The organism is Bradyrhizobium sp. AUGA SZCCT0176 (assembly GCF_018130145.1).
Lineage (GTDB): Bacteria > Pseudomonadota > Alphaproteobacteria > Rhizobiales > Xanthobacteraceae > Bradyrhizobium.
Genome location: NZ_JAFCMB010000028.1, coordinates 1 through 53,972 on the forward strand (window position 1 = coordinate 1; position 53,972 = coordinate 53,972).

Consider the following 53,972-nt stretch of genomic DNA (forward strand, 5'->3'; position numbering starts at 1 on the left):
GCGCAAACAAGCGTCCACCGCAACCCGCCCAACGTCCGTGACGACGGCCGACGCCCTTCTGAGTAGGACGGGATGGCCAAAGATATGCACCTGATTTTACTTCTGGTAAACAGAAATATTTTTAATTCTGGGGCTTGACACGATTTCCGTAAATCAGAACTGATTTGCCCGTCGGGTTGTTTTGTCGCACGCTGGCCGCAAGATTACGCTTGCGCACGAGGCGACGCAGCCCGCTCGTAGGATGGGTAGAGCGCAGCGAAACCCGTCCTGTCGTCATTGCGAGCGCAGCGACGCAATCCATATCGCGGCATAACGGATAGATGGATTGCTTCGTCGCAAGTGCTCCTCGCAATGACGGTGGTTGACCGCACCCTTACGCCGCCACCACGCGCGGGCTGCGTTCGACAGCGTCCGAGGGCTGGCACGGCTTGCGCAGCATGGTGACGTCGGAGAAGCCGACGGCCCGGAGCTGATCGCACATGATGCTGCGGGCGTCCGAATCCATCGAGGCGTCGGGGACCACGACCGCGCGGGCATGCGCGGTCAGTAGTTCCGCCGGCAGGTCGGAGGCCGAGCCGGCATCGAGCAACACATGGTCGTAGACCCGCAGCAGCGCGTCGATCGCCAGCGTCAGCCGCGGCGACTGCAGCTGCGAGCGATCGAAGCCCGGACGTCCGGCGCTGACGAGATGGACGCGTGACAGCCGGTCCCTGGTGATGATCTGCGCAAAGGTTGCTTCGCCCTGCATCAGTTCGGCGAGCCCGGGCGCCGCCGGATCGACCGAGACCGCCGTCATCGTCGGCGAAGCCGCGGTCAGATCGACCACCACGATCTTGGCCTGCCGCGCCATCAGGCGCGCCAGGGTCAAGGCGGTCAGCGTGATGCCTTCGCTCGACGCGGTGCCGAGGACCGTTACCTTGCGCGCCGCCCCGCCCGCCTGGGCGAGCCGATCGGCCAGTTGCTCGATTTCTTCGATCCCTGCCGCGAGTTCGGCGCGGGGTTCACTGAAGGCAGGCTTTGAGTCGTCCGTCACGGGATGTTCAGGTTCCGGCCCGAAATCATCATGAGGCTCGAAATACGGTGCAGTCGGAGGCGCGGAGACGCGAACCGATTCCGCGGTCGGAGCCACGGCGCTGGGAGAAGCTGCGGCGGCCGCGCGCGGCGCGGTCATGCGCAGCAGTTCGCCGGTCGCGATCGCGCCTGACGTCAGCAGCAAGGTCGCCAGCGTCGCGATCAGCACGATCGGGAGCTTCTTCGGATAGGCCGGCGTATTCGAAACGGTGGCGCGCGAGATGATGCGGCCATCGGCCGGCGCGGCCTCGATGTTTTCGCGGGCGGCGGCCTCGCGGTATTTCGCCAGATAGGATTCCAGGAGATCGCGCTGCGCCTTGGCTTCGCGCTCCAGCGCGCGCAGCTGCACGTCCTGGCCGTTGGATGCGGACGCCTGCTTCTTGACCTGGTCAAGTTCGTTTCTCAGGCTATCGACCCGGCCGCTGGCGAGGCGCGCGTCATTCTCGAGCGAACGCGAGATCTTGCTCGCCTCCTCGCGCAACTGGCGATCGAGATCGCCGAGCTGCGCCTTCAGTTCCTTGATGCGGGGGTGACCGTCGAGCAGCGTCGACGACTGTTCGGCGAGCTGCGCGCGCAGCGTCACCCGCTGTTCGGACAGCCGGCGGATCAATTCGGAATTGAGCACTTCGGAAGCCTCGATCGGCTTGCCGCTCTGAAGCATGTCCTTGATCATGCGCGCCTTGGACTCGGCATCCGACTTCAGCGCGCGGGCGTTGTTGAGCTGGGTGTTGATCTCGCCCATCTGCTGGTTGGACAGCGAGGTGTTGTTGGTGCCGATGAACAGGCTCGACTTCGAGCGGAAATCTTCCGCGCGCGACTCCGCCTCCGAGACCTTCTTGCGCAGATCCTCTATACCGCCCGACAGCCAGCCGCTGGCGGATTTCGCCTGGTCCTGGCGCGCGCCCTGCTGCAACGCCAGATACCCTTCCGCGATCGAATTGGCGACGCGCGCGGCCAGCTCCGGATCGCGCGACTGGAATTCGATGACGATGACGCGCGACTTGTCCACCGCATACGCCGTGAAGCGCTCGAAATAGGCGTCCAGCACGCGCTCTTCCGGCGTCAGCGACAACGGATCGCGTCCGATTCCGAACAGCGCCAGCAGCGACTTCAGCGGCGAAAAGCCCTGCAGCACCGGATCGAATTCCGGGCGCTCGGCCAATTTGTTCTTCTTGATGATTTCGCGCGCCAGATCGCGCGACAACAGCAGCTGCACCTGGCTGGTCACCGCCTCGGCGTCGACCGTGTTGCGCTCTTCATTGCGCTCGCCGTTCGGCCGCAGGAACACGTTCTCGCGGCCATCGACCAGGATGCGCGCTTCGGATTTGTAGCGCGGGGTGACCATGTTGACGGCGGCGATCGACAGCACGAGCGCCAGCACCGTCGGGACGACGATCCAGCCGCGCTTGCGGATCAGGGCCTGCCCCAGCGCGTGCAGGTCGAGATCGCCGGACTCCGGCGCGGCGACCTGCCTGGTGACGGCAGATTTGGCGACGGCGGGCTCGGTGGCGACGGGCTTGGCGACAGCTGGTGCGGGCTTTGGAAGCGCCCGCTCCAACACGGCCTTGACCCTGCCCGTACGCCAAAACGCAAAACGCATCGCACACTCCCGCGGACGCTACTTAAAATCGTGACGCGTTTTCGCTCGAAAACGCCACGACTCTACCTGAAGCCCGGCGATTACACTCCATTAAGGTTGCTGCTGGGTTAATCCGCGCGAATTGCGAGCTGCAATGACCGCCCCGCAGGGCTGCGGTCATGTTTTGTTAACCATGAACGCCCTTAATCGGGCGGATACTTTTTCAGGATTCTCCCCCATGCGAGGCGCACTCGCCACGATCCCATGTCTGGTTGCTGCGCTGGCGCTTGCGGGCTGCATGGGCCGGACCACGCCGGTTGCCGTGGCGCCCTATGCTGGCCCTGCCCCTGTTGCGGTGGCCTATGCCGAACCGGCGGCGCCGCGCTTTGACGCGGCCTATCATCTGGATACTGGCGACAAGCTCCGCGTCGTGGTCTACGGCCAGGAAGGCCTCACCAACACCTATGCGATCGATGCCAGCGGCTCGATCACGATGCCGCTGATCGGTTCGGTCCCGGCGCGCGGCAGCACGCCCGCGGGGCTGGCCGCCGACATCGGCGCCAGGCTGCGCCGCGGTTTCATCCGCGAGCCCTCGGTCGCCGTCGAAGTCGAGGCCTATCGGCCGTTCTTCATCCTCGGCGAAGTGGCGGCGCCCGGACAATACCCTTATGTACCGAACATGACCGTTGAAAGCGCCGTTGCCATCGCTGGCGGCTTCTCGCCGCGCGCGCTGCGCGACCGGGTGACGGTCACGCACACCGACGGATCCGGAACGGCGCGCTACGTGGTGCCGCCGGGAACGTCCATCAGCCCGGGCGATACGGTGCTCGTTGGCGAACGCTGGTTCTGATTATGCCTATCATCGACGGTCAGCCCCTTCGTATCCTGCACGCGACGCGCGCCCCGGTGGGCGGCATTTTTCGCCATATCCTGGATCTCGCCAACGGCCAGGCCGATAAAGGCCATCACGTCGGCATCATCGCCGACAGCCTCACCGGCGGCGAGCGCGCCGAGCAGGCGCTGGCGGAAATCGCCCCTCGTCTCAAGCTCGGCGTTCATCGCGTCGCCATCCACCGCGAACCGCGCCCCAGCGACACCTTGGCATGGGTGCGCTTCCTGCGCCTGGTCCGGAACCTGAAACCGGACGTGCTGCACGGCCATGGCGCCAAGGCCGGTGTGTTCATACGTTCCAAGATCGCCGCCAGGGATACGATCCGGGTCTATACGCCGCATGGCGGGTCGCTGCATTACCCGCTGTCGACGCTCAAGGGCAACTTCTATGCCCGCCTCGAGCGCGCGCTGATGGACTCGACGGACCTGTTCCTGTTCGAAAGCGCGTTTGCGCGCAACACCTATCAGCGCACCATCGGCACCCCGAAGGGGCTGGTGCGCTGCGTGTTCAACGGCGTCACCGCCAATGAATTCGACCCGGTCGTCAAGGCCGAGGACGCCACGGACGTGATCTATGTCGGCGAGTTCCGGCACATCAAGGGCGCCGACCTGCTGATCGACGCGGTGGCCCGTCTGCGCGCCGACGGCCGGCCGGTGACGCTGACGCTCGCCGGCGACGGCGAGGAAAGCGCGAGTTTGAAGGCCCAAGTGCAGCGGCTCGGCCTCGGCGAGGCCATCCGCTTCATCGGCCACGTCAAGGCGCGCTACGGCTTTTCCAAGGGCTCGCTGCTGGTGGTTCCCTCGCGCGGCGATTCCATGCCCTATGTCGTGATCGAGGCCGCGGCGGCGGGAATTCCGATGGTGGCCGCCAATGTCGGCGGCATTCCGGAGATTTTCGGCTCTCATACCGAGGCGTTGTTCGCCCCCAACATCGCCGCGGCGATGGCGGACGCGATCGAGGTTGCACTGGAGAATCCGGCGGCGACGCTGGAGCGGGCCAAATCCCTGCGCGAGCGAATTTTCCAGCACTTCTCGCAGAAGGCGATGGTCGAGGGTGTATTGACCGGCTACCGCGACGCGTTTGCCAATCGTTAACCGTTCTTTACCAACGTAACTGTTTCTTCCGATTTGTCCCTTAAGCCGGATGGCAGGGAATTCCGCATCGGCAGGCGCGTCCCTATGTGCCGGCCTAAGAACGGAATCAACGATCGGACTTGGACAGTGGAACCGCTTAACGCTCGCTCGATGTTAGACGCCGCGGCAGCAACGGCCGCGGCGACCGCTACCGGTGAACGCCCGCCGATCGAACGGCGCCGCCGGCTGTCGCCGGCAGCCCTTGCCGTCACCAACCAGAAAGTCAGCCGCGCCTATTCGCCGATCGTGATCGCGGGCGCGGTGCGCCTGGTCGATTTCGTCATGCTCAGCCTGATCGGCCTTGCGCTCTATTTCGCCTATGTCGTGCGCCTCAAGGGTTTCCATTGGGAATATGTCGCGGCGATCGTCGGCATGACGGCGACCGCCGTGATCTGCTTCCAGGCCGCCGACATCTACGAAGTCCAGGTGTTCCGCGGCCAGCTGCGGCAGATGACAAGGATGATTTCGTCCTGGGCCTTCGTGTTCCTGCTGTTCATCGGCGCCTCCTTCCTCGTCAAGCTCGGCAGCGAGATTTCGCGGATCTGGCTCGCATCGTTCTTCGTCGTCGGCCTTGCGGCCCTGCTGATCGAACGCGCCTTCCTGCGCGCGCTGGTGCGCAGCTGGGCGCGGCAGGGCCGGCTCGACCGCCGCACCATCGTGGTGGGCTCGGACCAGAACGGCGAGCAGCTGGTCGAGGCGCTCAAGACCCAGCATGATTCCGATATTGACGTGCTCGGCGTGTTCGACGACCGCAACGATGCCCGCGCGCTGGAAACCTGCGCCGGCAGCCCGAAGCTCGGCAAGGTCGACGACATCGTCGAATTCGCCCGCCGCACCCGCGTCGACCTCGTGCTGTTCGCGCTGCCGATCTCGGCCGAGACGCGCATCCTGGAAATGCTGAAGAAGCTGTGGGTGCTGCCGGTCGACATCCGCCTGTCGGCGCACACCAACAAGCTGCGCTTCCGTCCCCGCTCCTATTCCTATCTCGGCGAGGTGCCGACGCTCGACGTGTTCGAGGCGCCGATCACCGACTGGGATCTGGTGATGAAGTGGCTGTTCGACCACGTCGTCGGCTTCCTGATCCTGATGCTGGCGCTGCCCGTCATGGGGCTGGTCGCTCTCGCCATCAAGCTCGACAGTCCCGGGCCGGTGATCTTCCGCCAGAAGCGGTTCGGCTTCAACAATGAGCGCATCGACGTCTTCAAGTTCCGCTCGATGTACCACCATCTCGCCGATCCCACCGCCTCCAAGGTCGTGACCAAGAACGATGCCCGCGTCACCCGCGTCGGGCGCTTCATCCGCAAGACCAGCCTCGATGAACTGCCGCAGCTGTTCAACGTCGTGTTCAAGAGCAACCTGTCGCTGGTCGGCCCGCGCCCGCACGCCGTGCAGGGCAAATTGCAGAGCCGGCTGTTCGACGAGGCCGTCGACGGCTATTTCGCGCGCCACCGCGTCAAGCCCGGGATCACCGGCTGGGCGCAGATCAACGGCTGGCGCGGCGAAGTCGACACCGACGAGAAGATCCAGAAGCGCGTCGAGTTCGACCTCTATTACATCGAGAACTGGTCGGTGCTGTTCGACCTCTTCATTCTGCTCAGGACGCCATTGGCGCTGATGACGAAAAACGAGAACGCTTATTGAGTTTCTGAGGACTACCTGCCGTCATTGCGAACGCAGCGAAGCAATCCATGGCGCGGCATAGCGGATAGATGGATTGCTTCGCTTCGCTCTCATGCACAAACGCTCCGCGTTTGTTGCAGACAATGACGGAAGTAGCGGTTGTAGCGTCTAGTGCGTGAGTATCGAATGGCGTATGCGGCGACAGCCGAGGGATCCCTTCCATCGTTGACGGCCGCGCCGGGCGTGCTCGCGGTGCAGCGCGCGATGGTATGGCTGGTCGGCGCGTCCGGGGCCATCGTCTTCATCGAGCCCAGCCCCTATGAGATCGCAACGCTGCTGGCGTCGCTGATCTTCTTTGCCACCGGCGGCTTGCGGATGCGGCTGGTGTTCATTCCGCTGCTGCTGGCGCTGTTCCTGCTCAACACCGGCTACACGATCAGCGCCATTGCCGTGATCGACCGGCCCAATGTCAGCATGTGGATCGCGACCTCCTGGTACATGGCCATCACCGTGATGCTGTTCGCGATGGTGGTGGCCGAAGATACCGCAGCCAGGCTCGACATGCTCAGGCGCGGGCTCGTCGTCGGCGCAATGATCGCGGCGAGCCTGGGTGTCGCCGGGTATTTCAACCTCGTCCCGGGCGGACGCGACCTCCTGACGCTGTACGATCGCGCCCGCGGCACCTTCAAGGACCCCAACGTGCTCGGCGCGTTCCTGATCCTGCCGGCGCTGTTTTGCCTGCAAAGCGTGGTCTCGGACAAACTCGGAAAGTCGCTGCGCAACACCGTCGCCTTCGGCATCATGTCGCTGGCGATCCTGCTGGCGTTTTCGCGCGCGGCCTGGGGCGGGCTGATCCTGACCTCGATGTTCATGCTGGCGCTGATGGTGCTGACCAGCCGGTCGCAGGCGCAGCGTTCACGCATCATCATGATCGCGCTTGTCGCTGCGATCCTCGCAGCGGCGCTGGTGGCGGTGCTGCTGTCGTTCGACTCGATCGCGCAGATGTTCAAGCAGCGCGCCAGTTTCGATCAAAGCTATGACTCCGGCCGCTTCGGCCGGTTCGGGCGCTACATCCTCGGCGCCAACATGGCGCTCGATCTGCCGTTCGGAATAGGTCCGCTGCAGTTCACCCGCTACTTTCCCGAGGACACCCACAATTCCTATTTGAACGCATTCATGTCGGGCGGCTGGCTCTCCGGCGTCTGCTACCCGGCGCTGGTGTTCGTCACGGCGCTGAACGGCTTTCGCTACATATTCGTCCGCGCGCCCTGGCAGCGCGCCTATCTCGCGATCTTCGCCGCCTATCTCGGCACCGTCGGCGAGAGTTTTATCATCGACACCGACCATTGGCGGCATTTCTGGATGATGCTGGGGCTGATGTGGGGCATGTTCGTCGCCGCCGAGCATTACAAGGCCCGCGCCGGCCAGACCTTCAACGGCGCGGCCGTCCCAGCTTCTTAGGCGCTTTCTCCTTCGGCGCGTCGATCAATCCCTTCAGCGCCTCGGTCGCTCCCAGCACCGACTTGTAGCTCTCGCTCGCGAAGCGCAGCAGCAATTGCAGTTCCGCTTCCGAATAGGTGCTCCATAGTTTGTGCATCGCCTGCTGCATTGGCACGTAGAACCGCCCGATCTGCGCGACGTTGTCAGGCACGGTCGCGATAAAGACCTTGCGCCGGTCGGTCGCGTCGCGCTCGCGACGCACGAAGCCGGCCTTCTCGAGCCGGTCCACCACGCCGGTGATGGCGCCGGTGGTCAGCCCCGTGACCTCGGCAAGACGGCCGGCGGTGACGCGGCCCTCGAGATTGAGAAAATCCAGGCATTCGAGGTCGGAACCGGAAATTCCGGCCACATTGGCAACGGTTTGCCCAAAGATCACGCCCTGCGCCGACGACCGCCGCATCGCCTCTTCCAGTTCCTGCAACAGCGCGGCCCGCGCCTTCGGCCTTGACACGGTCGATTTCATATCTTAGTCCATCATTATCTTAGCTACTAAGATAATTAGCAGCTGATATTTCCTACCACCCCACGGATGCATGGAGCAAGGCATGACCAAACGTCCCAAAGCCCTGATCATCGGCGGTGGCATCGCAGGTCCCGTGACCGGAATCTTCCTGAAGCAGGCCGGCATCGATGCCGAGGTGTTCGAGGCCTGGCCCTACTCGGCCGGGATCGGCGGCGGCCTGCAGATCGCGCCGAACGGCATGCATGTGCTGGCCGAGATCGGCCTCGCCTCCGACATGATCGCGCGCGGGTCGGTCGCCGAATCCTTCGACTTCTATTCGCAAGGAGGCGACCGCCTCGGCTCGCTCAACCGCAACATGAAAGAACGCTTCGGCCAGCCCGCGGTCAACATGTGCCGCGCCACGCTCAATGAATTGCTGGTCAACAAGGCCTGGTGCGCCAATGTCGAGCTCAGGTTCGAGAAGCGGCTGGTGGGAATCGAGGATCGCGCCGACCAGCCGGTCGTGGCGCATTTTTCCGACGGCAGCTTTGCCGAGGGCGATTTTGTCATCGGCGCCGACGGCGTGCATTCGGCCGTCCGCGGCCACGTCATCCCGGACGGACCAAAGCCGTTCGATACAGGATTGATCGGCTTTGGCGGTTTTGTGCCACGCGCGGTGATCGAGAATTCGCCGATCGGCCAGCGCGTGGTGACGACGTTCGGGCAAAGCGGGTTCTTCGGCTATGGCTTCTGCAGCTCCGATCCCAACGACGGCCTGATGTGGTGGAGCACGCAGCCCGCGCATGGCGCCAGTGCCGCGACGTTCCGCGCCATGAGCCAGGACCAGTTGCGGCAGCATTTGCGGAAATTCCACGCCGGCTGGCACGATCCGATTCTGCAAATCATCGATGCCGCCGAGAACATCGTGGTCACGGACACGCTCGACGTCGCAACCCTGCCGACCTGGTCGCGCCAGCGGACGCTGCTCATTGGCGACGCCGCGCACGCCACCAGCCCGCATGCCGGCCAGGGCGCCTCGCTGGCGCTGGAAGACGCGCTGCGGCTTGGCCGGTTGATGCAGACCCGCCAGGAGCTCGCGTTGACATTCCAGAATTTCGAGGCCGAGCGCCGCCCTCGCGCCGAAAAGATCGTGGCGCTGGCGCGCCGCAACGGCAACAGCAAGCGCGAGTTCAGTCCGACCGGCGCCTGGATCCGTGACCGGATGATGAAACTGATGCTTCCGCTCGGCGCACGGGCGATGGAATTTATGTACGCGTACGATCCCCGTTCGGCGTAGCGGTCGCAAAGCCTACTTCTCCACGCCGAACGTCAAGCCGGCATGGCCGACCAGCCGCTTGATCAGTCTGTGCTGCATCGCCGCCCCCGGCGTCCAGATGCCGGCGGGCACATCAGGCGCATCGCGCAGCAGGCAGATCGCGCATTCGGAGATCATCTTCGCCGTCGAGCCATAGCCGGGATCGCGGTCACCCTTCACGGCAGCCCGCACCTGCTTGCCGTCGGGCGCGAGTGCGACGAACAGCAGATCGAAGAAACCACTCTCCCGCACCTCTTTCGAGGGACCGTCGCCGGGCTTCAGGCCGCTTGCGCCGCCCATCCTCTCGGCGTTGACGGCGGCGACGAGCTGTTTGGCGTTGGCTTCGCCTTGCGCTCCCGCACCGGTCAGCACCATCTCGTCATAAACGAAGTCTTTGCCGTACGGAAAGTTCATCAGAAAATTGGAACGGTGCACGTTGCGGGTGTTGATGGTCGCCATCGCGAAGGGCGCCGTCCACGAGCCGAGATCATCGTCGAACAGCGGCTTGTTCCCGCGCGGCTGCTTCGGGCCTTCAAATCCCGGCGCCAGCAAAAATGGATCCTTCAACAGGGCGACCAGACTGAGGTCTTGCGCGGCAGCCGCGAACGTCGCCCAGGTGCTCGCGGCGGTACCACCGGACAACGTGCCGCTCATGTCGCGGATCCGGCCCTTGACGCGGTTGGCCGGTGCGCCAAAACTCTTGTTCGCCTCCTGCTGGACGCAGAACACGCCGAGTTCGAACGGCAGCGAATCGAAGCCGCAGGAAAATACGATGCGTGCACCGGTCGACTTTGCGGCCGCCTCGTGCGTGTCGATCATCTGCCGCATCCAGAGCGCCTCGCCGCAAAGGTCGAAATAGTCGGTGCCATCCGCGACGCAGGCTGCGACCAGTTCGGAGCCATAGCGCTGATACGGACCGACGGTCGAGATCACCGATCTGGTTCGGCCGACCATCGCCTTCAGCGAGGCGGGATCGCCGGCATCGGCAACGATCAGCGGGGTATCGGCCGGCGCTCCGATCGCGTCGCGCACGGCAGCGAGCTTGTCCAGGCTGCGCCCGGCCATCGCCCATTTCAGATTACCGTCGCCCTTGTAATGCGCGGCGAGATATTCAGCGATGAGCTGGCCGGTGAAGCCGGAGGCTCCATAGACGACGATGTCGAGTTTCGACGAAGACATTGTCTGACTTCCGGGAAGATGATGCTCGAAAACTGGAGCTACTTCTCCACGGTGAACGTGAGGCCAGCGTTGTCGACCAGCCGCTTGATCAGTCTGTGCTGCATCGCCGCGCCCGGCGTCCAGATCCCGGCGGGCACATCAGGTGTATCGCGCAGCAGGCAGATCGCGCATTCCGAGATCATCTTGGAGGTCGAGCCATAGCCGGGATCGCGGTCACCCTTGACCGCCGCACGGACCTGGCGGCCATCGGGGGCGATCGCGACATAGAGCAGATCATAGAGGCCGTTCTCGCGCTCTTCCTTCGACGGCCCCTCGCCCGGCTTGGGCGCGCCCGGACCGGTCTTTTCGGTGTTTGCGGCCATCACGAGCTTGGCGTTGGCCTCGCCCTTCTCGCCAGCACCCGTCAGCACCATTTCGTCGTAGACGAACTCCTGCCCGTACGGAAAGCCCATCAGCATGTTCGAGCGATGGACGTTGCGGGTGTTGATGAGCGCCATCATGAAGGGCGCGATCCAGGACTGCAGGTCTTCCTCATAGGACGGCTTGCTGCCCGGCGGCTGCTTCGGCCCCTTGAATCCCGGCGTCAGCGCGAACGGATCCTTGAGGATCGCAACGAGGCTGAGATCCTTGGCTACGGCATCGAAGGTCGCCTTGGCGCTGGCGGCAGTGCCCCCGGACAAGGTGCCGCGCATATCGCGCACGCGACCCTTGACGCGCAAAGCCGGCGCACCGAACACCCGCTTGGCTTCCTCCTGCACGAAGAAAGCACCGAGCTCAAACGGCACCGAGTCGAACCCGCACGAAAACACGATGCGCGCGCCGCTCGCCTTCGCCGCGGCTTCATGCTTGTCGATCATCTCGCGCATCCACAGCGGCTCGCCGCAGAGATCGAAATAGTCGGTACCCGACTCCACACAGGCCGCAAGCAGCTCGTTGCCGTAAAACTGATACGGGCCGACGGTGGTGATCACGGATTTCGTCTGCGCCACCATCGCCTTCAACGACGCAGCATCTGACGCGTCGGCCACGATCAGCGGCGTATCCGACGGCGCGCCGATCGCATCGCGCACCGTGGCGAGCTTGTCCTTGCTGCGCCCGGCCATCGCCCATTTCAGGCTGCTGTCGCCCTTGTAATGCGCGGCGAGATATTCAGCGACAAGCTGGCCGGTGAAGCCGGTAGCGCCGTAGACTACGATGTCGAATTTCGACGAAGACATGTTTTAGTTCCCTAATACTCGTCATTGCGAGAAGCGAAGCGACGAAGCAATCCATACTTACTTGGTGGCTATCTTACTTGGTGGCTATGGATTGCTTCGCTGCGCTCGCAATGACGGTTTCCCCTTCATTTCGCAAGGCTATTTCTTAGCATACGAAACGCCCATGCCGGCGCGGACGTCGGCCTGGATGCCATAGGGCGCGATCGGATAGCGCAGGCCGTTTTTCGCCAGTTGCTTCATGCCGATAATGGCCTTGGCGAGATGCGCGGGCTGCAGTGCCATCAGCATTTCCTCGTCGGGCACGCCGCCATAGCGACGTTCCGCGAAGCACGGCAGCGACAGCGAGGGCTCGCCGGTCTTGAGCGCCCGCCCCCAGGAATCCGCGCAGGCGGTCTCGCCGACCACGCCCCATTCGAACTTCTTGTAACCGGTGTATTGCAGCCCGTTGATCAGGATGATCATCTGGCCCGGCGTGGCATAGACCAGGCAGATATCCGGCGGATTGAGCCGTCCGCTGGTGAGCGGGCTCACCGCCATCGCCTGGTATTTGCCATATGGCACGACATCGAGTGCTTCCTGGCGCAGCCGCGCGTCTTCCTCCGTGCCATGCCAGACACCGACGTAATTCTTTCCTTCGAGAAATTTCTCGTCGGTTGGCGCCAGCCCGATCACGGCGCGGCATTGCGCGCCGACGAGGTCTTCGCCGGTGATGCCGACGGTCCAGCCGAGCCTTGAAGCCATGCTGACAATCTGGTCGGTGGTGTGCACCGCGGACGGCCGCCGGATCTTCGGGATTGCCGCCATCTCCTCGACGGTTGCGAACATCTTGATGCCGATCACGGTGGTCCGGAGCCGCAACAGGCTGATCAGGTCGGCAGCCATGCCGTTCAAATCGAACGCTTCCGGCGGCGTTTGCTGTTGCATGGCGTAAACTCCCTGGATCGGCGCGCTGCGCTTGTTGGCGTCAATTCTAGCCCGGCCGGTCGCCTGTTGCGACCTCTACTTCGGCGCCGGCCCCGGCAGCAAATCGTCGATCTTGCCGGTGGCCCGGTACGCAACCAGGCCCATCCATTCGCGCGCCGCGGTTTCGGTCCGTCCGAGGCCATCAAGAATGGCGTTAGAGAACTTCATCAGGTCGGCGCGGTCGCCGACCCGCCAATCGACCGGATAGGCCTCGACCGCAAATCCAGCCTTTCGGAACAGGCCGACCGATCGCGGCATATGAAAGGCCGAGGTCACCAGCAACCAGCGCTCGCCGTCCTTCGGCGCCACCAGCGCTTTCGAGAACTGGGCATTCTCCAGCGTATTCCGTGATGCCCGCTCCATGATCAGCCGCGATTTTGCGATGCCGAGGCTCTCGAAAACCGCGCCGGCGAAATCGGCCTCGCGCGCGTCGTTCGAAATCAGGTTGGCACTGCCGCCGGTGAAGACGATGCGCGCATTCGGATAGCGGTGCGCCAACGCCGCCGCCGCGATGATGCGGTCCGGCGCGCTGCGCACCACCGGCGTGCCATGCGCAGCCGATATGTCAGCCTCGATCGATGCGCCGAGCACGACGATACCGTCCGGCGGCGCGCCCGCTCCGACCTCCCATCGTGGAAAGCGCTGCTCCAGCGGATAGAGCAACAGGTTTCCGAGCGGTGACAATCCGCAGATCACCAGCAGCAGCACCGAGGCCATCACGAGCTTGCGGCCGAGCGATGCAAAGCGCGTCAGCAGCAGGATGGCGCCAATGAAACCGACGCCGATCAGGAAATTCGTCGGCATCAGCATGTAGCCGAGCGTTTTGGAGAGAACAAAGAACAAGGAAGGCCTCTTGGATTTCCGGCTCGTCATACGCGGGCTTGACCCGCGTATCCATCTTCTTCGCAAAAAGCGTCATGCGAAAATGATGGATTGCCGGGGCGCAGACAAGTTTACGTAGTCTGCGCAAGCAGACTACTATGCCCGGCAATGACAAATAGGACGAGACAACACCGACAAGAAGGTCCCCCATGACCCATCATCACCTGCATTCCAGCCCCATGACCTGCCACTGGGGCTTTTTCGAAGCGAAATTGAAGCCGGTCCTGACCATTGCCAGCGGCGATGAGGTCACGGTCGATACCATCACCGGCGGCCCCGACGTGGTGCCGGACCGCAGCAAATTCCACGTGCCGCCGGAGCTTGCCGATGTGCACGCCCAGAACGAGCGGATGGTGCCGGGTCATATCCTGACCGGCCCGATCGCGGTGGAAGGCGCCGCGCCCGGTGATGTGCTCGAGGTCGACATTCTCGACGTCCAGCTCCGGCAGGACTGGGGCTACAATCTGATCAAGCCGCTGTCCGGCACCCTGCCCGACGATTTCCCCGACACGCGGCTTCTGAACATTCCGCTCGACCGCGAGCGGATGGTCGGCCGGATGCCGTGGGGGCTCGACCTTCCGCTCAAACCGTTCTTCGGCGTGATGGGCGTGGCGCCGCCGCCGGCCTGGGGCCGCATCACCTCGCTGATCCCGCGCGCGATGGGCGGCAATCTGGACAACAAGGAGCTAGGGGCCGGCGCCAAACTCTATCTGCCGGTGTTCGTGCCCGGCGCGCTGTTTTCCTGCGGCGACGGCCACGGCGTGCAAGGCGACGGCGAAGTCTGCGTCACCGCGATCGAAACCGCGCTGCAGGGCCGTTTCCGGCTGACGCTGCGCAAGGATCTCCGGCTGGACTATCCGCGCGCGGAAACGCCTGATCATTACATGACCATGGCGATGGACCCCGACCTCGACCAATGCGTGGTGCGCGCGCTGCGCGACATGATCGTGCTGCTCGGCGAGAAGCGCAACCTGTCGCGCGAGGACGCCTACACGCTGTGCAGCCTCGCCGCCGACCTGCGGGTGACGCAGACGGTCAACGGCTCCAAGGGCATCCACTGCATGATTGCAAAGAGCGTCGTGCACGGCTGATGACCGTGACGCGGTGCGCCGTCACAGCGGCGAAAGCAGCTCCAACCTGGAACGAATCCTGACGCTGGTCTTTCCAACCAGCGCCGCCCCCTGCACGTCAGCGCTATCGGTGGCATAGGTGCCGCTGAAGCCAGTGGTGACCTCGCGCCCGCCAAACAGCGGCAGCACGCCAGCCGATTTGGTGTGCTGGGTGGTGGTCAGTTCGCCGCGCCATTTGCCGCGGTCAGCGGTGTAGGAGCCGGTATAATAGAAATGCGAGTCGCCGCCGACGATCCTGCCATCCAGCAGAACGATGACGCCGCTGGCGTGGCCACGCCCGCCCTCCATCATTTCGGTCAGGATCGAGTAGAGACCGTTGGTGATCGTCATCGCAGGATTGTCCCTCGTCCGCAGCAGCATCGACTGTGCATACGGCCTGAGGCAATCGGGAAATGAGCGAGGCGCTGGATCGTTTCGCCGCGGCTGCGTTGGCGCCGTCGACCCCGCTCGCTGGGCGCGCAGCGGTGTTCAAGATCAGCCCCTGCCTGGCAGCGGTCGATTTTTTCGATGCCGTTACAAGGAGATAGACTGCGACTCAGGCGGCAATTGACTTATCCCCATGAAACTTAATAGAGTCTAAATAGATACTTTTCAGTACAGCGTTTAAAAGTTAGCGTTCTTGCATGGCTACAGAAAAAGCCGAAACCGACCGCATTCCCGTGACCTTGGCGCTCTCGACCATCAGCTATCTCGAAAAACTGGTGAGACAGGGTACCCACGGCACTAGCGTTCCCGGCGTTGCGAAGACCCTGATCGAGGAAGGCATCCGGCTCGCCATCAAGGACGGGCTGCTGTCGATCCGCGACAATGGCAGGCCTTGATGGCACGCCAGCGGAAAATTCGCTGACGGGAGACAGGAACGCGGCGGTTCCTCAAAGAATTTGGGACCGCAAGCATGTTCGCAAACATACCGACCTGGACCACCGAGCGCGTCGAACTCCTCAAGCAACATTTCGAATCCGGCCTCTCATGCCGCGAGATCGCCGCTCACATCGGCGTCAGCCGCAACGCCGTGATCGGCAAATTGACACGGCTCGGTTTGACCCGCGGGCCGACCAATATCGAACAGCATCTGCAAGGGACCACGAAGGAACGCAGCCCGAAATCCGTTCCCCGCGCGCAGTACCGGATGCTGCAAGTGGTCTACCAGAACGGGCAGCCGGCCCCCGACGCCCCGATCGCCAGCGAGCGGCCCTGCTCACTGCTCGAACTCAGCCATGAGCGCTGCCGCTGGCCGATCAGCACGCCCGGCGCGGACGACTTCTGCTTTTGCGGCAACACGCCGCTCAAGGGTATGCCCTACTGCGCCGGCCACACCCGCCTCGCCTACAAGCCCGGCTCGCGCCAGCGAGTGGCGCGGGCCTGACATTGTCTGACGCACGCTCTGCTTAGAGCGCAGCAAATATCGGGCACGGCCATTCCACGGCTGTAGCAGTCACTGCGCGGGCACGAGCGCCTGCGCTCCCTTGTCCTTGATCAAGAGCACCAGGAATTTCGCCGGCTGGGTGCTGCTTGCGTTCCGGTCGACGACATGAACATCATCGTGGCCTTCATAGAAACTTTGACCTGCTGTCAGTGTCACGGGTTGTCCACCCTTCAGCTGCATCACGACGGAGCCCTCCAGCACATAAACAAACGCATGTGCGTTGTGTCGGTGGACAGCACTCGACCCGCCGGGCGCATGCTCGACCGTGATCATCAAAGCTTCCTTGCCGGGATTATCCGGAAGATCCTTGGACATGAGCGGCGTCACCTTGGGGGCCTGAGCTGCCGCCGTTCCGGTCATCAAGCACAGAAGAACCAGCGCAACGAGTTTGGTTGCCATAATCGCCTCTTTCGTTCATTGCCCAGGAGCTGATGCGGAATCAGGCCTTTGCGCGGCGAAGCCATTCGTCGAGACCGATGCGGCCGAGGCGCGCCTCGCCCAACGGCACCAGCGAGTGCTCGTCAACCCGACCGCCCCAGTATCGGGCCTCGGGATCGCTCACGACTTCGCGCGGGTCGCCAACCGCCTTCAGATAGCGGGCGATGATGTCGTTGAGCGGCGCTCGTTCCGGTCCGGCGATCTCCACGATACCGCTTCGCGGCGCCGCGAGTGCCAGATCGGCAACGTTGGCAGCAACGTCGTCCGCCGCGATGGGCTGGAACAGGATAGGCGGGAGCCTCACTGTGTTTCCATCCGCACTTGAATCCGCGATACCGCGAACGAACTCCAGGAACTGGGTCGCGCGAACGATGGTGTATGGAATGCCGGAGGCTTCGATCAGTTTCTCCTGGGCGACCTTTGCGCGGAAATAGCCATTGTCGGTCCGGTCGATCGCGACGATCGACAATGCGACATGATGCCGGACGTTCGCCGCGGCCTCGGCGGCGAGCAGGTTGCGGCCGGAGGTCTCGAAGAATTCGAGCACCGCCTTGTCTTCAAATGAGGGCGAATTGGCCAGGTCGATCACCACCTGTGTGCCCGCCATGACCTCCTTGAGTCCCTCACCGGTGACCGCGTTAACGCCGCTCTTGGGCGAGGCGGCGACGACTTCATGGCCGCCCTGGCGCAGAATGGCGACGGTCTTCGAGCCGATCAGGCCGGTGCCACCGATCACGACGATCTTCATGGTTGATGCTCCGTTGTGGTAGCAGCTTAGGTCCGCTTCGAACCCGCAGAATACTATCCCAAGGTACAGGTCGGACTACCCCGCTGAACCGGCGAGACGTGGTAGACCGTACCGCCACGCGGCGTTTTCCGTCAGCGTGGCACGCTTAGCTGAGCCAACAACTCTTGTTGAGTTCCGGCCCTGGTCGCTATTCAGATCAGCCCCTCAGGCCAGCTTCCAGCCGACCTCGTCCCGATAGCTCTGGTAGAAATCGAGCGTATACGCCTCCTCCGGCGTCTTGCGCACGCGCTCGTCGAGCTTGTGAGCGTCGTCGCCGACCAGGATGCGCCAGCGATCAGCCTTGACGCCGTCGAGGATGATTTTCGCGGCGGCCGCCGCCGTGGTCGGCGCATCATCATGAAACGATCGCGCGCGGTCGAGCGCGAGTTGCTGGATGTCCTCATCCGACATGGCAGAGGTGTCGGTGCCCATGCCCTTGAGCCGTTCGCGGGTCACACCGATCTCGACATCGGTCAGGCGCTCGGTCTCGCTCCCGCTCTGGATCTTGCGCGAGTTCGACACGATCGAGGTGCCGATGTGGCCGGGCATCACGACCGAGCACTTGATATGCGGCGCGTTGAGCCGCAGATCCGTCATCAGCGCCTCGGAAAATCCCTTCACCGCGAACTTGGCGGCAGCGTAGGCAGTGTGCGATACGCCGGGGCCGACCGACGCCCAGAAGCCGTTGACGCTGGACGTGTTGATGATGTGGCCCTCGTCGGCCTTCAGCAGCAGCGGCATGAAAGTGCGGACCCCGAGATAGACGCCGCCCCAGCAGATGTTGAAGGTGCGCTCCCATTGCTCGCGCGTGTTGGTGAACAGGCTGCCGCCACCGCCGATGCCGGCGTTGTTGAACAACAGATGGATCTTGTCGGTCGCCTGCTGCTCGATCAGCTCATCGCGAAACCGCTTGAGCTGATCCTCGATCGCGACGTCGGCGATGTGCGTGGTGACGCGCAGGCCCTGCGGCAGCTTGGTTGCCTCACACAGTTGCTTGGTTTCAGCCATCGCCTCGGCGGAGACGTCGCACATCGCGACATTGCAGCCCTCGGCAACGAGCTGGCGCGCCAGCTCGCGGCCCATGCCCGTGCCGCCTCCGGTGATGACGGCGATCTTTCCGGCGAATTCCTTCATGGAGAATTTTCCTCGATTGTCTTTTTATTGGCCTTCTGCGCACGGGGGCCGCGCGCAAAGTGTATCAGCTACACTCCGCCGGTAAAGCGCGCCAGATGTGCGGACAATCGATGTCCGCCGCACGGAAAAACTGCGCGGCGCCTACTCCGCCGCCTATTCTTTCTGTCCATGAAGGAGTGATACCCGCTTCACGAAATCGACAGCGGCCTCATTGCCCTCAGGTGCGTTGACCCAATCGACCGCTTCCGGCGGCAAATTGATAGCCGTCAGGACCTCTGCCACCAAGGGCTCGACGCCGATTTCGGCGACCACCCCGACGTCAATCCAAACAGTGGGCCCCTTCACACAATCATGCTTGATCAGATGCTGCATTTCTCGAAACAAGATCACGCGTTCAGAGGGCAACCTGAGAAACATTCCATGGGCTTCCCCAAGTCCATCTTCCTGCCAACTTTCGACGCGGAAGCCGAACGACTGCGCGATTTCAAACATTCGCATTTGAAATTGCATGATTGGCCAATCGGTGATGGGAAACCGATAATCGTATATCTGTGCGATATTCATCAGCGACCAATCCGTCATGGCCGGACTTGTCCCGGCCATCCACGTCTTTCTTATCGCAACACTGTAAACACGTGGATGCCCGGCACAAGGCCGGGCATGACGAGCGTTTTACCTGACGAGTACCCGCGGCCTACTCGGCTGCCTCGACGCGCTGGCCCCTCAATGCCCCCAACCCGTCCAGCGCCTTCTTGATCGCGGCCTGTTGCGTTACCGATGCTTCCGGCATCGGCGCGCGCGGATAGGTTTTTGGCAATCCCTGCAGCGACTGCGCGTAGCGCGTGCAGGCCGGCAGATTGTCCGAGACAACAGCGTTCCACAGCGTCAGCAGTTTCTTGTGCAGGTCGAGCGCGCGGACGTGATCGCCGGCCTTGACCGCATCCCAGAGCTCGACCGAGGCATGCGGCGCGGCCGTGAGGATCGCGGCGATCGAGCCGTGCGCGCCGAGCGCGTAGGACGGATACATCAGCGCGTCGACCGCGCTGTAGATCAATTTGTCCGGCGCCATCATCATGAGATCGGCGAACAGTTTCAGATCGCCGGCGCTCTGCTTGACGCCGACCACCAGCGGCACCTCGTTCATGATCCGGGTCAGCAGCGCGGGCGACAGATACGACCACGGCACCACGTTGTAGATGATGATCGGCATGCCGGTCTCGTCGGCCATCCGGCGGAAATGATCGACCATCGCCTGATCGTCCGGCTTGAACAAATAATGCACCGGCGTCACCTGCAGCGCCGCGACATCCATGTCGCGCACCAGTTTGCCGCGCCGGATTGCGTCGCGTGTGGAGTCGACGATGATGCCGGCGATCACGGGCGCGCGGCCCCTGGCGGCTTCCACCGTTGCCGCCACCAGGTCGCGATACTCTTCATGATCGAGCGTATGCCCCTCGCCGGTCGAACCGCCCGCCGCCATGCCATGGCTGCCGGCGCCGATCAGCCAGTCGACTTGCGGGGCGACCTGCTTGAAATCGATCTCGCCGTCCTTGCGAAACGGCGTTGTCATCGGCGGTATCACGCCTGTCGGGCGTATTTTCATGATCGACCCCTTGCGTTCCCGTTTCCCAAATCCGACCCCGCTCTTTGGCGGATATTCTCGATCGGCGGGTGAAGCCTAACCGCTGCCGGATGGGCAATCCAGTTCAGACATCGGTGGGCTGGGTCGTGGCGACGTCATAACGGACGGAGACGCGGCTCCAAGTTCGAGCGGCACAAACATCTGAATCTTTGCACGAAAAAACCCCGACAGTTGATGCCGGGGCTATTCGCTCGCTTAGCGGGGCGGCTTCGGCGGACCAAAGGGGTTACGGGGCGGAAGGTGCGTGGGGCCGGTGCCCAGCCTGCCGCCGGTCACGATATCCAGCTGGTGCGTCGTCAGTTCGACCGGCTTGTCAGTCCTGCGTTCCATGGTGCGTCTCCCGCTGCTGTCCCGGTGCAACATTGCCTCGGTATGACCGGGACCATGACGGATCGGCGACGGCCGCGCTGTTCCCCAGGTGACAGCCGGACCGGAACGGAAGTGGCCTCAGCCTTTCTCTTGGCCCTTCCAGACCGTCGTCACTTGCAAGGGCTGACGGGCTTTCGCGTTTAACCATACTAAAACTCAGGGCGACGGCGGGAGTGCGCCTGTAGTATGTTTGCGGCTATTGGATTTATTAATTTTTGGTGCCTTATGAACGACGCGTATTTCAAGGAGCAGTCCCGGCGCGTCCGCGCGATTGCGGACAAGGCCGATCCCTTCACGAAAAAACGACTGCTTGCGCTCGCCGAAAGCTACGATGCGCGGATTGGACGGCCCTCAAAGGCAACGCGACAGCTGCCCTTCGTCGCGATCAATAATGAAAAACCCGCCGATCAGCGCGACGACGGCGAGACCGCGCGCTGATTGTGGCAACTTCCGCATAGCGATCGCCGCTCGCATATTCCGCGATAAGGCATTACGCCCGTACGCGACAAGGGAGCGCAGGCGGAAACGGTTCGGCAAAATGGGCGTGACGGCGCGCGCGGTGCATGCCAGTATCGGCAATAATCAAAGCGCGCGCACGTCGGACGAAGCGCCGCTGCCAGGGAGGGGACTGCAAAGCGTTCGCGTAAGCGGACGCGCTGCAAGCGTCTGCGTAAGCGGACGCGCCGTTTGTTGGCCTAACGGTCCGTTGGCGTCGCATGGGACAACAGATTGTCCATCGCCTGCTGATTTCGTTCCCCGCTTTGCTCGGGGTTCTCTTCCTCTGTTTTTGTCTGTTGCAGGTGGTGCCGGCTGATCCCGCAATGATCATCGCCGGTCCCGACGCCAAGGCCGAGACCATCGCGGCGATCAGGCTCGAGCTTGGCCTCGACCGCTCGATCCCGGTGCAGTTCTTCGAATACATCATGCGGGTTCTGCGCGGCGATCTCGGCCGCTCGATCATCTCCAACCGGATGGTGAGCGAGGAACTCGCGATGACGATCGGTCCAACGGTCGAACTGATGCTCGGCGCGATGCTGATCGCGGTGCCGAGCGGGCTTGCGTTTGGAACGCTGGCCGCCGTCAATCGCGGCCGCCTCGCCGACCGCATCATCATGGCCTGCTCGGTAGCCGGTGTTTCGATGCCGGTGTTCTTCATCGGCCTGATCCTGATCCAGTATGTCGGTTTCAAATGGGCGTTGCTGCCGTTCACCGGCCGCACCGGGCCGATCTGGGACGGCGGATTGCCGAGCCTGATCCTGCCCGCGACCACGCTCGGCCTCGTGCTGATCGGACCGATCGCGCGGCTGACGCGCACCGCCGTACTTGAAGTGCTGGGCGCCGATTTCGTGCGCACGGCGCGCGCCAAGGGGCTGCGCGAGACGGCGGTGATCGTCCATCACGCGCTGCGCAACGCCATGATCCCGGTCGTCACCCTGATCGGGCTGCAGGCGGCCTTCCTGCTCGGCGGCGCGGTGGTCACGGAAACGATGTTTTCCTGGCCCGGCGTCGGCCGGCTTGCGGTCGGCGCCATCGTCTCCAGCGATTTCCCGACCGCGCAGGGCGCGATCATGATCCTCGCCATCGCCTTCCTGTCGATCAACCTGATCGTCGACGTGCTCTACGTCTATCTCGATCCCAGGGTGGCGCGCCGATGAGCGTTCAGGCCCTCGAACCCGTCTTTGTCGCCGAGCCCGAAACCGGCGCGTTCGCCCGTGCCGGCGTGCTGCGGCGCCTCGCGCGCGACCGGGTCGCGGCCGGGGCGGCGTTGACGCTCACCACCATCGTCGCCGCGGCGGTGTTCGCGCCCTGGATCGCGCCCTACGACCCCTACTTCACCGACCTCACCAAGGTCATGCAACCGCCGGGCGCCGAGCACTGGTTCGGCACCGACAACACCGGCCGCGACGTGCTGAGCCGCGTCATCTTCGGCACCCGCGCCACGTTGATGCTCGGGCTGGTCGGCGTCATCATCGGCGGCCTGTTCGGCGGCGTGCTCGGCATTCTCGCCGCCTACTACAAGCGGCTCGACGGCTGGATCATGCGGCTGGTCGACGTGATGCTGGCGTTCCCCGCCATCCTGATCGGGCTCGCGGTCGCCGCGATTTTCGGCGCCGGCCTCACCGCCGTCGTGATCGCGCTGGTGGTCGCCACCGTGCCCGACGTCGCGCGGGTGGCGCGCGGGGCGGCGGTCGGCGTCATGGGACAGGAATTCATGGAAGCCGGCCGCGCGGTCGGCGTCACCGACGGCGCACTGATCTGGCGCTATCTGACGCTCAACTGCATCTCGACGATCTTCGTGTTCCTGACGCTTCGCTTCGGCCAGATCATCCTGATCGGCTCTGCGCTCGGCTTCCTCGGCATGGGCGCGCAACCCCCGACCGCCGAACTCGGCATGATGGCGGCCCAGGGGCGCGACTTCCTGTTCATGGCGCCGCACATCGCGACGATCCCAAGCTGCGCGATCTTCGTGATCGTGCTGGCGGCCAACCTTCTGGGCGACGCGTTCCGCGACGTCCTCGATCCGAGGCTGCAGACATGATCAGAACCGTTCTGGGTGTGGCATTGGCAATGGGCGTCGCGGGGGCCGCATCGGCCCAGACGCTGACCTTGATGAAGGGCATCGACGCGCCGCATTACGACGCGCAGCGCACCACCTGGGGTCCGACATCCGACATCGTCAACATGTTCCAGGACACGCTGGTGGCGCTCGACTGGGACGGCCGCACGCCGATCCCCTATCTCGCCAAGTCCTGGATCATCAGCGAGGACGGCCGGACCTATACGTTCAAGCTGCGCGACGACGTCTCGTTCTGCAGCGGCAAGAAATTCACCGCCGAGGACGTGATCTACAGCTTCAAGCGGCTGAAGGATCCCGCGATCAAGGGGCCGTACGCCTGGCGCGCCGGCAGCATCAAGGAGTTGCGCGCGCCTGATCCCCACACCGTCGAATACGAACTCGAGGAGCCCTACTCCGAGCTGCTGTTGCAGCTCACCATGTTCACCAACGTGATCCACAACAAGGAAAGCGTCGAGGCGCTGGGCAAGGACTACGGCATCAAGGGCGCCGACGGCACCGGGCCGTGGTGTTTCGATTCATGGCAGCCGCGCACCGAGATCGTGCTGAAGCGCCACGCCGCCTACAAATGGGGCCCGTCGATGTACCAGAACAAGGGCCCGGTGAAATTCGAGAAGCTGGTGGTCAAGATCGTGCCCGAGGAATCCAGCCGGGTTGCGGCGATGATGGCCGGCCAGTTCGACATCACCCACCAGTTTCCGCACCAGTTCATCACCCAGGCCAGGGCCGCCCCGATGCTCAACGTGAGCGAGGCGAAGCCCAATTTCCAGCTGCTCTATTTCGGTTTCAAGACCACGCGGCCGATGGTCGCCGACAAGCGCGTGCGCGAGGCCATGAGCATCGCCATCAACCGCGCCGAGATCGCCAAGGGCATTCTGCTCGGCAACGCCACGGCGGCCTTCACCATCGTCGACAAGGATGCGCTCGACCACGATCCGAAGACGGCCGGAATCGTCAAGGAAGACCTCGAACGCGCCAAGAAGCTGCTCGACGATTCGGGCTGGAAAGTCGGCGCCGACGGCGTGCGCGAAAAGGACGGCACCAAGCTGGCGCCGAAAGTGTACTACACCGCGAACGCCAACTCGGCCAAGGTCGCCGACGCGATCCAGGGATACTTGCGCAAGATTGGCGTCGACTGGCGGCTCAACCCGCAGGACTCGACCATCGCGGCGGCCAAGATGGCCGAGCAGGATTATGAAATCTGGTCGGTGACGGTGCCGTATCTGTCGGCCGGCGATCTCATGAACATCTACTTCGATTCACGCAACATCCCGACGCCGAACCGGATGAACTGGAAGGACGCCGAGACCGACGAGTGGCTGAAGCTCGGCCGCTCGGCGCTGACCGAGGCCGATCGCGCCAAACATTACGCGATGGTGCAGCAGAAGGTCATGCAGGAGCATCTGTGGATCCCGGTCCTCAACATCAACATGGACCAGGTCGCCAACAAGAAGATCAAGGGCGCGCGGCCGCACATGATCTACCAGAACACCTTCTACAAGGGGTTGGACGCGTCGCTATAGGCAAGCAACAACAAGGAGCAAACGATGCGCGGATTGTTCACGACGGCTGCGGTGCTGCTCGGAGTGGTGGGAGCCTCCCCGCTCGAGGCGCAGACCCTGAAGATGATGAAGTCGCTCGACGCGCCGCATTATGACGGCCAGCGCACCACCTGGTCGCCCTCCTCCGACATCGTCAACATGATTCAGGATACGCTGGTCGCGATGGACTGGGACGGCAGGACGGCGATCCCTTATCTGGCCAAGTCGTGGACCATCAGCGAGGATGGCAAGACCTACGTGTTCAAGCTGCGCGATGACGTGCAATTCTGCAGCGGCAAGAAATTCACCGCCGCCGACGTGATCTATTCCTTCAAGCGCCTGACCAGCACCGAACTGAAGGCTCCGCTGGCCTGGCGCGCCGGCAACATCAAGGAACTGCGCGCGCCTGATCCCTACACTGTCGAATACGAACTGAACGAGCCGTTCGCCGACTTGCTGCTCCAGCTCACGATGTTCACCACCGCGATCCACAACCAGGAGAGCGTGGAGGCGCTCGGCAAGGATTACGGCATCAAGGCGATCGACGGCACCGGTCCCTGGTGCTTCGAGAACTGGCAGCCGCGCACCGAAATCGTGCTCAAGCGCCACGACGCCTACAAATGGGGCCCGTCGATGTACCAGAACAAGGGCCCGGTGAAATTCGAAAAACTCAGCATCAAGATCGTGCCGGAGGATTCCAGCCGCGTCGCCGCGATGCTGGGCGGACAATTCGATGTCAGCCATCAGATCCCGCTGCAGTTCATCCAGCAGGTCAAGGCCGCCCCCACCCTCAGCGTGCAGGAGGCGCAGCCTAACTTCCAGCTGATGTATTACGGCTACAAGACCACGCGGCCGATGGTAGCCGACAAGCGCGTGCGCGAGGCGATGAACATCGCGATCAACCGCGCCGACATCGTCAAGGGCATCATGCTCGGCAATGCCGAACCGGCCTACACCTTCATCGACGACAAGGCACTCGACTTCGCCTCGTCCACCAAGGGCATCATCAAGGAGGACGTCGAACGCGCCAAAAGGCTGCTGGACGAAGCCGGCTGGAAGGTCGGCGCCGACGGCATCCGCGAGAAGGACGGCGTCAAGCTCGCGCCGAAGGTGCTGTTCACACAGGTCGCCTATTTCGGCCGGGTCTCCGAGGCGATCCAGGGCTACATGCGCAAGATCGGCATCGACTGGAAGATCGTCGGCTTCGACTCCACGATCGCGCCGGCCGAGATGGCCAAGCAGGACTACGAATTGTGGACGGTGACGTTCCCCTACATATCGGCGGGCGACCTCCTGAACTTCTACTTCGATTCGAAGAACATGCCGGCGCCGAACCGGATGAACTGGAACGACCCCAAGACCGACGAGTATTTGAAGATGGGCCGCGCGTCGCTGACCGACGCCGATCGCACCAAATACTACGCGTTGGCCCAGCAGCGGGTCACCGAGGAGCATCTGTGGATGCCGGTGATGAACATCGCGATGTACACGACGAGCCAGAAGAAACTGAAGGGCGTCCGTCCGCACATGCTCTATCAAAACACCTTCTACAAAGGCCTGGATTACTCGTTCTGATGGAAAACCTGCTCGAGGTCCGCGGCCTCAAGACCCATTTTGCCACCGACCGCGGCCTGTTTCGCGCCGTCGACGGCATCAGCTTCAACGTACCGCGCGGCCGTACCGTCGGTCTGGTCGGCGAATCCGGCTGCGGCAAGAGCGTGACGTCGCTCTCCGTGATGGGCCTGGTGGCGAGCCCGGGCAAGGTCGAGGCCGAGGCCGTCATGTTCGGCAATCGCGACGTGCTGAAACTGTCGGCTGACGAGCGGCGCCGGCTGCGCGGCGGCAAGATGTCGATGATCTTCCAGGAGCCGATGACCTCGCTGAACCCGGTCCACACCATCGGCCAGCAGATCGTCGAAGCGATACTCGCCCATACCCAGTTGTCGCCGCAGGCCGCGAAAGCGCGCGCCATCGAGATGCTGGAACTGGTGCGGATTCCATCAGCGAAGCAGCGCATCGACGACTTTCCGCATAATCTGTCGGGCGGCATGCGCCAGCGCGTCATGATCGCGATGGCGCTGTCCTGCGAGCCGGCGCTTCTGATCGCCGACGAGCCGACCACCGCGCTCGACGTCACCATCCAGGCCCAGATCCTCGATCTGCTCGGCGAATTGCAGCGCCGGCTCGGCATGGCGATCCTGATCATCACCCACGATCTCGGCGTGATCGCCGAGGTCGCCGACCAGGTGCTGGTGATGTACGCCGGACAGATCGTCGAAAGCGCTGATGTCGCCGATCTGTTTGCCGATCCGCAGCACCCCTACACGATCGGCCTGCTCGGTTCGATCCCGCGCCTCGACGTCGACCGTATCAGGCTCGCCACCATCGAAGGCACGGTGCCGAGCCCCAACAACCAGCCAAAGGGCTGCCGCTTCGCGCCGCGCTGCCCGTTCGCCGACCGGCGCTGCCGCGAGGCGCCGCCGCTGCTGCGCGAACTCGCGCCGGGTCACCTCGTCGCCTGCTGGAAGGCCCCGGTCGAGGTGGCGTCATGAGCGCGGTCCCGGTGCTGCAGGTCGACGGCCTGGTGAAGCATTTTCAGCTCAGCCGCGGCATCATCCTGCGCAGACAAGTGGGCCTTGTGCGCGCCGTCGAGGACGTCAGCTTCGAGATCGGCCGCGGCGAGACGCTGGCGCTGGTCGGCGAGTCCGGATGCGGCAAGTCGACGACCGGACGCCTGGTGCTGCGCCTGATGGACCCGACGGCGGGCTCGGTCCGCTTCAAGGGCGAGGAAATCGCCAATCTCGGCAAGGATGAACTGCGGCGGCTGCGCCGGCACATGCAGATCATCTTCCAGGACCCCTACGCCTCGCTCAATCCGCGCATGACCGTGGGCGAGATTTTGGCCGAACCGCTGCGGGTGCATGACATCGGCGATCCCGCCTCGCGCGAGACGCGGGTGAGCGAGCTTCTCGATATCGTCGGCCTGCTGCCCGAACATGCACGGCGCTATCCGCATCAGTTCTCCGGCGGGCAACGCCAGCGCATCGGGATTGCGCGGGCGCTGGCCGTCAATCCCGATCTGATCATCTGCGACGAGCCGGTATCGGCGCTCGACGTCTCGATCCAGGCGCAGATCGTCAACCTGCTGCAGAATTTGCAGCAGCGTTTTGGTCTCTCCTATCTGTTCATCGCGCATGATCTGGCGGTAGTAAAACACATCAGCGATCGCGTCGCGGTGATGTATCTCGGCAAGCTGGTCGAGATCGCTGACAAGAAGACGATCTACGCAAAGCCGCTGCACCCCTATACCCACGCACTGCTGTCAGCGATCCCGAAGCCGGACCCGAGCCTGCGCACCAAGCGCGTCATGTTGCAGGGCGACGTGCCGAGCCCGTTCAACCCGCCGTCCGGCTGCCGCTTCCATACCCGCTGCCTGCACGCCCAGCCGCGCTGCTCGGCGGAGGAGCCGAAGCTGCGCGAGGCCGCGCCCGGCCATCGCGTGGCCTGTCATTTCTTCGAGACGATCCAGGCCCCTGTCATCGTCGCGCGCGCCGGCGCTGCGAACGGAAAGTTCGCCGAACGGCTGGCCGCCTTTGAGGCGGCCAAGCACGCGCGAACGCCGGCCTGACGTATCAGCAGGCCAATATGGGCGAGGCCTTGTCGTAATGCTTGATAAACACAAACGGGCTGGGCGTGGCTTTTCCCTTGCCGCCGCTGACATTGGCGAGCTCGCGATCAGACAGCGCGTCGGCCTGACGGTCCCGCTCGCATGATTCAGCGCGATTGATGATGGTGCTCATGGTGACGGCTCCCTTTCGATCGAGGTCGGATCATTGCTGATGAAGGGGATTTAGCCGCCCGGCCGTCGCCGTCGCTGTGACATCAATCACAGTCCCTAACCTTTCACCGGGGTCAGGATGGTTTGGCATCATCCAGCCACCGGAGCGCATCATGACCGCATTTCAGACACAGCCGAACGTCGACCAACGGGCCGCCGCGACCACCGAACTTTGCGCGACCGAACTGGATGCGGTGATTGGCGGCACGTCCTGGTTTGAAGTCCTGAGCAATATTTTCAAAGCGCAGAACGAGACGCGCAAATCCATCGCCGAGAACATTCGGTAAGAAGTTGTTGCGGTGCGATTGACCGAACCGGAGCCAGCTACTGGTTGACAAGCCAACGAGAGCGGATCGTAATACTACCTAAGATCGATCAACGGGGCGAACGGCAGCGCTGGCGCAATGCCAAGCGGTCCGGCTCCCAAAGCGTCGCTCCCAAAGCGTCTTGGCTTCCTGAACGTCTTGCTTCCTGAACGTGTTGGCTTCGAGGGCAGCGACCGCGGGATACCGCGGCGCTCAGCAATGGGGAGGATGGTCGTGATTGAATCTCTCATCGTCTGGCTGATCATCGGCGCGATCGCAGGCTGGCTGGCCGGGCAGATCGTCAAGGGCTATGGCCTCGGCCTGGTCGGCAACATCGTGGTTGGCATCGTCGGCGCCGTGATCGCCGGCTGGCTGTTGCCGATGATCGGGTTTGTCCTGGTCGGAGGCTATCTGGCCGCGATCGTCAACGCCGTCATTGGCGCGGTGATCCTCCTGATCATTGTCGGCTTCTTCAAGAAGTAGTCCGTTCAAGAACCAGCTTCGGCCGTTCGCAACGATGCGGAAGATCTTGTGCGCCGCGGCAACGCTGTTGAAAGAGGCGGCCCCAGCACGGGGGGAGAGCTGAGGCCGCCTTTTGCCGAACGCGACGGGGCTGGTTCGCGTCCGGACGTGCCCGACTAAGCTCCCCGGCAATAATTTGTTCCCAACAGACGGCGGCGGCAAAAATTTCGGGGGCATCAGCCGGGAACCAACGGCGACGCCGCGGATTATGAGTTTCGTGGTGGGGTGCCCATCATCATCTTGCGGCTGGGGGGCCGTTTTCCAGTGACCGAGGAGCTCGACGACGAATGGATGGTGCCGAAGTACCAGTGAGTTTTGATGTTCCTGCCATCATCCGCAAATGGCCGTCGCTTCACAACGCCCGCCGCCTCGACAGCTCCGGCCCCTATATGGTGTTCGAGGGCACGCTCGATGAGTGCATGAGGGAATTCATGGCCAAGCCTGAATCGACCCGGCACCTGTACGAGATTCTGACAGCGCCGCAGCCGCCAATGATCCCCGAGGTCCTGTCCGCCGAGCACGTCGCCGAGCTGGTGCGGCTGCGCGAATTTCTTTAGCAGAAGCGGGCTCACCGGCGTTGCCGGCAAGCTGGCGCGCGCCTTAGGCCAGAAAATTCATTAACCAGCTAGCGCTATGGTTCGGGCAATCGCGGACGGCTCCCAAGGCCCCGCGAGACGTAAACGCGTAGGGAAACCCACCGCCTCAACCCGGTGGGTTTTTCCGTGGGAAGGCCGCCGCCAATGTCATTATCATCAGCCAAGAATTATGCGCTGCGCGCCGAACGCTGTCAGGACGCCAAGGAAGCCGCCGACCTTCTGGCAAAGGCGATCCTGGAATTGGCGGCATCGATCGAAGCCACCGACGCAAAAGTGAAGAAGATGAACAAGTCGGGCTGAGATTCCGCCTCCCACCCGGCGGCCCCCTGCTCGCCTTTCAGAACCTCGGCGCAGGATATCCCGCTTTCGTGAATCCGGGCCCGCAATCGGGCACGCCGGTTCCACGCGGGTTCCGCGTTTACGTTAAAATCACATCATCGACCAAGCCGAATAGCCCGGTGCTAAATGATTTCTTAACGAGGGGATCATGATCAACGGACGCAAAAACGCTGTCGTCGGACTGACCACGATTTTCACTTTTGTGATCGTCGAACTGGCCGTGGTCGTTTGCGCGGTCGGATTGGTGCTCGAATTGGTGTTCGACGTGGACGTTCCGCTTCTTGCTTTCAACGACGAGTGAAGGCGGAGGACGGCGCCCTCATCTGTATTTCGACGGTGACCCCCTTCCGCGATTGAGATGGTGGTCGTGCTGCCAAAGGTCCTTCAGTAAGCCATCATCGAAACCGGTTGGCGATCTGTAGCGTGCCCCACGATCCAACCACTGTGAGGATCGCCATACCTGCCAACAAGATGTACAGCAGAGGGTGCTGCGAGGACGCGAGCGACCCTTCCACGTGCAGCTGCGGAAGTATCATTTCCATGGCCATGCCAACGAAGATGGCGGCTACGAAGCCGCCAATGACCGAGGCGACGATATTCACGATCCATCCAAGCGCGCCGCGCTTCTTTAACCAGGCCTCGTAAATCCCCACGGCGAGCATGGTGAGAAAAAGGATCAGCATGATGGTCAGCGGACCGCCCACGCTTGACGCAGTGCCGATGAGGCCTTGCAGTATCATAGCCAGTACGGCGAGCAGTGCGATCGTCTTCATCGCGCAAGAGCCTCCCACGGTTCTTCAGTGACCCAGCAAAAAGAGCGTGAAGCCAATCGCGATAAAGCCGAAACCGACAAGGGCTTCCACGGCAGCTCTTCCCACTCGAAGAATTTGGGTATGGCGTGGCCGGTGGCAACGAAGAGGGTTTCCGCAATCACACTGAGCGCGCTTCCAAGCATTCCGATTGGTCGCACCAGACTCGCTGTGGTTCAACTGCCGCCGATTTCATGACGCGCGCGCCGGCGGAGCCACCGAGGCCGAGGAATCCGGCGCGACGGTCAAGATGATCCAGGGCGCGCTGACCCACCAAGGAGAGCACGACGCTGCGTTATATTCGCCGTCGCTCCGAGAAGATCACCGGCGCCGTTGCGGATCTGCGCAGCGCCAAACGTGCCGCCGATAATGAAGGCAGAACAGGGTAAGAACCGCGTTTCAGAATCACGCCAGAATCGCTTTGGGGAAAGGTAGGGGAATCAATCAGTTAGATGGTCGGAGCGAGAGGATTTGAACCTCCGACCCCTAGTCTCCCAGACTAGTGCGCTAACCGGGCTGCGCCACGCTCCGATGCCGTTCCATTAGCTGCGATCGGCGCCCTGCGCAAGGCGCGCGATCCGACCCGCAAACGAGCCGGATCGGCCCCGAACCACCCGCCTGGTCTTTTGTTTTGACGCGTTTTCTTCACGCGAACCTGGGTCCATCCCGCATCAAGTGCGGGACAGGCTTTCACTCGAAAACGCTCTGGCGCCGGTTCCGGCCCTGCCCTCAGCCGTCCTTCAGCGCGTTATCCAGCAATTGCCGGCAGGCCACCAGGTCCTGCAGCACGCGTTCGAGGCGTTCGCGGTCGGGGCCGCCTACCGGGCCGGGCACGGCAGCCGCCTTGCCCTTGCCAAAGGGGGCGAGGATACCGTCCTCATCGGTATCGACGAAGCGGTAGTCGATTTCCGTGGCTTCGCCCTCGTAATCGTCGTCATCGGATCCGGCGAGCGCACCTGCGCCCTCTTCCGGCTCCTGCAGGCTGAGGCCGATCGCCTCCTCGACCGCGCCGAACGAGACGGCGGAGTTCTGGTCGCTAAGACCCTGCACCGATTTGATGCCGTGTTCTTTCAGGATCCGCTGCACGCCGCGGATGGTGTAGCCCTCGCCGTACAGCAGGCGGCGGATGCCCTTGAGCAGGTCGACGTCGTCGGGGCGGTAATAGCGCCGCCCGCCGCTTCGTTTCATCGGCTTGATCTGGGTGAATCGCGTTTCCCAAAATCGCAGCACGTGCTGGGGAATGTCGAGATCGTCCGCGACCTCGCTGATGGTACGGAACGCATCCGGCGCCTTGTCCAAATGCTTAGCTCCTCTCAGCTCAAGAGAATGAAGAGAAACTCTAAACGCTTAACCTGACTATCTTCACGCGTTTTGTTGACGCGAACCGGTATCGGCTTCACTCACAAAGGCTTCAATCGTCCTTGGCGTCGCCGTTCGTCACCGCGTGACCATTGATGCGCTGCTTCAAAATGGCCGACGGCTTGAACACCATCACGCGTCGCGGAGAGATTGGTACTTCGGTGCCGGTCTTCGGGTTACGTCCGATCCGTTGACCCTTCTTGCGCACCATGAACGAGCCGAACGACGACAGCTTCACCGTCTCGCCCTTCTCAAGACAATCGGTGATCTCTTTCAAAACGAGTTCGACGAACGCAGACGACTCCGTTCGCGACAAGCCCACCTTCTGGTAGACCGCCTCGCACAAATCGACGCGTGTGACTGTTTTTCCTGTCCCGGTCATCGCCTGCCCCGCACTCTCGGCGAACAATTTATTCTCTGAAATTATGAGGTTAGCACGCAATGGTCAACAGCGACCATCATGCACACGCATGAAACAGCGCAACCACTTTGTCGGGTATTTTACTTATACCTCACCAGCGGACGAGCGCGGAACCCCAGGTGAAGCCGCCACCCATCGCTTCCAGCAGCACCAGATCGCCCTTCTTGACGCGTCCGTCCTTGACGGCGACGTTGAGCGCCAGCGGGATCGACGCCGCCGACGTATTGCCGTGCAGGTCGACGGTCAGAACCACCTTCTGCGGCGCAATATGCAGCTTGTGCGCTGAAGCATCGATGATTCGCTTGTTGGCCTGATGCGGAACGAACCAGTCGATCTCCTCGGCGGAAGCCCCGGTGGCGTTGAAGGCATCGACGATCACATCGGTGATCATGCCGACCGCGTGCTTGAAGACTTCGCGGCCCTCCATGCGGAGGTGGCCGACGGTCTGGGTCGAAGACGGCCCGCCATCGACAAATAGCTTTGACTTATGGCGTCCGTCGGAACGCAGATGCGTCGTCAGTATACCACGGTCGGTCGGCTTGCCGGGCTGGTCCTGGGCCTCGAGCACGACGGCGCCGGCGCCGTCGCCGAACAGCACGCAGGTACCGCGATCGCTCCAGTCGAGAATGCGCGAGAACGTCTCCGCACCGATCACCAGCGCCCGCTTGTGCGAGCCGGAGCGCAGGAAATTGTCGGCGGTCGCCAGCGCAAAGACGAAGCCGGAGCAGACCGCCTGCAGGTCGAAGGCGACGCCATGATTGATGCCCAGCGCGTGCTGGACCGCGACCGCGGTCGCCGGAAAGGTGTTGTCCGGCGTCGAGGTCGCCAGCACGATCAGATCGATCTGCTGCGCGTCGACGCCGGCATGGTCGAGCGCGGCGCGCGCGGCATTGATCGCCAAATGCGAGGTGAACTCGCCGTCTGCGGCGATGTGGCGCTGCCGGATACCGGTGCGCTGCACGATCCACTCGTCCGAGGTATCGATCCGGGCCGCCAGTTCGGCATTGGTCAGGACCTTCCGCGGCAGATAAGAGCCGCAGCCTAGCACGACCGAACGTTTAGCAGTCACGAGACAGCCTCCTGCGCGGTTTGCGCTTGAGCCAGCGCACTGCCGTCGCGATTAAGCATCTGATTGATCTTGGTGAGGAGATCGCAGCGGACCATCTCATAGCCAACATCGACCGCGTAAGCAAAGCCTTCGGCGTTGGTTCCACCATGGCTTTTGACCACCACGCCCTTGAGGCCGAGCAGCACGCCGCCGTTGGATTTGTTGGGGTCGAGCTTGTGCCGCAGCGCCTTGAAGGCGTTGCGGGCGAACAAATAGCCGATCCGGGAGCGCCAGCTCGACGCCATGGCGCTGCGCAGGAACTCCGACATCTGGCGCGCGGTTCCCTCGGCGGCCTTCAGCGCGATGTTGCCGGAAAAGCCTTCGGTCACGATCACGTCCGCCGCACCGCTGCCGATGCCGTCGCCCTCGACGAAGCCGATATAATCGAGTTCGGGCAGGTTCATCGCGCGCAGCTGCTCGGAGGCGGCGCGAATCTCCTCGCCGCCCTTCACTTCCTCGGTGCCGATATTGAGCAGGCCGACGGTCGGGCGCGGCTTGCCGAACAGCACGCTCGCCATCGCGCCGCCCATCACCGCCAGCGCCACGAGGTGATGATGGTCGCCGCCGATGCTGGCGCCGAGGTCGAGCACGACGGACTCACCGCGGCTGGTCGGCCACACGCCGGCGATGGCCGGGCGGTCGATCCCCGGCATGGTGTGCAAATGAAAACGCGCCATCGCCATCAGCGCGCCGGTATTGCCGGCCGATACGGCGACGTCGGCCTTGCCCTCTTTCACCGCGTCGATCGCAAACCACATCGACGACTTCTTGCGGCCGCGGCGCAGGGCCTGGCTCGGCTTGTCGTGCATGGCGACGGTGACGTCGGTATGGGTCACACGCGAGGCCTTCTTCAAAGCCGGATACTTGGCGAGCTCCGCCTCGATCAGCGCGCTGTCGCCGTACAGCAGAAACTCGATGTCGGGATGCCGGGCCAATGCCCTTGCAGCGCCGGGGATGATGACCGATGCGCCGACATCGCCACCCATGGCGTCAAGCGCGATTCGAACCTTTTGAGGCATGAACGTCCCGGAAACCTGATCTCTTGCAGCCCTGTTAGAGCCCGGCCGCGCGCTGGAAGCATCCGCCGATAGCGGTGCTCGGCGGAGCGCATCGCTATCGCCCCCGCCGGGCCGCGACAATAGCGTGTCCCCGTTCTGACACAACCTCTTGACCACGGTCTTTGGGGAATGGGACCCAGCACCGCCCGCAATCGGGAATACAGCGTAATATTAGCAAACTCAACAGCTTATGCAAGATTCCTGATGAGGCATCATAGCCACATCGAGTGAAATCCTGCTTCACCGGCCACTTTAAGTGTCGGTTACTTGTCTTTGGGCTTCTTTGCGCCCGACTTTTTTGGCGTGACCTTCAGCGCCTTGAGCGCCGCAAATGGGTGATCCTCGGGATCAGGGGCTTCGACCAACGGTTCAAAAACCGCGTCCGGTTTGCGCGGATATGGATCGACCGCGAGATACAGCGCGTCGGTCGCAAGCCGGCCGAGATCGATGATGCCGTTGTCGATCGGCTCCGGCGGATCGGGCGTGTCCTCGTCGCTCTCTTCAGCCTCGTCGACCAGTGCAGCCATCTCCGGAATCTGGTCCGGCGGCGCGAAGATCACATCGATCGGCTCGTCAATATCGCTCTCCATCTCCTCCAGCGTCACCACGCAGGTCTGCCCGATCCGGGCCCGCACGCGCCCCTCGACCTGAAAGCGGCCGCCGCTTTTGGGCGTCACATCGAACGAGGCCTGCAGCATAAGCACCTCGCGCAGGCTTCCCATCTCCGCCACCGCAACACGCGTGGCCTGATCGGCCTCGAGGTCGCGATGCAGACCCGTGTCCGGGACTTTCTCCACCGCGACGGGAACGCGCCACGGGTCCGGCTTCTCGATCATGGCACTCCTGGTCATCGCCGTTTGCTCATGCTTGTGCGCCGGCTTGCTCCGGCGAAGGAAACTTGAAAGTGCCGCCGGCCAGCGCCGCCTCGTCCTGCCGGTCGAGCGCCGCCATGACAGCCTCGGCATAGGCTGCGAGCTGGCGCGCCTTTTCGATGTTCTCACCGTTGAGGACGTTCTTGCACAGCGCCTGCGCCAGGGCCTCGCGGCTCTCGGTCAGCGCCAGATCATAGGCCGCGGTGCGGCCATAGAAGGCCTCGCCGAAGGCCTGCATCTTTTTCGGCACTTTGAGGTCGCTGACGCCCAGTTCGCGCAGATTATCGTCCATATCATTGCAAAAATGGTCGAACAGCGCCTGCGACAGCGCCTTGCCCGCCGGGACCGATTTGAGCCGCCGCAATACCAGCCACAAATGCATCAGAAGCAGGTCAAAACGGCCGTTAACCGTGTCCGGGACCGCCAAGTCCCGATAAAACAACGGTTCTCGCGCCTGCGTCACGATCATGCCATAGATGGCTTCAATGGTGCCGCGCGGGGCGGACCGGGGTTTCCTGAAGTGATTGAACGGCCAAAGCATTGTGGGTTCCGCATGCGAGCCCCAAAGGTTTCCGCCATGAAGGTTTCAGCCTTCAGGGTTTCAGCTTCGGGCGCCCGCGCATGTTGCAATCCTGCGTGCTGCCCGGTACGTCAACGCCTCGCGCGATGCAAGGGGACGGGATCGATTCCGGAATGACCGAGACGGGCCACTCACGCTCATGCGCGCCCTCGCCGCGCCGCCTGACGGCGCGCTGGCGCGGTTTTCGCGGCTTTGCGGCCGTGGCACTGCTCTGCGCCGCACTCGGCGGCTGCACCGGCGAGCAATTCCAGAAGGGCTATATCCTGCCCCCCGGCGCGCTCGAACAAATCCCGATCGGCGCCAGCCAGGACCAGGTGCTGATTGTGATGGGCACGCCCTCCACCGTCGCGACCCTAAACGGCGAGGTGTTCTACTACATTTCGCAGCGCTCCGAGCGGAAGGTCGCCTTCATGAACCAGCAGGTCGTCGACCAGCGGGTGATCGCGATCTATTTCGACAAGAATCGTCAGGTGCAGCGGCTTGCCAATTACGGGCTGCAGGACGGCAAGATCTTCGACTTCATCAGCCGCACCACGCCGACCTCAGGCCAGGAGCTCAGCTACCTGACGCCGCTGTTCAAGCTGCTCAGCTTTAACTGATACCCTCGTGTCCTGGACGCGGTGCAGCACCCTCGTGCTGCTCCGCAGAGCCGGGACTCATCTGAACAATGCGTAGACCCCGGATCAGCAGCGCACCACGCCACAAGGGTGGCGCGCTGCGCAGCATCCGGGGAACGATATCGAACAGCTTACAGCCCTGCGCCAAGTCGCCCGCTTGCCCTGAGCGTGCGCGCTGCCTACGGTCGCCTGCAAAACAACAACCCCGCAGGGAGTGACCAGTGACCAGCCGATTTTTTTCCCGCCGCCATATTCTGACCGGAGCCGCCGCGCTCTCCACTGCGGCCATTCTGCCGCGCAGCAGCCTGGGCGCCGACTGGCGGCCCACCGAAACCGTCCGCCTGATCGTGCCGGCCGCGCCGGGAGGCACCACGGACGTGATGGGACGCTTGCTGGCGGCTCATTTGCAGAAGGCGTGGGGCCAGTCCGCGGTGGTGGAGAACCGCTCCGGCGGCGGCGGCACCATCGGCACCGCTGAAGTCGTCCGCCAGAAGGGCGACGGGCACACCATCCTGGTCGGCAATCCCGGCCCCAACGCCATCGCCTACAGCATCTTCCGGAATATGACCTACAAGGCCGACCAGTTGCAGCCGGTCTCCAACCTGATCCGGATTCCCAACATCATCTCGGCGCACCCCTCGGTGCCGGTCAAGTCGATCGGGGACATGGTGGCCTATATCAAGGCCAATCCGGACAAGCTGACTTATGGTTCCTCAGGTATCGGGCAGAGCCCTCACCTCACCATGGCCTGGCTGCTGCAGCTCACCGGACTGAAGATGGTGCATGTGCCGTTCCGCGGCGCCGGGCCGGCGCTGCAGGCGGCGCTGGCCGGCGACATCCAGATCCTGTCGGACAATCTCTTTCCGACGCTGCCGCAGGTCATGGACGGCAAGCTCAACGCGCTGGCGGTGACGACGCCGGAGCGCAGTCCGTCAGGGCCGAACATTCCTACCGTGCGCGAGACCGGGCCGGAGCTGGCAAAATTCGATGTCTCGTCCTGGTTCGGCATCTTCCTGCCCAAGGCCTGCCCTCCTCCCGTCGTCGATGCCCTCAACAAGGAAATCAAGGTGTTCCTGGAGCGCGACGACATCAAGGAAAGCATGGCCAAGATCGGGGCACGCACCGATTACGGCACGCCGCAGCAATTTTCCGATTTCACCCAGGCGGAAACCGCGAAGTTCGGCGCCATCATCAAGCAGGAAGGCCTACAGATGGACGCGGGCTGAGGGGCGTAACTCCCGTAGCCCGGATGAGCGCATGCGACATCCGGGGTATCGCGCGAGGGGTCCCGGATTTCGCTTGCGCTCATCCGGGCTACGAACTTCCAAAGAAAAACCCCGCGGCTCGCACCGCGGGGTTTTTCGTTTGATCGGGCTTCTCGCCGCTCAGTGCGCCAGGATCGCCAGCAGCAACAGCGCCACGATGTTGGTGATCTTGATCATCGGGTTGACGGCGGGGCCGGCCGTATCCTTGTAGGGATCGCCGACGGTGTCGCCGGTTACCGCCGCCTTGTGCGCGTCGGAGCCCTTGCCGCCGTAATGGCCGTCCTCGATGTACTTCTTGGCGTTGTCCCAGGCGCCGCCGCCCGAGGTCATCGAGATCGCGACGAACAGGCCGGTCACGATCACGCCGAGCAGCATGGCGCCGACGGCCGAGAACGCCGCCGACTTGCCGGCCGCGCCGCCGCCCGCGATCGCAAAGATCACGAAGTAGACGAAGATCGGCGACAGCACCGGCAGCAGCGACGGGATGATCATTTCCTTGATCGCCGCCTTGGTCAAAAGGTCGACCGCGCGGCCGTAATCCGGCTTGTCGGTGCCCTGCATGATACCCGGCTTTTCGCGGAACTGACGCCGCACTTCCTCGACGATCGCGCTGGCCGCACGGCCAACGGCCGTCATGCCCATCGCGCCGAACAGATACGGCAGCAGGCCGCCGAACAGCAGGCCGACCACGACGTAGGGGTTGTTCAGCGAGAAGTCGGGCAGCACGCCCTGGAAGTACGGATACTTCGCGGCGTTGGCGATGAAGAATTTGAGGTCTTCATTGTAAGCCGCGAACAGCACCAGCGCGCCGAGACCGGCCGAGCCGATCGCGTAACCCTTGGTGACCGCCTTGGTGGTGTTGCCGACCGCGTCGAGCGCGTCGGTCGACTTGCGGACTTCCTTCGGCAGACCGGCCATTTCGGCGATGCCGCCTGCGTTGTCGGTGACGGGACCGAAGGCGTCGAGCGCCACGATCATGCCGGCCAGCGCCAACATGGTGGTGGTCGCGATCGCGATGCCGAACAGGCCGGCAAGGCTGTAGGTCACGAGGATGCCGGCGATGATGACCAGCGCCGGGCCGGCGGTGGATTCCATCGAGATCGCGAGGCCCTGGATCACGTTGGTGCCGTGACCGGTGACCGACGACGCCGCGATCGACTTGACCGGGCGATAATCGGTGCCGGTGTAGTATTCGGTGATCACGATGATCAGCCCGGTAACGACAAGACCGACGACGCCGCATTGGAACAGCGCCATGCCGGTGTATTTCACACCCGCCAGCGGACCGAAGCCGATCAACCAGTAGATGACGCCGGCAACGCCGACGAGCGACAGGACACCGGTCGCGATCAGGCCCTTGTAGAGCGCCCCCATGATCGACTGGCTGGCGCCGAGCTTGACGAAGAAGGTACCGGCGATCGAGGTGAGGATGCAGATGCCGCCGATGGCGAGCGGCAGCGTCATCATGTTCACCAGCAGCGGCGAGGTCGCGAAGAAGATCGCAGCCAGCACCATGGTGGCGACCGCGGTCACCGCATAGGTCTCGAACAGGTCGGCGGCCATGCCGGCGCAGTCACCGACGTTGTCGCCGACGTTGTCGGCGATGGTGGCGGGATTGCGCGGATCATCCTCGGGAATGCCTGCCTCAACCTTGCCGACGAGATCGCCGCCGACGTCCGCACCCTTGGTGAAGATGCCGCCGCCGAGACGGGCGAAGATCGAGATCAGCGAGGCGCCGAAGCCGAGTGCGACCAGCGCGTCGACCACGACGCGGTCGTTGGCCTTCAGGCCCAGCATCTGGGTCAGATAGGCAAAGTAGATGGTGACGCCGAGCAGTGCGAGACCAGCCACCAGCATGCCGGTGATCGCACCGGCCTTGAAGGCAAGCTCAAGTCCGCCGGCCAGCGAGGTAGTCGCGGCCTGCGCGGTACGCACGTTGGCGCGAACCGAAACGTTCATGCCGATGAAGCCGGCGGCGCCCGACAGCACCGCGCCGATCAGGAAGCCGACCGCAACCAGCATGCCGAGGAAATAAGCCAGCAGCGCGAAGATCACGACGCCGACCATGCCGATCGTCATGTACTGGCGCTTCAGATAGGCCTGTGCGCCCTCGGCCACCGCGGCTGCGATCTCCTGCATGCGCGGATTGCCGGCGTCCGCCTTCATCACGGATGCCGTCGCCCAGATCGCGTAAACAATCGAAAGCGCTCCGCAGAGCACAATCATCCATAATGCTGTCATTGAATTTGCCTCAGACCTTGATGTTCCCCCGCCACACCGCGAGCGCGGCAAGCGCATAAAAAGGAGGCCTTCCCCGCCCAGAAGGGTGGCCCCTCAAATCGCCGGGACCTTGCCAAAATCGTTTCCCCGGCGCAACGCCGCGGAGGCCAGAAACCGTCTATTTTTGAAAGGAATCCCCGGGAACGACGGCCGGTGCCGAGGCCTGGCTGGCGGCTGGACCGTCCGGCGGAAAATCCGAGGCCTGTCAGGCGCCCGCGGGGCGGACCTTCGAATCGTCTGCCGACAGCGATCCTGCGGGTGCAGCAAGCCCAAATATCGACCAAGAAATATATGGGCCTGAAACTACTCGGCCTGAAAATACATGGGCCCGCCCAATCCTCGAAGGGATTGAGCGGGCCCGCGATCCATTTCAGTACATCCGTGAAACGACCGTTTCGAGGCCTTAGGCCAGCGACAGGTTCTCTGCGCTTACCTTGCCCCGCATCTTGTCGGTCTTGAGTTCGAACTCGACCTTCTGACCTTCGGCCAGACCGGTCAGGCCGGCGCGCTCAACGGCGCTGATGTGAACAAACACATCCTTGCTGCCGTCGGTCGGCTGAATGAATCCAAAACCCTTTTGACCGTTGAACCACTTCACAGTTCCCGTAGCCATTTTCTATTCTCCAAAGCACGTAGGCTTTCATTCCGCACGGCGATCGCGCGGATTCAAATCCAATCGACGATGTCTCTGGAAGATGCCCTAACAGGCGCGTTCAAAAAGGCACGGCGGCAATCGAATGCGCGCACAACTATAGATTTTCCGGGAAATTGCAATGGCCGGCTGCAAATAAAGGCCCGCAGGCGGCGCTGCGACGCTCAAAAATGGCTGTAAGCGCGCCGTTTCAGCACGATTTCACCGCCCTGCCCGTCGAGGAATATTGGCGCACCATTTCCAGCGACCACGGTTCCGATGGAACTCACCGCCACGCCGGCGCCCTGCGCAGCTTGCAGGAACGCATCGACGCGGTCTTCCGCCACCGTGCACAGGATTTCGTAATCGTCGCCTCCGGCGATCAATGTTTCGATTCCGACGATGCCACGCGACACCAGATCGCGCGCGGTATCCGACAGCGGAATCGATTCCAGATCGATCGCAGCGGAAACGCCGGACACGCCGCAGAGCTTGGTGAGATCGCCGGCGAGCCCATCGGACACGTCCATCGCCGCTCCGGCATGGTCGCGAACGATTTCCGCGAGCACTACGCGCGGCTGCGGTACCCGATAACGCCCGATCAGCAGATCGCGCGCGGCGATATCGCTGACCGCGGCATGGACCTTTCCGCCGCCGAGCACGGCAAGCCCGAGCGCGGCATCGCCGATCGTGCCGGTCACCAGCACCCGGTCGCCAGGCTTGGCGCCGCTGCGATGGACCATTTTGCCTGACGGCACGCGCCCGAACGCGGTGATTGAGACCATCAGCGGCCCTGATGTCGACACCGTATCGCCGCCCAGCAGCGGACAGCCGAATTGCGCCGCGTCCTCGCCGAGCGCGGCCGCGAACGGTTTGAGCCAGGCTTCGTCGGTATCGCGGAGCGCCAGCGTCAGCACAAAACCGGCCGGCACCGCGCCCTTGGCGGCGAGATCCGAGAGATTCACCCGCAACGCCTTGCGCGCAACGGTATCAGGCGGATCGTCGGGAAGGAAATGCACGCCTTCGACGATGGCGTCCGTCGTCACCACGATGTCGTCGCCATCAGGCTTCAGGGCCGCGGCGTCGTCGTCGAGATTGAAGGCGCCAGGGTCGGTCGCGATCGGCCTGAAATAGCGCGCGATCAGCGAGTCTTCGCCGGACGCGGGCGCGCTAGCCACGCGCGAACTCGTCGGCGCGGAATTGCCGCGCGATCTGGTCCAGCACCGCGTTCACCATGCCGGTCTCGTCCTTTTCGACAAAGGCGTGCGCGACATCGACATATTCGGACACGACCACGCGGCCGGGCACGTCCTTGCGATGCTCCAGTTCATAGGACCCTGCCCGCAGCACCGCGCGCAAAATCGCGTCGATCCGCTTCAAGGGCCAGCCCTTCGACAGCGCGTCGTCGATCAGCGGATCGAGTTTTGCCTGATCCCGCACCACGCCCGAGACGACGTCGCGGAAAAACGCGGCTTCAGCCGGCAGATATTTGTCGCCCTCGACTTCGTTGCCGAGCCAGTGGCTCTCGAACTCGGCGAAGATGTCGTTGATCCCGGCGCCGCCAATGTCCATCTGGTACAGCGCCTGCACGGCGGCGAGCCGCGCCGCACCGCGCCGGTTGGCTTTCTTGTCCGGACTTTTCGGAGCGGGCTTCTTGCTGTCTGCCATCGTCAGGCCTTTGCCAGCCGGCGTTTGATCCGCAGCATCGCGAGCGCCGCGCGGGCGGCGTCGCCGCCCTTGTTGAGTTCACTGGCGCGCGCCCTCGCCCAGGCCTGCGCCTCGGTGTTGACGGTGATGATGCCGTTGCCAAGCGGGAACTTTCTGGCGACGGCAAGGTCCATCAGCGCGCGCGAGGATTCTATCGAGACGATCTCGAAATGAATGGTGTCGCCCCGCACCACGCAGCCGAGCGCAATTGCCGCATCATACGGCTTGCCGTTCTTCTCGGCGGCATCGATCGCGATCGCGATCGCGGCCGGGATTTCGAGCGCACCCGGTACGGTGATGACGTCATGCGTCACGCCGGCGGCCTTGAGTTCGGTGACCGCGCCTTCCAGCAGCGCATCCTGGATGTCGTCATAGAACCGTGCCTCGACGATCAGCGCGCGCGCGCCTGTGATGTCGGTCTGGTCCTTCAGCGGTGCGCGCCGTGCGTCTGCCATTACATCTCTTCCGTCTTGATCGGTGCCCTCACCCTGAGGAGCGGCCGCTTGGCCGCGTCTCGAAGGGCCGGGATATTTCGGGCCTCATGGTTCGAGACGGCGCAAGCGCCTCCTCACCATGAGGGTTTGGCTGGCGTTTTAGGCTCAGCGGCGGCCAAAGCCAAGCTGCGCCGTCACTTCATTTCCGACAGCCGCGCCGCGTAGCGGGCCATCAAGTCGACCTCGATATTGACTTCGCTACCCGCTTTCCAACTGCCCAGCGTCGTGACGCTGAGCGTGTGGGGAATGATCAGCACCGAAAACACGACGTCTTCGACCGTATTCACGGTCAGCGACACGCCATCCAGCGTGATCGAGCCCTTGACGGCAATGAAGCGCGCCAGTTCCCGCGTGGTGCGCAGCTCGAACCTGGCCATATCGGGCAGATCGTCGCGCTTGACGATAGAGGCGATGCCGTCGGCATGGCCGGCCACGATGTGACCGCCGAGTTCGTCACCGATCTTCAGCGCGCGCTCGAGATTGAGTTTTGTCCCCTTGGCCCAATGCTTCGCCGTGGTCATGCCGAGCGTTTCGGCCGCGGCATCGACATCGAACCAGGCCTTTCCGTCCTCGACGCCGGAGCCGACGACGGTAAGGCAGACGCCGTTGCAGGCGATCGAGGCGCCATCGGCGATGGTCTTCTGGTCATAGCGGCATGCGATCCGCAAGCGGTGCAACTGCCCCTGCGCCGTTGGCGTCAGGCTGGCGATCTCGCCGATATCGGTGACTATTCCGGTAAACATTTAAGCGCGCTCGTAGATCGTGAGAGTATCTTGGCCGACGCTTTCGCTAGCACGGACTCTTAGCGCGGGCGACCCGGTGAGAGCCGACAGCGGCAATGCGTCCAGCGCGGGAATGCCGCCCGCGCCGACCGCCTCGGGTCCGCGCAGCAGCCAGACCTCGTCGACCAGCCCCGCCGATACAAAGGACGACGCGACGCGCGCCCCGCCCTCGACCATCAGCCGCGAAATGCCCTTGTCGGACAGCGCACGCAGCACCGCCGGCAGATCCAGCCCCGGCGGCGTGCTTGACGCGGCGACGCGGATCACCTGCGCCCCGGCAGCGCCGAGCTTCATGGCGGCCGGCGCTTCGGCGAGATCCGACGTCATGACCCAGAGCGCCGTCTCGCGCGCGGTCTGCACCAGACGGCTGGTGCCGGGAATCCGCAAGCTCCGATCCAGCACCACCCGTACCGGCGATAAATGCTCCATTCCCGGCAGCCGGCAGGTCAGCACCGGATCATCGGCCAGCACGGTGCCGATCCCAACCAGGATCGCATCGCATTGCGCGCGCAGCAGATGCACGCGCGTCCTTGCGGCCTCGCCCGTGATGGCGACCGGCTTGCGGCCGGCGGCGCCGATCCTGTCGTCGGCGGAGACCGCCAGCTTGAGGATCACATGCGGGCGCTTGTCGCGGATGCGGCGGAAATGCCCGGCATGGTCGTATGCTGCTTCCGCGGAATTCAGGCCGACATCGACGATAATCCCGGCGGCGCGCAATTTGGCGTGGCCCTGCCCCGCCACTTCCGGATTGGGATCCTCGATCGCCGACACCACGCGGGCAATGCCCGACGCGATCACGGCGTCGACGCAAGGCGGCGATTTGCCGAAATGCGAGCACGGCTCCAGCGTCACATAGAGCGTGGCGCCGCGCGCGGCTTCACCGGCGCGCAGAAGCGCGTCCGGCTCGGCATGCGGCCGGCCGCCGGGCTGGGTCCAGCCGCGCCCGACAATGACACCGTCCTTGACGATAACAGCACCGACGGCGGGGTTCGGCCAGGTGCGCCCCTGCCCGCGCCGGCCGAGCGCAAGCGCGAGTTGCATGAAGCGCGCGTCCGCGGCTTTGGACTCTCTGGATTTCTGCGCGTACTGGTCTTCCAGAATGCGGAAGATCATTTGCGCAACGCGGTGACCCGTGCGTCTTCCTCGCCGGACAGCTCACCGAGCACGGCTTCAAAGTCCTTGGCCTCGCGAAAGTTGCGATAGACCGAGGCAAAACGCACATAGGCGACGTCATCGAGCTGGCGCAGATGCTCCATCACGATCTCGCCGATCGCCTCCGAGGAAACCTCCGCCTCGCCGCCGCTTTCGAGCTCGCGCACGATGGCGGAGACCATCTTCTCGACGCGCTCCGGATCGACCGGGCGCTTGCGCAAGGAGATCTGCAGCGAGCGCACCAGCTTGTCGCGGTCGAACGGCACGCGGCGGCCGTTGCGCTTGATCACGGTCAGTTCGCGCAGTTGCACCCGCTCGAAGGTCGTGAAGCGGAAATTGCAGGCGATACAGACCCGCCGCCGCCGGATCACGGCGGAATCCTCGGTGGGGCGCGAATCCTTCACCTGCGTATCGAGACTGTTGCAGCTGGGGCAGCGCATCCCACGAATCCCTTACCTGTGGCCTTTACTGATAAATCGGGAAGCGGTCGGTGAGTGCCTTGACGCGTTCCTTGATCGCGGCTTCCACCAGCGGCGCCTTGCCGTCGGGCGACTGCGCCAGCGCGTTGAGCACTTCGGCGATCATGGAGGCGACCTGCTGGAATTCGGCAACGCCAAAACCGCGCGTGGTCGCCGCCGGCGTGCCCAGACGCAGGCCCGACGTGACGAACGGCGTTTCGGGATCAAAGGGAATGCCGTTCTTGTTGCAGGTGATCGCGGCGCGAACCAGTGCTTTTTCCGAGACGTTGCCCTTCAGCCCCTTGGGCCGCAGATCGACCAGCATCAGATGGTTGTCGGTACCACCCGAAACGATGTCGAGGCCCTGCGCGCGCAGCGCCTCCGCCAGCGCCTTGGCGTTCTCGACAACGTTCTTGGCGTAGATCTTGAAGTCCGGACGCAGCGCCTCGGAAAATGCCACCGCCTTCGCGGCGATGATGTGCATCAAGGGACCGCCCTGCAGACCCGGGAAGATCGCCGAGTTCAACTTTTTCGTCAGCGTCTCGTCGTTCCACAGCATCAACCCGCCGCGCGGGCCGCGCAGCGATTTGTGCGTGGTCGTGGTCGTGACATGGGCATGCGGTACCGGCGAGGCATGGACGCCACCGGCGACGAGGCCGGCGAAATGCGCCATGTCCACCATCAGATAGGCGCCAACGCTGTCGGCGATCTCGCGGAAACGCTTGAAGTCCCAGGCGCGCGAATAGGCCGAGCCGCCGGCGATGATCAGCTTCGGCTTCACTTCCTCGGCGCGGCGCGCAACGTCGTCCATATCGATGATCTGGTCGTCGCGGCGCACGGTGTAGTGCTGCGCCTTGAACCATTTGCCGGACATGTTGACGGGCGCGCCGTGGGTGAGATGGCCGCCGGCGGCAAGATCGAGGCCCATGAAGGTGTCGCCGGGCTGCAGCAGCGCCAGGAACACCGCCTGGTTCATCTGGCTGCCCGAATTCGGCTGCACGTTGGCAAACTGGGCGCCGAAGAGTTTCTTGGCGCGATCGATCGCCAGCGTCTCGGCGACGTCGACCCATTCGCAACCGCCATAGTAGCGCGCGCCCGGATAGCCCTCGGCGTATTTGTTGGTCATCACCGAGCCCTGCGCTTCCAGCACCGCGCGGCTGACGATGTTTTCCGAGGCGATCAGCTCGATCTCGTGGCGCTGCCTGCCGAGTTCACCCTTGATGGCGGCTGCGATTTCCGGATCGGCCTCGGCGAGGGTTGCCGTGAAGAACGAGTCGGGCGCGGAGGCGGTCTTGCTGCTGGAGGTCATGGGCCGAATATCTCCACCGCCGCAAGCCCTTAGGGGCAAAACGGTCGGTTACGTGTGGCGGTCGAAAGAAGCGCTTGCGAGATACCACATTGGCCCGGGCCGGCCAAGCACTTGCGGTATCCGTCTGATATTTATGCAAGATACGGCGGGGGACAAGGTGGGCGGCCCCTCGTCGCCCCGGCCTTGAGCCGGGGCCCATAGCCACTCTCCGTCATTCCGGGGCGCGAAGCGAACCCGGAATCTCGAGATCCCGGGTTCGACGCTGCGCGTCGCCCTCAGATGTGCAATTGCACATCGGGGGATGACGACTTCGTCGTCATTTCGCGAACCGGTACGCCCCGCCCTTCTCGATCGAGCGCTGGAACGCCGGGCGCGCGTGCATGCGCGTCAGCCAGGCCGCCAGATTCGGATACGGGGCGAGCTTTTCGAACACCTTTGCCATCTCGCCGACAAAGCTCATCTGGATGTCGGCACCCGACAGCGACGGGCCGATGAAGAATTCGCGATCCTTCAGCGCGCGGTCGACATAGCCGAGATGGTTGGCCAACTCGCTGTCGATGCGCGGATGCAGCGGCGCGCCCGCCTCCTTCAGCCTGCTGACATAGAGGTTCAGCATCAGCGGCAGCATCGCGGACCCTTCCGAATAATGCAGCCACTCATTGTACGCCTCATAGTCGGCGCTGTCGGGCGCCGGCATCATCGCGCCTTTTCCGTATTTGCGGATGATGTAGTCGACGATCGCACCGGACTCCGCGATCGTGGTGCCGCCATCGGTGATGACGGGCGACTTGCCGAGCGGATGGATCGCCGTCAGTTCCGGCGGCGCCAGCCGCGTCGTGGCATCGCGCTGATAGCGCTTCATCTCATAGGGCGTGCCGAGCTCTTCGAGCAGCCACAGGATCCGCTGCGAGCGGGAGTCGTTGAGATGATGAACCGTGAGCATGGCAGTTTCCTCAAGGGGTTTCTTGTTTGCAGGCGCACGTTAGCAGAGGTTTCGAGCATCGTCATGATGCGTGACCGCAATCACTGAGCTCCCGCCTCACCGCAACTACGCTCCATCCCGATTGGCCTGTTCGAGCCAATCGCAAACAGTGGAGAACGGCTATGACCGAAGGCAATACTGCGCACGAAATCAATGGCGAGTTGTCGCTCGATCAACTCGATGCCGCCGCAGGCGGCCTCACGATCGGCCCGATCACCTATGAAGACGGCATTCTCGCGATCGGAATCAAAGGTGTCGGCGGCATCTTCGTCGGCGCGGGCTGCATCGGTGGTTGGCTTGGCGGCACAGCCATCGCTTACTGCCCCAAATAAGCATTCGCCGTCACTAAAAGGTTTGAGGAATAACCGGATTTCGTGAGTCCGGTTCTTCCTGCTGTTCGCCCACCGTCCGCCTGCGATGCTAGGCTTTCGGCGAGCGAGGAGAGAACGATGCGAATTGCGATTGTCGGCACCGGCGGCGTAGGCGCCGGTTATGGGGCGGCGCTGGCGAAAGCCGGCGCGGATGTCACCTTCATCGCGCGCGGAGCCCATCTGGCGGCCATGAAGCGCGACGGATTGAAGGTTCAAAGCCCCCGCGGCGACATCCATCTGGTGCCGACACAAGCGACCGATAACCCCGCCGAGATCGGCAAGGTCGATTTCGTGTTGTTCTGCGTCAAGCTGTGGGACGTCGAAAGCGCGGGGATCAGCATCAAGCCGCTGATCGGCCCTGATACGGCTGTCATCCCGCTGCAGAACGGCGTCGATGCCGCAGAAAGGCTGATCCCGATCCTGGGCGAAAACGCCGTGATGGGCGGCGTGGCGCAAATCAGCGCCAACATCATAGCCCCCGGCGTGATCCAGCAGGTCGGCACCTTCATGCGCATCGTGTTCGGCGAACTCGACGGCAGGAGCAGCCCGCGCGGCGAGGCATTTCTCGCGCTGTGCCTGAGGGCCGGCTTCGATGCCAAGCTGAGCGACGCGATCCTCACCGAACTATGGATGAAGTTCATCCTGCTCGCCGCCAACGCCAGCGCGGTGGCCTTGGCGCGCCAGCCAATCGGCGCGTTGCGCGACGATCCTGATATTCGCCCCGTGCTGATGTCGGCCTACCGGGAAGTGATGGATGTCGGCCGCGCCTACGGCGTGGCGATGCCGGACAACGCGGTGGAGACGATATCAGCATATTCCGACAGCCTGCCCGCGCATCAAAAGCCATCGATGGCGCTCGACCTCGAGCGCGGCAACCGGCTGGAGCTGCCCTGGCTCGGCGGCAAGGTGGTCGAGCTCGGCAAAAAGCTCGGCGTCCCGACGCCGACCCACAGCCTGATGTATGCGATGCTGAAGCCTTACATCATGGGGAAGCCGGTGGGTTGACGGAACGCTCGAGGCGCCATGTCCTTACATCGCGCCGGACAGGTCGGCAGTGTAGCCACCACTTTGCGACGCGCCTCGATGCGCGACATCACGGAGAAGCATATGCCGCTTGTCGAGAACGCCACGATCAGGAAATTGCGAGCGGGCGGGCTCGCCCTCGGATTCGGCGTGCACCATTTACGCACCGCGGCAGCGGGCATGATCGCTGCGGCGACAGGGCACGACTGGCTGTTCATCGACCTCGAGCACGGTGCATTTTCGCAGGATGATGTCGCGCAGATCTGCATCGCCGCGTTGCCGACCGGCATCACCCCGATCGTCCGAATTTGCGCAGGCGCGATTGATGAAGGCACGCGGGCGCTCGACAACGGCGCCGCAGGCGTCATCGTACCGCATGTCGATACGGTCGATCAGGCCCGGCGCATCGCCTCGGCCTTTCGCTATCCGCCTTTGGGGTCGCGGAGCTGGGGCGGACCATCCGCTCTGTTCGGTTACAAAACGCCGGGCGCCGCCGAGGCCCAGGCGGCCATCAATCCGGAAATCCTGGTCGTTACCATGATAGAGAGCCCCGAAGGCGTGGCCAATGCCGCCGGGATCGCCGGGGTCGATGGGATCGACGGATTGCTGATCGGAACCTCCGACCTGACCGCGGAGATGGGCATTTCCGGTCAGATCCTGGATCCGCGCGTCGAAGAAGCCTACCGAAGCGTCGGCGCGGCGTGCCGCAAGGCAGGCAAATTCCTCGGCATGGGCGGCGTCTACGAACCGGACGCCATGACGCATTACGCCGATCTCGGCGCGCAGTTCATCCTGACGGGATCGGATCACGCTTACATGCTGGCCGGCGCCAGTCTCAAGTCGGCCTCGTTGCGGAAGCTCGAAGCGGATCGCAAGGCGGGCTGAGCCAACTCACATCCCCGTATAGCCTGCCTTCACCGGGTCGGTGGAGCCGTCGAGCTGGCGCAGATAGGTCAGGCCGCACACGGTCAGGCGGTGGGTGTCCTTTTCGCCGGCCTCGAACAGCGTCTTCACATAGTCCGTCACCTTCTCGCGCGCTTCATCGTTCGCGGCAGAGCTGCGGTTCACCAGCAGATCGTAGGTGTGCATGATGCGGTCGATGGCGGCTTCCATGAAGTTCTCCGGTAGGGGTCAGGCGATGTAGGTTTCGGCTTCGAATTTGGCGATCGCCTGGTTGGCGAGGCGGATCTTGTTCAATTCGCCGCGCTGAAACATCTGCACGATGATTTCGAGCAGCCGCTCGTCGGTGGCGAAAGTATCCGGGATGGCGCCGGTCCTGCGGAGATAGTTCGAAGCAATGGCATAAGCGTCGCCCACCACCTCGACATTCATCACCCGCAATCCGCGCTCGACGAGCATGTTCTTCGGTCCCCGTGTCAGGAGCGATAATGCGCGAGCCCGGCAGAAGTTCCATTCCGGGAAACCAGCTATCGCCCGGCCCGCCGCCAATGCTTGCGTCACCTTAGAATTGCGATGCAGCTTGTTGTTTTGATGCGCTTTATCAGGTGAAACTGTGACCGTTATCACTCGAAGCGGCTGTGCCCGAAGCGGCTCTTGCGCGCGCGTCGCGAAGGATGAAGCCGCTGCACTCAATACTCCGGCCCAAAAAGCAAAACGCACCGGACCCGGTAAACCGGAGCCGATGCGCCTTGGGCAGGGCTTACTGCCTTGCCAGTTCATGATCCGCTGTTGGCTGCCGGTCTTTTGAGTGGCCGGCTTGGCCGCGGATTCGAATTCTTATTTGACGCGTTTTCTTCACGCGAACCGGAAGTCCACTTCGCTCGAAAACGCTATGTAAATCTCAGAGCCGATACAGGATCTGGTCGGTCCAGAACCGCTCGAGCCGATGCAGCGACTTGTTCAGCGTCGCGAACTCCTCGTTCGAGATGCCGCCGACCTGCTCCACGGTCTTGACGTGCTTCTGATACAGCGCGTCGACGATCTTGCGGATTTCCTGGCCCTGCGAGGTCAGGCGGATGCGCACCGAGCGGCGATCAACGCGGCTGCGCTGATGATCGAGAAAGCCGAGCTCGACGAGCTTCTTCAGATTGTAGGAGACGTTGGAGCCGAGGTAGTAGCCGCGCGTGCGCAGCTCGCCTGCGGTCAGTTCCTTGTCGCCGATGTTATAGAGCAGCAACGCCTGCACCGAGTTGATATCGGCGCGGCCGCGGCGATCGAATTCATCCTTGATCACATCCAGCAGCCTGCGATGCAGCCGCTCCACCAAAGTCAATGCTTCAAGATAGAGCGGCTGCACCGGAGCTTGACCGGCAGAGCGTTCAGCGGTTTCCACCGCCGTTGCAACGGCTTTCATCATGACATTCCCCTGTTGTCGTTTTTATCGACTTATTCGACGAAACTTTTGTCCCGCCTGATAGCTTCAACTTAAGGGGGCCGTTTGAAGATCCGCTTAAATAAGACAATAAAGAGATCATGAATTTAAGACAGTGAATCGCGGATTAAGCCCATGGATAAAGGGCTTTTCGCAAGATTTCATTGACGGTGGCAGGCCTCTGTTCACGCTTCGTCTGGCAGGGTTGTCGCATTCCAAAACAGGTTCGTTTGAATTCGAAACGCCTGGGTAACCGACGTGAGGGAACCCTTTACGGTGACTGAAAAGTTACCGCGAAAATCGTCGAAAATCTTATGGGAATCCGTGGCGCGTTTTGGCACGCGCGCCATCAAATCAGGATGTGGTCGTTAAGATCAGCGCGCGGCCTGCTATGGCGGCCGTTCGCGCGCGGCCATCCAGGCGAGTGCGAGGTAGGCTGCCAGCATCACGGCTTCGACGCCGACCACCGTCAGGCTGCCGCCGTAGATGCCAGGAAACATCAATTCGATGACGGCCATCGACACCACTGTCGTGAGCCACACCACCGCGCCCCAGGGCGTCGCAAGCCACAGACCCACGGCGGCGACGAGTTCAATCACGGCGAAATAGATCGTCGCGGTCTGCCAGGCCATCGACTGGTTTTCGAACGCCTCTTCCTCGCCGCCGATGAAACCGGTCACCTGCGCCCAATGGTAAAGGCCCTTGGCGATCGAGATGACCGCCATGATGCGCAGGAACAGCACCAGCCGCCGGGTCCACGCGTTGTCATCAGGCTCGATCCGCTCGGACGAGATCGCCGCCACCGACATCGCATTGTCCCGGGCGTTGTCCCTGTTATCCCGCGACGGGTCGCGCGCGGAGGTGTCAGACATGAGAATCGGTGCTCACAGGCGAAAACGGGTCCTTATAGGCGGAGTCTTGGCCCGCCGGGTCGGCAAAATCAATTGCCGCTGGCGCAAATCAAGCTGCGGTGACGCGGCCGTTCCGGAATGCTAGAATTAGACCAGGTCCAAATCAGGCCAAATCAGCCTTCCGCCGGGGAGTACCATCATATGGCGATCAAATTCGGGCGCCCGATCGAAATGCGCGACGCACCGCGGCACCAGACCGCCCTCACCTCGGCCCCGCTCGACCTCGCGATCCGCCCCCGCCGCAACCGCAAGGCCGAATGGGCGCGACGGATGGTGCGGGAAAACGTGCTGACGACCGACGATCTGATCTGGCCGTTGTTCATCGTCGGCGGCCACAATACGCGCACCGCGGTCGCCTCGATGCCCGGCATCGACCGCATCACCGTCGACCAGGCGGTCCGTGATGCCGAGCGCGCGGCGAAGCTGAACATCCCCTGCATCGCGCTGTTCCCCTATACCGACCCTTCGCTGCGCGACGAACAGGGGTCCGAGGCGCTGAACCCGGACAACCTCGTCTGCCAGTCGGTGCGCGCGATCAAGAAGGAATTCCCGGGCCTCGGCGTGCTCTGCGACGTGGCGCTGGATCCCTTCACGAGTCACGGCCATGACGGCTTGATCGAGGACGGCAAAATCCTGAACGACGAAACCGTCGCCGTGCTGGTCCGGCAGGCGCTGGTGCAGGCCGAAGCCGGCTGCGACGTGATCGCGCCTTCCGACATGATGGACGGCCGCGTCGGCGCGATCCGCGAGGCGCTGGACGATGAAGGCTTTACCGACGTGCAGATCATGTCGTACGCGGCGAAGTATGCCTCCGCCTTCTACGGCCCGTTCCGCGACGCCATCGGTTCGGCCAAAACGCTGACCGGCGACAAGCGCACCTATCAGATGGACAGTGCCAATTCCAATGAGGCGCTGCGCGAGGTCGAACTCGACATCGCCGAAGGCGCCGACATGGTGATGGTGAAGCCCGGCATGCCCTATCTCGACATCGTGCGGCGGGTAAAGGACACCTTTGC

At 63.3% G+C, this 53,972-nt stretch carries 63 protein-coding genes and 1 tRNA gene (1 of these 64 running past the window's edge); 28 read left to right on the forward strand and 36 right to left on the reverse strand.

The window, feature by feature from the left end; genetic code table 11:
* Nucleotides 1-373: 373 nt before the first annotated feature.
* Entirely contained in the window at nt 374-2,671 is a 2,298-nt protein-coding gene (locus tag JQ600_RS33435) for an exopolysaccharide transport family protein (RefSeq protein WP_212388413.1), read from the reverse strand.
* 217 nt (nt 2,672-2,888) lie between these two features.
* Here JQ600_RS33435 and JQ600_RS33440 point away from each other — a divergent pair, with 217 nt between their 5' ends.
* From JQ600_RS33440 to JQ600_RS33455, 4 genes are all read left to right on the forward strand, one after another.
* Nucleotides 2,889-3,500: a polysaccharide biosynthesis/export family protein gene (locus JQ600_RS33440; RefSeq protein ID WP_212388409.1), complete on the forward strand. Its 612-nt coding sequence runs from the start codon at nt 2,889-2,891 to the stop codon at nt 3,498-3,500.
* 2 nt (nt 3,501-3,502) lie between these two features.
* Nucleotides 3,503-4,636, forward strand: a complete 1,134-nt coding sequence (locus JQ600_RS33445) for a glycosyltransferase family 4 protein (protein WP_212263584.1) — start codon at nt 3,503-3,505, stop codon at nt 4,634-4,636.
* A gap of 150 nt (nt 4,637-4,786) precedes the next feature.
* On the forward strand, nt 4,787-6,316 hold the full coding sequence (locus JQ600_RS33450) for an undecaprenyl-phosphate glucose phosphotransferase (protein WP_212263585.1): 1,530 nt from the start codon (nt 4,787-4,789) through the stop codon (nt 6,314-6,316).
* A 165-nt stretch (nt 6,317-6,481) separates the two neighbouring features.
* Nucleotides 6,482-7,756, forward strand: coding sequence for an O-antigen ligase (locus JQ600_RS33455; protein ID WP_212388405.1), 1,275 nt, complete (start codon nt 6,482-6,484; stop codon nt 7,754-7,756).
* On the opposite strand, the gene JQ600_RS33460 is transcribed toward JQ600_RS33455, so the two are convergent.
* Nucleotides 7,728-8,258, reverse strand: coding sequence for a MarR family winged helix-turn-helix transcriptional regulator (locus JQ600_RS33460; RefSeq protein ID WP_249136218.1), 531 nt, complete (start codon nt 8,256-8,258; stop codon nt 7,728-7,730). The genes JQ600_RS33455 and JQ600_RS33460 overlap by 29 nt on opposite strands.
* Before the next feature lie 82 nt (nt 8,259-8,340).
* Between JQ600_RS33460 and JQ600_RS33465 the strand changes: the two genes are divergently transcribed.
* Nucleotides 8,341-9,534 carry an NAD(P)/FAD-dependent oxidoreductase gene (locus JQ600_RS33465; protein ID WP_212388402.1) on the forward strand — a complete coding sequence of 398 codons (1,194 nt, stop codon included), beginning with the start codon at nt 8,341-8,343 and terminating at the stop codon, nt 9,532-9,534.
* Between the two features lie 12 nt (nt 9,535-9,546).
* Here JQ600_RS33465 and JQ600_RS33470 read toward each other — a convergent pair whose 3' ends face one another.
* From JQ600_RS33470 to JQ600_RS33485, 4 genes are all read right to left on the reverse strand, one after another.
* Nucleotides 9,547-10,731 (reverse strand): trans-acting enoyl reductase family protein, encoded by a 1,185-nt coding sequence (locus JQ600_RS33470; RefSeq protein WP_212388399.1) that lies wholly within the window; start codon nt 10,729-10,731, stop codon nt 9,547-9,549.
* Nucleotides 10,732-10,769: 38 nt separating this feature from the next.
* Nucleotides 10,770-11,948, reverse strand: coding sequence for a trans-acting enoyl reductase family protein (locus tag JQ600_RS33475; protein WP_212388397.1), 1,179 nt, complete (start codon nt 11,946-11,948; stop codon nt 10,770-10,772).
* 138 nt (nt 11,949-12,086) lie between these two features.
* Nucleotides 12,087-12,872, reverse strand: coding sequence for a DUF169 domain-containing protein (locus JQ600_RS33480; protein ID WP_212388388.1), 786 nt, complete (start codon nt 12,870-12,872; stop codon nt 12,087-12,089).
* 75 nt (nt 12,873-12,947) lie between these two features.
* A complete protein-coding gene (locus JQ600_RS33485; RefSeq protein ID WP_212388385.1) occupies nt 12,948-13,754 on the reverse strand; it encodes a YdcF family protein in 807 nt (268 codons plus the stop codon).
* Between the two features lie 188 nt (nt 13,755-13,942).
* Here JQ600_RS33485 and JQ600_RS33490 point away from each other — a divergent pair, with 188 nt between their 5' ends.
* On the forward strand, nt 13,943-14,884 hold the full coding sequence (locus JQ600_RS33490) for an acetamidase/formamidase family protein (protein WP_212263592.1): 942 nt from the start codon (nt 13,943-13,945) through the stop codon (nt 14,882-14,884).
* A gap of 21 nt (nt 14,885-14,905) precedes the next feature.
* On the opposite strand, the gene JQ600_RS33495 is transcribed toward JQ600_RS33490, so the two are convergent.
* The gene (locus JQ600_RS33495; protein WP_249136219.1) at nt 14,906-15,253 is read right to left on the reverse strand and encodes a GrlR family regulatory protein; all 348 of its coding nucleotides are present in this window, start codon (nt 15,251-15,253) and stop codon (nt 14,906-14,908) included.
* Between the two features lie 62 nt (nt 15,254-15,315).
* On the opposite strand from JQ600_RS33495, the gene JQ600_RS37315 reads away from it, so the two are divergent.
* The 3 genes from JQ600_RS37315 to JQ600_RS33505 all read left to right on the forward strand — a co-directional run bounded on the left by JQ600_RS37315 (nt 15,316) and on the right by JQ600_RS33505 (nt 16,289).
* On the forward strand, nt 15,316-15,450 hold the full coding sequence (locus JQ600_RS37315; protein WP_283814717.1) for a hypothetical protein: 135 nt from the start codon (nt 15,316-15,318) through the stop codon (nt 15,448-15,450).
* Nucleotides 15,451-15,546: 96 nt separating this feature from the next.
* Nucleotides 15,547-15,744, forward strand: coding sequence for a hypothetical protein (locus JQ600_RS33500; protein WP_212037720.1), 198 nt, complete (start codon nt 15,547-15,549; stop codon nt 15,742-15,744).
* A 74-nt stretch (nt 15,745-15,818) separates the two neighbouring features.
* Entirely contained in the window at nt 15,819-16,289 is a 471-nt protein-coding gene (locus JQ600_RS33505) for a GcrA family cell cycle regulator (RefSeq protein WP_212388382.1), read from the forward strand.
* Nucleotides 16,290-16,358: 69 nt separating this feature from the next.
* On the opposite strand, the gene JQ600_RS33510 is transcribed toward JQ600_RS33505, so the two are convergent.
* The 6 genes from JQ600_RS33510 to JQ600_RS37320 form a co-directional block, all read right to left on the reverse strand.
* Entirely contained in the window at nt 16,359-16,748 is a 390-nt protein-coding gene (locus tag JQ600_RS33510; RefSeq protein ID WP_212388379.1) for a cupin domain-containing protein, read from the reverse strand.
* Between the two features lie 40 nt (nt 16,749-16,788).
* A complete protein-coding gene (locus JQ600_RS33515; RefSeq protein ID WP_212388373.1) occupies nt 16,789-17,535 on the reverse strand; it encodes an SDR family oxidoreductase in 747 nt (248 codons plus the stop codon).
* A gap of 204 nt (nt 17,536-17,739) precedes the next feature.
* The gene (locus JQ600_RS33520) at nt 17,740-18,708 is read right to left on the reverse strand and encodes an SDR family oxidoreductase (RefSeq protein WP_211999953.1); all 969 of its coding nucleotides are present in this window, start codon (nt 18,706-18,708) and stop codon (nt 17,740-17,742) included.
* 153 nt (nt 18,709-18,861) lie between these two features.
* Nucleotides 18,862-19,272 carry a hypothetical protein gene (locus JQ600_RS33525; RefSeq protein WP_212388371.1) on the reverse strand — a complete coding sequence of 137 codons (411 nt, stop codon included), beginning with the start codon at nt 19,270-19,272 and terminating at the stop codon, nt 18,862-18,864.
* Nucleotides 19,273-19,402: 130 nt separating this feature from the next.
* Complete coding sequence (locus JQ600_RS33530; protein WP_212388368.1) at nt 19,403-20,311, reverse strand: dihydrodipicolinate synthase family protein; 909 nt, start codon at nt 20,309-20,311, stop codon at nt 19,403-19,405.
* A gap of 234 nt (nt 20,312-20,545) precedes the next feature.
* The gene (locus tag JQ600_RS37320; protein WP_283814716.1) at nt 20,546-20,680 is read right to left on the reverse strand and encodes a hypothetical protein; all 135 of its coding nucleotides are present in this window, start codon (nt 20,678-20,680) and stop codon (nt 20,546-20,548) included.
* Nucleotides 20,681-20,944: 264 nt separating this feature from the next.
* On the opposite strand from JQ600_RS37320, the gene JQ600_RS33535 reads away from it, so the two are divergent.
* From JQ600_RS33535 to JQ600_RS33565, 7 genes are all read left to right on the forward strand, one after another.
* On the forward strand, nt 20,945-21,157 hold the full coding sequence (locus tag JQ600_RS33535) for a hypothetical protein (protein ID WP_212263598.1): 213 nt from the start codon (nt 20,945-20,947) through the stop codon (nt 21,155-21,157).
* Nucleotides 21,158-21,435: 278 nt separating this feature from the next.
* Nucleotides 21,436-22,374 (forward strand): ABC transporter permease, encoded by a 939-nt coding sequence (locus JQ600_RS33540; protein ID WP_212263599.1) that lies wholly within the window; start codon nt 21,436-21,438, stop codon nt 22,372-22,374.
* On the forward strand, nt 22,371-23,258 hold the full coding sequence (locus JQ600_RS33545; RefSeq protein ID WP_211999958.1) for an ABC transporter permease: 888 nt from the start codon (nt 22,371-22,373) through the stop codon (nt 23,256-23,258). The genes JQ600_RS33540 and JQ600_RS33545 overlap by 4 nt, the downstream gene beginning before the upstream one ends.
* The gene (locus JQ600_RS33550; RefSeq protein ID WP_212388366.1) at nt 23,255-24,817 is read left to right on the forward strand and encodes an ABC transporter substrate-binding protein; all 1,563 of its coding nucleotides are present in this window, start codon (nt 23,255-23,257) and stop codon (nt 24,815-24,817) included. Before JQ600_RS33545 ends, JQ600_RS33550 begins: the two co-directional genes overlap by 4 nt.
* A 24-nt stretch (nt 24,818-24,841) precedes the next feature.
* A complete protein-coding gene (locus JQ600_RS33555) occupies nt 24,842-26,410 on the forward strand; it encodes an ABC transporter substrate-binding protein (RefSeq protein ID WP_212388364.1) in 1,569 nt (522 codons plus the stop codon).
* Nucleotides 26,410-27,387, forward strand: coding sequence for an ABC transporter ATP-binding protein (locus tag JQ600_RS33560; protein ID WP_212490315.1), 978 nt, complete (start codon nt 26,410-26,412; stop codon nt 27,385-27,387). The genes JQ600_RS33555 and JQ600_RS33560 overlap by 1 nt, the downstream gene beginning before the upstream one ends.
* A complete protein-coding gene (locus JQ600_RS33565; RefSeq protein ID WP_212263604.1) occupies nt 27,384-28,463 on the forward strand; it encodes an ABC transporter ATP-binding protein in 1,080 nt (359 codons plus the stop codon). The genes JQ600_RS33560 and JQ600_RS33565 overlap by 4 nt, the downstream gene beginning before the upstream one ends.
* A gap of 4 nt (nt 28,464-28,467) precedes the next feature.
* On the opposite strand, the gene JQ600_RS33570 is transcribed toward JQ600_RS33565, so the two are convergent.
* The gene (locus JQ600_RS33570; RefSeq protein ID WP_212263605.1) at nt 28,468-28,635 is read right to left on the reverse strand and encodes a hypothetical protein; all 168 of its coding nucleotides are present in this window, start codon (nt 28,633-28,635) and stop codon (nt 28,468-28,470) included.
* Between the two features lie 151 nt (nt 28,636-28,786).
* Between JQ600_RS33570 and JQ600_RS33575 the strand changes: the two genes are divergently transcribed.
* From JQ600_RS33575 to JQ600_RS33595, 5 genes are all read left to right on the forward strand, one after another.
* A complete protein-coding gene (locus JQ600_RS33575) occupies nt 28,787-28,960 on the forward strand; it encodes a hypothetical protein (RefSeq protein WP_212263606.1) in 174 nt (57 codons plus the stop codon).
* A 246-nt stretch (nt 28,961-29,206) separates the two neighbouring features.
* Nucleotides 29,207-29,461, forward strand: coding sequence for a GlsB/YeaQ/YmgE family stress response membrane protein (locus JQ600_RS33580; RefSeq protein WP_192733557.1), 255 nt, complete (start codon nt 29,207-29,209; stop codon nt 29,459-29,461).
* Nucleotides 29,462-29,787: 326 nt separating this feature from the next.
* Complete coding sequence (locus tag JQ600_RS33585; protein WP_212263607.1) at nt 29,788-30,057, forward strand: hypothetical protein; 270 nt, start codon at nt 29,788-29,790, stop codon at nt 30,055-30,057.
* Between the two features lie 183 nt (nt 30,058-30,240).
* Nucleotides 30,241-30,396 (forward strand): hypothetical protein, encoded by a 156-nt coding sequence (locus JQ600_RS33590; protein ID WP_192733559.1) that lies wholly within the window; start codon nt 30,241-30,243, stop codon nt 30,394-30,396.
* A gap of 187 nt (nt 30,397-30,583) precedes the next feature.
* Nucleotides 30,584-30,736 carry a hypothetical protein gene (locus tag JQ600_RS33595; RefSeq protein ID WP_212263608.1) on the forward strand — a complete coding sequence of 51 codons (153 nt, stop codon included), beginning with the start codon at nt 30,584-30,586 and terminating at the stop codon, nt 30,734-30,736.
* A 94-nt stretch (nt 30,737-30,830) separates the two neighbouring features.
* On the opposite strand, the gene JQ600_RS33600 is transcribed toward JQ600_RS33595, so the two are convergent.
* Nucleotides 30,831-31,208, reverse strand: coding sequence for a hypothetical protein (locus tag JQ600_RS33600; protein WP_212263609.1), 378 nt, complete (start codon nt 31,206-31,208; stop codon nt 30,831-30,833).
* Nucleotides 31,209-31,235: 27 nt separating this feature from the next.
* On the opposite strand from JQ600_RS33600, the gene JQ600_RS33605 reads away from it, so the two are divergent.
* Nucleotides 31,236-31,442, forward strand: coding sequence for a hypothetical protein (locus JQ600_RS33605; protein ID WP_212490316.1), 207 nt, complete (start codon nt 31,236-31,238; stop codon nt 31,440-31,442).
* Between the two features lie 255 nt (nt 31,443-31,697).
* Here the strand turns inward: JQ600_RS33605 and JQ600_RS33610 are convergent.
* From JQ600_RS33610 to JQ600_RS33640, 7 genes are all read right to left on the reverse strand, one after another.
* Nucleotides 31,698-31,775, reverse strand: a tRNA-Pro gene (locus tag JQ600_RS33610).
* A 198-nt stretch (nt 31,776-31,973) separates the two neighbouring features.
* On the reverse strand, nt 31,974-32,543 hold the full coding sequence (locus JQ600_RS33615; RefSeq protein WP_212263611.1) for a MerR family transcriptional regulator: 570 nt from the start codon (nt 32,541-32,543) through the stop codon (nt 31,974-31,976).
* 112 nt (nt 32,544-32,655) lie between these two features.
* Nucleotides 32,656-32,985 (reverse strand): integration host factor subunit alpha, encoded by a 330-nt coding sequence (locus JQ600_RS33620; RefSeq protein WP_192734233.1) that lies wholly within the window; start codon nt 32,983-32,985, stop codon nt 32,656-32,658.
* Nucleotides 32,986-33,115: 130 nt separating this feature from the next.
* On the reverse strand, nt 33,116-34,093 hold the full coding sequence (locus JQ600_RS33625) for a beta-ketoacyl-ACP synthase III (RefSeq protein ID WP_212263612.1): 978 nt from the start codon (nt 34,091-34,093) through the stop codon (nt 33,116-33,118).
* The gene (gene plsX, locus JQ600_RS33630) at nt 34,090-35,151 is read right to left on the reverse strand and encodes a phosphate acyltransferase PlsX (protein WP_212263613.1); all 1,062 of its coding nucleotides are present in this window, start codon (nt 35,149-35,151) and stop codon (nt 34,090-34,092) included. Before plsX ends, JQ600_RS33625 begins: the two co-directional genes overlap by 4 nt.
* 302 nt (nt 35,152-35,453) lie before the next feature.
* On the reverse strand, nt 35,454-36,041 hold the full coding sequence (locus JQ600_RS33635; RefSeq protein WP_212388362.1) for a DUF177 domain-containing protein: 588 nt from the start codon (nt 36,039-36,041) through the stop codon (nt 35,454-35,456).
* A gap of 10 nt (nt 36,042-36,051) precedes the next feature.
* Nucleotides 36,052-36,603 (reverse strand): ubiquinol-cytochrome C chaperone family protein, encoded by a 552-nt coding sequence (locus JQ600_RS33640; RefSeq protein WP_212388360.1) that lies wholly within the window; start codon nt 36,601-36,603, stop codon nt 36,052-36,054.
* A 152-nt stretch (nt 36,604-36,755) separates the two neighbouring features.
* On the opposite strand from JQ600_RS33640, the gene JQ600_RS33645 reads away from it, so the two are divergent.
* Nucleotides 36,756-37,241, forward strand: a complete 486-nt coding sequence (locus JQ600_RS33645) for an outer membrane protein assembly factor BamE (RefSeq protein WP_212388358.1) — start codon at nt 36,756-36,758, stop codon at nt 37,239-37,241.
* Nucleotides 37,242-37,480: 239 nt separating this feature from the next.
* On the forward strand, nt 37,481-38,485 hold the full coding sequence (locus tag JQ600_RS33650; protein ID WP_212263617.1) for a tripartite tricarboxylate transporter substrate binding protein: 1,005 nt from the start codon (nt 37,481-37,483) through the stop codon (nt 38,483-38,485).
* Nucleotides 38,486-38,644: 159 nt separating this feature from the next.
* Here JQ600_RS33650 and JQ600_RS33655 read toward each other — a convergent pair whose 3' ends face one another.
* The 10 genes from JQ600_RS33655 to JQ600_RS33700 form a co-directional block, all read right to left on the reverse strand.
* Nucleotides 38,645-40,765 carry a sodium-translocating pyrophosphatase gene (locus JQ600_RS33655; RefSeq protein ID WP_212388356.1) on the reverse strand — a complete coding sequence of 707 codons (2,121 nt, stop codon included), beginning with the start codon at nt 40,763-40,765 and terminating at the stop codon, nt 38,645-38,647.
* A gap of 442 nt (nt 40,766-41,207) precedes the next feature.
* Nucleotides 41,208-41,417 carry a cold-shock protein gene (locus JQ600_RS33660; protein WP_192733570.1) on the reverse strand — a complete coding sequence of 70 codons (210 nt, stop codon included), beginning with the start codon at nt 41,415-41,417 and terminating at the stop codon, nt 41,208-41,210.
* Between the two features lie 203 nt (nt 41,418-41,620).
* Nucleotides 41,621-42,613, reverse strand: a complete 993-nt coding sequence (gene thiL / locus JQ600_RS33665) for a thiamine-phosphate kinase (protein ID WP_212490317.1) — start codon at nt 42,611-42,613, stop codon at nt 41,621-41,623.
* Nucleotides 42,606-43,103: a transcription antitermination factor NusB gene (gene nusB / locus JQ600_RS33670; RefSeq protein WP_192733572.1), complete on the reverse strand. Its 498-nt coding sequence runs from the start codon at nt 43,101-43,103 to the stop codon at nt 42,606-42,608. The genes thiL and nusB overlap by 8 nt, the downstream gene beginning before the upstream one ends.
* 2 nt (nt 43,104-43,105) lie before the next feature.
* Nucleotides 43,106-43,597 carry a 6,7-dimethyl-8-ribityllumazine synthase gene (gene ribH / locus JQ600_RS33675; RefSeq protein WP_212388352.1) on the reverse strand — a complete coding sequence of 164 codons (492 nt, stop codon included), beginning with the start codon at nt 43,595-43,597 and terminating at the stop codon, nt 43,106-43,108.
* A 173-nt stretch (nt 43,598-43,770) separates the two neighbouring features.
* Nucleotides 43,771-44,379 (reverse strand): riboflavin synthase, encoded by a 609-nt coding sequence (locus tag JQ600_RS33680; RefSeq protein WP_212388350.1) that lies wholly within the window; start codon nt 44,377-44,379, stop codon nt 43,771-43,773.
* Nucleotides 44,380-45,531 carry a bifunctional diaminohydroxyphosphoribosylaminopyrimidine deaminase/5-amino-6-(5-phosphoribosylamino)uracil reductase RibD gene (ribD, locus tag JQ600_RS33685; RefSeq protein ID WP_212388348.1) on the reverse strand — a complete coding sequence of 384 codons (1,152 nt, stop codon included), beginning with the start codon at nt 45,529-45,531 and terminating at the stop codon, nt 44,380-44,382.
* The gene (nrdR, locus tag JQ600_RS33690; RefSeq protein ID WP_192733576.1) at nt 45,528-46,010 is read right to left on the reverse strand and encodes a transcriptional regulator NrdR; all 483 of its coding nucleotides are present in this window, start codon (nt 46,008-46,010) and stop codon (nt 45,528-45,530) included. The genes ribD and nrdR overlap by 4 nt, the downstream gene beginning before the upstream one ends.
* A 25-nt stretch (nt 46,011-46,035) precedes the next feature.
* Nucleotides 46,036-47,337 (reverse strand): serine hydroxymethyltransferase, encoded by a 1,302-nt coding sequence (gene glyA, locus JQ600_RS33695; protein WP_212388346.1) that lies wholly within the window; start codon nt 47,335-47,337, stop codon nt 46,036-46,038.
* Nucleotides 47,338-47,653: 316 nt separating this feature from the next.
* Nucleotides 47,654-48,280 carry a glutathione S-transferase family protein gene (locus JQ600_RS33700; protein ID WP_212388343.1) on the reverse strand — a complete coding sequence of 209 codons (627 nt, stop codon included), beginning with the start codon at nt 48,278-48,280 and terminating at the stop codon, nt 47,654-47,656.
* Nucleotides 48,281-48,441: 161 nt separating this feature from the next.
* Between JQ600_RS33700 and JQ600_RS33705 the strand changes: the two genes are divergently transcribed.
* From JQ600_RS33705 to JQ600_RS33715, 3 genes are all read left to right on the forward strand, one after another.
* The gene (locus JQ600_RS33705; RefSeq protein WP_212263625.1) at nt 48,442-48,651 is read left to right on the forward strand and encodes a hypothetical protein; all 210 of its coding nucleotides are present in this window, start codon (nt 48,442-48,444) and stop codon (nt 48,649-48,651) included.
* A gap of 117 nt (nt 48,652-48,768) precedes the next feature.
* Complete coding sequence (locus JQ600_RS33710) at nt 48,769-49,695, forward strand: ketopantoate reductase family protein (RefSeq protein ID WP_212388342.1); 927 nt, start codon at nt 48,769-48,771, stop codon at nt 49,693-49,695.
* Nucleotides 49,696-49,713: 18 nt separating this feature from the next.
* Nucleotides 49,714-50,598, forward strand: a complete 885-nt coding sequence (locus tag JQ600_RS33715) for an HpcH/HpaI aldolase/citrate lyase family protein (RefSeq protein ID WP_212388339.1) — start codon at nt 49,714-49,716, stop codon at nt 50,596-50,598.
* Nucleotides 50,599-50,604: 6 nt separating this feature from the next.
* Here JQ600_RS33715 and JQ600_RS33720 read toward each other — a convergent pair whose 3' ends face one another.
* The 4 genes from JQ600_RS33720 to JQ600_RS33735 form a co-directional block, all read right to left on the reverse strand.
* A complete protein-coding gene (locus JQ600_RS33720; protein ID WP_212037750.1) occupies nt 50,605-50,826 on the reverse strand; it encodes a hypothetical protein in 222 nt (73 codons plus the stop codon).
* 18 nt (nt 50,827-50,844) lie between these two features.
* The gene (locus JQ600_RS33725) at nt 50,845-51,072 is read right to left on the reverse strand and encodes a hypothetical protein (RefSeq protein ID WP_212263627.1); all 228 of its coding nucleotides are present in this window, start codon (nt 51,070-51,072) and stop codon (nt 50,845-50,847) included.
* A 442-nt stretch (nt 51,073-51,514) separates the two neighbouring features.
* A complete protein-coding gene (gene ldtR, locus JQ600_RS33730; RefSeq protein WP_192733585.1) occupies nt 51,515-52,030 on the reverse strand; it encodes a transcriptional regulator LdtR in 516 nt (171 codons plus the stop codon).
* Nucleotides 52,031-52,434: 404 nt separating this feature from the next.
* A complete protein-coding gene (locus JQ600_RS33735; protein ID WP_192733586.1) occupies nt 52,435-52,917 on the reverse strand; it encodes a DUF6163 family protein in 483 nt (160 codons plus the stop codon).
* 180 nt (nt 52,918-53,097) lie between these two features.
* Here JQ600_RS33735 and hemB point away from each other — a divergent pair, with 180 nt between their 5' ends.
* Nucleotides 53,098-53,972, forward strand: the 5' portion of a protein-coding gene (gene hemB, locus JQ600_RS33740) for a porphobilinogen synthase (protein WP_192733587.1). The gene runs 187 nt beyond the window's last position; only the first 875 of its 1,062 coding nucleotides appear in the window; it begins with the start codon at nt 53,098-53,100; the stop codon falls past the right edge of the window.

Coding starts and splice junctions, on each gene's coding strand:
- plsX (WP_212263613.1), bottom strand. CDS start 35,151: ATGCCTCAAAAGGTTCGAATCGCGCTTGACGCCATGGGTGGCGATGTC.
- JQ600_RS33720 (WP_212037750.1), bottom strand. CDS start 50,826: ATGGAAGCCGCCATCGACCGCATCATGCACACCTACGATCTGCTGGTG.
- JQ600_RS33540 (WP_212263599.1), top strand. CDS start 21,436: ATGGGACAACAGATTGTCCATCGCCTGCTGATTTCGTTCCCCGCTTTG.
- JQ600_RS33490 (WP_212263592.1), top strand. CDS start 13,943: ATGACCCATCATCACCTGCATTCCAGCCCCATGACCTGCCACTGGGGC.
- JQ600_RS33715 (WP_212388339.1), top strand. CDS start 49,714: ATGTCCTTACATCGCGCCGGACAGGTCGGCAGTGTAGCCACCACTTTG.
- JQ600_RS33635 (WP_212388362.1), bottom strand. CDS start 36,041: ATGACCAGGAGTGCCATGATCGAGAAGCCGGACCCGTGGCGCGTTCCC.
- JQ600_RS33725 (WP_212263627.1), bottom strand. CDS start 51,072: ATGCTCGTCGAGCGCGGATTGCGGGTGATGAATGTCGAGGTGGTGGGC.
- JQ600_RS33555 (WP_212388364.1), top strand. CDS start 24,842: ATGCGCGGATTGTTCACGACGGCTGCGGTGCTGCTCGGAGTGGTGGGA.
- JQ600_RS33680 (WP_212388350.1), bottom strand. CDS start 44,379: ATGTTTACCGGAATAGTCACCGATATCGGCGAGATCGCCAGCCTGACG.
- JQ600_RS33440 (WP_212388409.1), top strand. CDS start 2,889: ATGCGAGGCGCACTCGCCACGATCCCATGTCTGGTTGCTGCGCTGGCG.
- JQ600_RS33465 (WP_212388402.1), top strand. CDS start 8,341: ATGACCAAACGTCCCAAAGCCCTGATCATCGGCGGTGGCATCGCAGGT.
- JQ600_RS33475 (WP_212388397.1), bottom strand. CDS start 11,948: ATGTCTTCGTCGAAATTCGACATCGTAGTCTACGGCGCTACCGGCTTC.
- JQ600_RS33645 (WP_212388358.1), top strand. CDS start 36,756: ATGACCGAGACGGGCCACTCACGCTCATGCGCGCCCTCGCCGCGCCGC.
- JQ600_RS33600 (WP_212263609.1), bottom strand. CDS start 31,208: ATGAAGACGATCGCACTGCTCGCCGTACTGGCTATGATACTGCAAGGC.
- JQ600_RS33530 (WP_212388368.1), bottom strand. CDS start 20,311: ATGAAAATACGCCCGACAGGCGTGATACCGCCGATGACAACGCCGTTT.
- nusB (WP_192733572.1), bottom strand. CDS start 43,103: ATGGCAGACAGCAAGAAGCCCGCTCCGAAAAGTCCGGACAAGAAAGCC.
- JQ600_RS33450 (WP_212263585.1), top strand. CDS start 4,787: ATGTTAGACGCCGCGGCAGCAACGGCCGCGGCGACCGCTACCGGTGAA.
- JQ600_RS33710 (WP_212388342.1), top strand. CDS start 48,769: ATGCGAATTGCGATTGTCGGCACCGGCGGCGTAGGCGCCGGTTATGGG.
- JQ600_RS33515 (WP_212388373.1), bottom strand. CDS start 17,535: ATGAAGATCGTCGTGATCGGTGGCACCGGCCTGATCGGCTCGAAGACC.
- JQ600_RS37320 (WP_283814716.1), bottom strand. CDS start 20,680: ATGGAACGCAGGACTGACAAGCCGGTCGAACTGACGACGCACCAGCTG.
- JQ600_RS33520 (WP_211999953.1), bottom strand. CDS start 18,708: ATGAAGGAATTCGCCGGAAAGATCGCCGTCATCACCGGAGGCGGCACG.
- JQ600_RS33535 (WP_212263598.1), top strand. CDS start 20,945: ATGAACGACGCGTATTTCAAGGAGCAGTCCCGGCGCGTCCGCGCGATT.
- JQ600_RS33620 (WP_192734233.1), bottom strand. CDS start 32,985: ATGACCGGGACAGGAAAAACAGTCACACGCGTCGATTTGTGCGAGGCG.
- JQ600_RS33495 (WP_249136219.1), bottom strand. CDS start 15,253: ATGACGATCACCAACGGTCTCTACTCGATCCTGACCGAAATGATGGAG.
- JQ600_RS33570 (WP_212263605.1), bottom strand. CDS start 28,635: ATGAGCACCATCATCAATCGCGCTGAATCATGCGAGCGGGACCGTCAG.
- JQ600_RS33590 (WP_192733559.1), top strand. CDS start 30,241: ATGTCATTATCATCAGCCAAGAATTATGCGCTGCGCGCCGAACGCTGT.
- nrdR (WP_192733576.1), bottom strand. CDS start 46,010: ATGCGCTGCCCCAGCTGCAACAGTCTCGATACGCAGGTGAAGGATTCG.
- JQ600_RS33470 (WP_212388399.1), bottom strand. CDS start 10,731: ATGTCTTCGTCGAAACTCGACATCGTCGTCTATGGAGCCTCCGGCTTC.
- JQ600_RS33480 (WP_212388388.1), bottom strand. CDS start 12,872: ATGCAACAGCAAACGCCGCCGGAAGCGTTCGATTTGAACGGCATGGCT.
- ribH (WP_212388352.1), bottom strand. CDS start 43,597: ATGGCAGACGCACGGCGCGCACCGCTGAAGGACCAGACCGACATCACA.
- JQ600_RS33545 (WP_211999958.1), top strand. CDS start 22,371: ATGAGCGTTCAGGCCCTCGAACCCGTCTTTGTCGCCGAGCCCGAAACC.
- JQ600_RS33565 (WP_212263604.1), top strand. CDS start 27,384: ATGAGCGCGGTCCCGGTGCTGCAGGTCGACGGCCTGGTGAAGCATTTT.
- JQ600_RS33580 (WP_192733557.1), top strand. CDS start 29,207: ATGGTCGTGATTGAATCTCTCATCGTCTGGCTGATCATCGGCGCGATC.
- JQ600_RS37315 (WP_283814717.1), top strand. CDS start 15,316: ATGAGCGAGGCGCTGGATCGTTTCGCCGCGGCTGCGTTGGCGCCGTCG.
- JQ600_RS33455 (WP_212388405.1), top strand. CDS start 6,482: ATGGCGTATGCGGCGACAGCCGAGGGATCCCTTCCATCGTTGACGGCC.
- JQ600_RS33595 (WP_212263608.1), top strand. CDS start 30,584: ATGATCAACGGACGCAAAAACGCTGTCGTCGGACTGACCACGATTTTC.
- glyA (WP_212388346.1), bottom strand. CDS start 47,337: ATGACCTCCAGCAGCAAGACCGCCTCCGCGCCCGACTCGTTCTTCACG.
- JQ600_RS33640 (WP_212388360.1), bottom strand. CDS start 36,603: ATGCTTTGGCCGTTCAATCACTTCAGGAAACCCCGGTCCGCCCCGCGC.
- JQ600_RS33735 (WP_192733586.1), bottom strand. CDS start 52,917: ATGTCTGACACCTCCGCGCGCGACCCGTCGCGGGATAACAGGGACAAC.
- JQ600_RS33505 (WP_212388382.1), top strand. CDS start 15,819: ATGTTCGCAAACATACCGACCTGGACCACCGAGCGCGTCGAACTCCTC.
- JQ600_RS33525 (WP_212388371.1), bottom strand. CDS start 19,272: ATGAATATCGCACAGATATACGATTATCGGTTTCCCATCACCGATTGG.
- JQ600_RS33575 (WP_212263606.1), top strand. CDS start 28,787: ATGACCGCATTTCAGACACAGCCGAACGTCGACCAACGGGCCGCCGCG.
- JQ600_RS33500 (WP_212037720.1), top strand. CDS start 15,547: ATGGCTACAGAAAAAGCCGAAACCGACCGCATTCCCGTGACCTTGGCG.
- JQ600_RS33655 (WP_212388356.1), bottom strand. CDS start 40,765: ATGACAGCATTATGGATGATTGTGCTCTGCGGAGCGCTTTCGATTGTT.
- JQ600_RS33510 (WP_212388379.1), bottom strand. CDS start 16,748: ATGGCAACCAAACTCGTTGCGCTGGTTCTTCTGTGCTTGATGACCGGA.
- JQ600_RS33705 (WP_212263625.1), top strand. CDS start 48,442: ATGACCGAAGGCAATACTGCGCACGAAATCAATGGCGAGTTGTCGCTC.
- JQ600_RS33585 (WP_212263607.1), top strand. CDS start 29,788: ATGGATGGTGCCGAAGTACCAGTGAGTTTTGATGTTCCTGCCATCATC.
- JQ600_RS33700 (WP_212388343.1), bottom strand. CDS start 48,280: ATGCTCACGGTTCATCATCTCAACGACTCCCGCTCGCAGCGGATCCTG.
- JQ600_RS33435 (WP_212388413.1), bottom strand. CDS start 2,671: ATGCGTTTTGCGTTTTGGCGTACGGGCAGGGTCAAGGCCGTGTTGGAG.
- JQ600_RS33460 (WP_249136218.1), bottom strand. CDS start 8,258: ATGAAATCGACCGTGTCAAGGCCGAAGGCGCGGGCCGCGCTGTTGCAG.
- ribD (WP_212388348.1), bottom strand. CDS start 45,531: ATGATCTTCCGCATTCTGGAAGACCAGTACGCGCAGAAATCCAGAGAG.
- JQ600_RS33445 (WP_212263584.1), top strand. CDS start 3,503: ATGCCTATCATCGACGGTCAGCCCCTTCGTATCCTGCACGCGACGCGC.
- JQ600_RS33660 (WP_192733570.1), bottom strand. CDS start 41,417: ATGGCTACGGGAACTGTGAAGTGGTTCAACGGTCAAAAGGGTTTTGGA.
- JQ600_RS33560 (WP_212490315.1), top strand. CDS start 26,410: ATGGAAAACCTGCTCGAGGTCCGCGGCCTCAAGACCCATTTTGCCACC.
- ldtR (WP_192733585.1), bottom strand. CDS start 52,030: ATGATGAAAGCCGTTGCAACGGCGGTGGAAACCGCTGAACGCTCTGCC.
- JQ600_RS33550 (WP_212388366.1), top strand. CDS start 23,255: ATGATCAGAACCGTTCTGGGTGTGGCATTGGCAATGGGCGTCGCGGGG.